Annotated in this window: 3 protein-coding genes and 2 pseudogenes (2 of these 5 running past the window's edge); all 5 read right to left on the reverse strand. The window is 71.7% G+C overall.

Annotation, left to right across the window (positions count from 1 at the left end; genetic code table 11):
* Positions 1–15,017, reverse strand: the 5' portion of a protein-coding gene (locus BLU81_RS50610; RefSeq protein WP_092544811.1) for a type I polyketide synthase. The gene continues 6,181 nt to the left of window position 1, outside the view; the window shows 15,017 of its 21,198 coding nt (coding positions 1–15,017); the start codon lies at positions 15,015–15,017; its stop codon lies beyond the left edge, outside the window.
* A 29-nt stretch (positions 15,018–15,046) separates the two neighbouring features.
* Complete coding sequence (locus BLU81_RS50615; protein ID WP_456236554.1) at positions 15,047–29,980, reverse strand: type I polyketide synthase; 14,934 nt, start codon at positions 29,978–29,980, stop codon at positions 15,047–15,049.
* A 340-nt stretch (positions 29,981–30,320) separates the two neighbouring features.
* Positions 30,321–37,832, reverse strand: a pseudogene (locus tag BLU81_RS49795) (type I polyketide synthase); the annotation flags it as partial.
* Positions 37,833–38,157: 325 nt separating this feature from the next.
* Positions 38,158–42,462, reverse strand: a pseudogene (locus BLU81_RS13520) (type I polyketide synthase); the annotation flags it as partial.
* 189 nt (positions 42,463–42,651) lie between these two features.
* On the reverse strand, positions 42,652–57,671 hold the 3' portion of the coding sequence (locus BLU81_RS50620; protein WP_231954492.1) for a type I polyketide synthase. The gene runs 27,055 nt beyond the window's last position; only the last 15,020 of its 42,075 coding nucleotides appear in the window; the start codon falls outside the window, past its right edge; the stop codon is at positions 42,652–42,654.

Here is a 57,671-nt window from a genome sequence, read left to right on the forward strand (position 1 = left end):
CCCATGCCGGCGTCCCACAGTCCCCAGGCCAGCGAGGTCGCAGGCACGCCTTCGGCGCGGAGACTGCCGGCGTACGCGTCGAGAAAGGCATTCGCGGCCGCGTAGTTGGCCTGTCCCGGGTTGCCGAACAGTCCCGCCGCCGACGAGAACAGTACGAACGCACTAAGTGGTTTGCCGGCCGTGGCGGCGGCGAGGTTGCGGGCGGCGTCCACCTTGGCCCCGAAGACCGTGTCGAGCCGGGCCGGGGTCAACGATTCCAGGGTGCCGTCGTCGAGCACTCCAGCGGCGTGCACGACCGCGGTCACCGGCTCGTCGCGCAGCAGTTCCACGACCCGGGCGCGGTCGGCGAGGTCGCACACCTCCGACCGTACGACCGCTCCCTCGATGTTGATCTCACGCCTGGACCGGGACAGCAGCAGCAGTTCCCGCACACCGTGCGCCCGGACCAGATGTTCGGCCACCAGCCGGCCGAGAGTGCCGGTGGCGCCGGTGACCACCACCGTGCCGGTGCCGAGATCCGGCGAGCCGGTGGCTTCCGCCCGGGTCAGGTGCGGCACGCGGACCAGCCCGTCGCGGACCAGCGCCTGCGGCACCGGATACCAGGCGCCGCCGGGCCCGTCGAGCAGGTGCAGCCGGTCCGGATGTTCCGACTGGGCGGAGCGGACCAGGCCCCACAGCGCGGCGCCGTCCGGGTCGGTGACCTGGTCACCGACCGCGCCGAAGGTCCGCACGACGAGTCGCGCGCCGGACCAGACCGGGTCTGCCAGCCATTTCTGGATCAATTTCAACAGCGCGGCGGTACGGGTACCCGCCGGTCCCGCAGCAGTCGCGTCGACCAGCAGCACCGGTCCCGGAACAGGTAGTTCGTCACCCAGCGTCATCGGCACCGGCTCGGGACCGGGTACGACGGTCTGCGGGGTCCAGTCGACCCGGAACAGCAGACGGGCCGCCGTGTCCGCGGTGTCCCGTGCCGAGACCGGGCGCAGTACCAGGCTGTCCACTTCGGCGACCGGCAGTCCGGCGGCGTCGGCGAGTGCGATGCCGACGGTACCGGCCGTGGTGCCCGGAGTGAGACGAACCCGCAGCGTGGTGCCGGCCGGGCGTTCCCAGCGGGCGCCGGAGAACGCGAACGGCAGGTGAGCCCCGCCCGCGGGCAGCATTCCGGCGGCGCCGATCGCGTGCAGGGCGGCGTCGAACAGGGCCGGATGAACCGCGTACCCCTCGGTTGCCGCTTCGGTGCTGACCTCGGCGAACACCGTGTCGCCGCGGCGCCAGGCACGGCGCAGGTTGCGGAAGTCCGGGCCGTACCCGAGACCGGCCGCGGCGAAGTCGCCGTACAGGCCGTCGAGGGTGAGTTCGTCGGCGCCGGCCGGTGGCCAGACCAGCAGATCCGTACCGGCGGCCGTGGTCTCCGCGGTCAGCGAGCCGGTGGCGTGCAGAGTCCACGTGCCCGGCTCGTCGTCACGCCGCGAATGGATCGTCAGCGGCCGGCGGAACGCGGCGTCCGGCGCCGCGACCTGCACCCGCAGCCGGACCGAGACTCCCGGCGGGAGTGCCAGCGGGGTACGCAGCACCAACTCGTCGACGGTCGGGGTACCCGCCCGAGCGCCGGCTGCCTGCGCCAGTTCGAGCAGGGCGGTGCCCGGGACGACCGTGCTGCCGTGCACATGATGGCCGCCCAGCCAGGACGGGTTCGCGGCCGACAGCGTGCCGGTGAACAGCAGCGCCCCGAACCCGGGGAGTTCCACGGCGGCGGTCAGCAGCGGATGTCCCGGAGCGTCCAGGCCGGCGGCGGTGACGTCACCGGACGGCGGTGTCGCCTCCAGCCAGTAGCGCTGCCGCTGGAACGGATAGGTGGGCAGGTCGGCCCGAGGCCCGGCGCCCAGGACCGCCGCCCAGTCGACGTCGGTGCCGTGAACAAACAGGTCAGCAACCGCAGTCAGCAGGGTGGTGGCCTCATCGCGGTCGCGGCGCATCGCGGCTACCGCGTGCGGCTCGTCGATCATCGGGGTGAGGATCGCGTCGGGGCCGATCTCGAGGATCCGGGCGGCGTTCAGCCTGGTAACGGCTTCGGCGAAGCGAACCGGCTCGCGGACCTGACGCACCCAATACGACGGATCCATCCAGTCACCCGTTGAATCAACAGATGACACGTACGACAGCCGCGGCTCACGGAACGTCAATGTCGATACAACCGCACCGAAGTCGGTCAACATCGGATCCATCAACCGCGAATGAAACGCATGACTCGTCCGCAGACGAGTCGCCTTCCACTGCGACGCCAGGATCTCAGCGATCTCGGATTCATCGCCGGAAACCACCACCGAACGCGGACCATTCACCGCGGCGATGTCGATGCCCGGGAACACCGAACGCACCTCAGCCTCGGACGCCAGCACCGATACCATCACCCCACCGGGCGGCAGAGCCTGCATCAGACGAGCACGAGCAGACACCAGCGTCGCCGCATCCTGCAAAGACAACACCCCGGCGGCATAGGCTGCGGCGATCTCACCGATCGAATGACCCGCCACCACATCCGGCTCGACACCCCAGGAACGCACCAGCGCCAGGAGAGCCACCTCCAGGGCGAAAATCGCCGGTTGCGCGTAACCGGTGTCGTCCACCTCGCCGGTCAGATCCAGTAGCGCGGTCACCTCGTCATAAGCGGCACGGTAGACCGGGAACGCCGAGTAGAGCCCTCGGCCCATGTCACGCCGCTGCGAGCCCTGACCGGTAAAGATCACGGCCAAGCGGCCGGGCTCGGCCGACGCGGTCAACGGATGGGTGCCTGAAGCCAGTGCGGCCAGCCCACTCGCCAAGCTGTCCCGGCCCTCCTGGCCATCAACGATCAGGACCGCTCGGTGCCGGAGGCGGGACCGGGCCGCCAGTGCCCGGCCTGCCGAAGCCAGGGAGACTCCATCGAGAACGGATCGCAGACGGTGGGCCGCTTCGCGCAGGGCACCGGGCTCGGCGGCGGAGAGCACGACTGGGACGACCGGCAGTTCAACCGCATTGGTCGGCTCGGGGGCCGGGGGTGCTTCGAGGATTACGTGGGCGTTGGTGCCGCTGATGCCGAACGACGACACCGCCGCGCGCCGGGGGCGGTTCACCAGGGGCCATTCGCGCGGCTCGGTCAAGAGTTCCACCGCGCCTGCGGACCAGTCGACCTCGGTGGTCGGGGCGTTCACGTGCAGGGTCGCCGGGAGACTGCCGTGGCGCATCGCCTGAACCATCTTGATGATTCCGGCTACACCGGCGGCGGCCTGGGTGTGACCGAGGTTCGACTTGATCGAACCCAGCCACAACGGGTCACCGAAACGATCCTGACCATAGGTGGCCAGCAGCGCCTGTGCCTCGATCGGGTCGCCGAGGGACGTGCCGGTGCCGTGTGCCTCGACCGCGTCGACATCGCCGGCGCGAAGGCCCGCAGACGACAGCGCCTGCTGGATGACCCGCTGCTGTGAGGGGCCGTTCGGGGCGGTCAAGCCGTTGGAGGCACCGTCCTGGTTGACCGCGCTCCCTCGTACCACAGCAAGGACCTTGTGACCTTGCCGTTGAGCGTCGGACAAACGCTCCACCAGCAGCATGCCGACACCCTCGGCCCAGCCCGTTCCGTCGGCGCCGTCGGCGAACGACTTGCAGCGGCCGTCGGCTGACAGACCGCGCTGGCGGGAGAAACCGACGAACGTGTTCGGGGTGGCCATCACGGTCACGCCACCGGCCAGCGCCGCGTCGCACTCGCCGGTGCGCAGTGCCTGCACTGCCAGGTGCAGCGCCACCAGCGACGACGAGCACGCCGTGTCGACCGTTACCGCCGGGCCTTCCAAGCCGAACGTGTAGGAGACGCGGCCGGACGCGACGCTGCCGGAGGTGCCGGTGCTGAGGAAACCCTCCACACCGGCGGGTACCTCGGCGGTCTGCGAGGCGTAGTCGTGGTACATCACCCCGGCGAACACGCCGATCCGGGAACCGCGCAGCCCGAGCGGGTCGATGCCGGCCCGTTCGAACGCCTCCCACGACGTCTCCAGGAGCAGCCGCTGCTGCGGGTCCATGGCGAGGGCCTCACGCGGCGAGATCCCGAACAGCGCCGGATCGAAATCCCCGGCACCGGACAGGAAACCACCTTCGCGGGTGTACGACGTACCGGGATGTTCCGGGTCCGGGTCGTAGATATCCGGCCAGCCGCGGTCCTCCGGGAAGAATCCGACACCGTCCCGGCCGGCGGCGACCAGGTCCCACAGGTCGTCCGGCGAGGCGACCCCGCCCGGATAGCGGCAGGCCATGCCCACGATGACGATCGGGTCGTCGTCGTGGGCCGTCCGCGTCGTCACGGTCACCGGCGCCACGGTGGCCGAACCCGGCAGCCGTCCAGCCAGGAACTCGGCCAGCAGCCCGGCGTTCGGGTAGTCGAAGACCAGCGTCGACGGCAGCCGCAGCCCGGTCGCCGTCCCGAGCCGGTTCCGCAGTTCGACGGCGGTCAGCGAGTCGAACCCGAGCGCCGTGAAGGAACGGCCCGGATCCAGGGTCTCTCCCATCGCATAGCCGAGCACCGCGGCCACCTGCGCGCCGACCAGCGCGACCAGGGTGCGGATGCGCTCGTGCTCCGGCAACGCGGCCAGTCGCCGGGCAAGCGGCCCACCCTGCCCGCCGGTGCTCCCGGCGTCCGGGCCGCCATCTTGCGCGGTTCGAGCCAGCGAGCCGCCGCTCTGCGACACTCCGGCATGCGGGCCATCGCCTGGCGACACTCCGGTGTGCGGGCCGGGCATCGTTGTTCGGGCACGTGCACCGGTCAATGTGGTTCGGGTTGACACCAGGTCGGTGAGCAGCGATGGTACGTGACCGGCCGCGCCCACGGCCGGGAGATCGAGGCCGAGTGCCGCCAGCAGCGGCCGCTCGCTGGCGAGGGCGGCGTCGAAAGCGGCGAGGCCCTGCTCGGCGGTGAGCGCGACGACTCCGCCACGGCGCATCCGGGCCCGGTCGGCGTCGTCACCCATCCCGGCGTCCCACAGCCCCCATGCCATCGAGGTCGCAGGCACGCCTTCGGCGCGGAGACTGATGGCGTACGCGTCCAGAAACGCGTTGGCAGCCGAGTAATTGGCCTGCCCGGCATTGCCGAACAGCCCCGCAGCCGACGAGTACAGGACGAACGCCCGCAGTCGCCGCCCAGCGGTCGCCGCGGCCAGATTGCGGGCGGCGTCCACTTTGGCACCGAAGACCGTCGCCAGACGTTCCGGCGTCAACGATTCGAGAATCCCGTCGTCGAGCACACCGGCCGCATGCACGACAGCGGTCACCGGCTCGCCCGCCACGGCCGCCATGACCTCGCCCGCGTCGGCGAGATCGCAGGCGACCGCCCGGACCCGCGCTCCGTCGATGTCGAGACCATCGCCCGACCGGGACAGCAGAAGCAGCTCCCGAACTCCGTGCGCCCGAACCAGATGCCCGGCGACGAGCCGCCCCAGCTGCCCGGTGGCCCCGGTGACCACCACGACGCCGTCGCTCAGGTCCACCACGTCAGGGCCCGCCAGGCCGTCGGCGGGGTTCGCCGGAACCGGCTGCGGCACGCGGACCAGTCGAGGCTCGTGCACGGCGCCGTCGCTCACCCAAGCTTGTGGAACCGGGTAGAACGCCGTTTCCGGGCCGTCCAGCAGGTGAATCCGGCCCGGGTGCTCGGACTGGGCCGATCGGACGAGTCCCCACAGCGCGGCACCGTCGGGATCCGTGGGCCGCTCACCGGCCGCGCCTTCGGTACGGACCACCAGGCGGCCGTCTTCGTGGGCCGGATCAGCGAGCCACGACTGCAGCAGCGTGAGCAGGGCGGTTGCCCGATCGCGGGCACTACCGGGTGCGCTGGCGTCGACCAGGACGACCGGGGCGGGCGGCGGCAGCGGGTCACCGAGGCGGAACACCACCGGCTTCCCGGGCTCCGGCTCGATCCCCAGCGGAATCCAGTCCAGGCCGTAGAGCAGCTGGTCCGAGACATCGCCGTCCGGCTGCGCCACCGACGCCGGTCGCAGAGTAAGAGCGCCGACCCGGGCGACAGGCAGTCCAGAGCCGTCAGCAAGGTCCAACCGAACAGCCCCTGGCCCGCTGCTGATACCAGTGGCCCCGATACCAGTACCCGCTCCCGACTCAGCAGCGGCGGCGGGCTCGGAGGTCCCGGCGGTCGCGAGGGCTGAAACGGTCAGTCGGACCCGCAAGGTGTCGGTAGCGGTACCGAACAGGCGCACGTCGGAGAAGGCGAACGGCAACCGCGCGGCACCGTCGGCGGGCAGCAGGTCGTGAGTACCGAGAGCATGCAGTGCGGCATCGAACAACGCCGGATGCAGCCCGAACCCGCCCGCGCCATCGTCCAGGGTGACCTCGGCGAAGACCTCCGCGGCGGTACGCCAGACGCGCCGCAGTCCCCGGAACGCCGGCCCGTAGACCAGCCCAGCCTCCGCAAACGACTCGTAGAGCCCACCGAGATCGACTTCCTCAGCACCGTCAGGCGGCCACACGATCAGGTCGACGCCATCCGCGCCATCCGGGCCGCCCGTCGCCGCAGACTCGACCGAAGCGCGCGTTGGCCAGGACAGGCCGCCTCCGGTTCCCGTAGTACCACCATTGGTTCGAGTCGAATCACCGGGTGTAAGTACGCCCGTCGCGTGGGCGGTCCACGGCAGTTCGTCGGTGGTGCGGGCGTGCACGGCCACCGGGTGGCCTCCGTCGGGACCGGGAGCCGCGACGGTGACCCGGATCTGGGCACCGCCGGTTGCGGGGATGGTCAGCGGGGTGCCCAGGACCAGTTCGTCCAGGATCGGCGCTCCGGCGTGGCGACCGGCGGTGAGGGCCATCTCGACCAGGGCGGTACCCGGAACCACCACTTGCCCGAATACCCGGTGGTCGGCCAGCCAGGAGTGGGTCGCCAGGGACAGTCGGCCGGTGAGCACGGTCTCCGGCGCGTCCGGGAGAGCGATCGCCGCACCGAGCAGGGGGTGACCGGTCTCGGTCAGGCCCAGACCGGCCGCGTCGGCGGTGTGCCGGACACGCTGCCGCGGCCAGTACCGGCGATGGTCGAACGCGTAGACCGGCAGATCAAGCCCGGTACCGCCACCGAGAATCCCGGCCCAGTCGACGTCGATCCCGGCGGTGAACAGTTCCCCGACCGCAGCGAGCAGCGTCGCGACCTCATCGTGGCCGCGACGCAGCGCAGCAACAGCGGTGATACCGGGAACGGCAGTCACGGCGGGAACAGCGCCGATGGCAGGAACGGCCTCCGCGCGACCGTGACGCAACGCGGCGGAGTCCACATCCTCGCCGTCCGACCCGACCCGGCCTTCGGGGCTGTGCTCCTCGTCGTGAACCGCATTCGAGATCAGGGTGGCCAGGACCGTGTCCGGGCCCAGTTCCAGAACCAGGTCGGCGTCAAACGCTTCCACCGCGTCCGCGAACCGGACCGGCTCACGAACCTGACGCACCCAATACGACGGATCCATCCAATCACCCGTTGAATCAACAGATGACACGTACGACAGCCGCGGCTCACGGAACGTCAATGTCGATACAACCGCACCGAAGTCAACCAGCATCGGATCCATCAACCGCGAATGAAACGCATGACTCGTCCGCAGACGAGTCGTCCTCCACGGCGACGCCACGACCTCCGCGATCTCGGACTCGCGACCAGAGACCACCACCGAACGCGGACCATTCACCGCGGCGATGTCGATGCCCGGGAACACCGACCGCACCTCAGCCTCCGACGCCAGCACCGACACCATCACCCCACCGGCCGGCAACGCCTGCATCAGACGAGCACGCGCCGACACCAACGTGGCCGCATCCCGCAACGACAACACCCCAGCCGCATAAGCCGCCGCGATCTCACCGATCGAATGACCAGCCACGACGCCGGGCTCGACACCCCACGAGCGGACCAGAGCCAGAAGCGCCACCTCCAGCGCGAAGATCGCCGGCTGCGCATACCCGGTGTCATCCACATCGCCGGATAGATCCAGCAACGCCGCTACCTCGTCATAGGCGGCGCGATAAGCCGGGAAGACGGCATAGAGCCCTCGGCCCATGTCCAGCCGCTGTGAACCCTGACCGGTAAAGATCACAGCCAACCGGCCAGATCGAACGTTCTGCACAGGGATCGGCTCGGACAGGGCGTTCAGATCGGCCAAAGCGTTCAGAAGAGCTTTTCGATCGGCGGCGAGCACTACCGCACGGTGTGACAGCGGCGTCCGATGCGCGAGTGTCCAGGCGACATCGGCAACCGTAGCGGCCGGATCGCCGACCAGATGATCACGAAGCCGGGCCACCTGGCCGGCCAGTCCACCGACGGTCGCGGCAGCAAGGACCACCGGAACCACGCTCGAGAAGACACTGTCCGAAGAGCGACCGGACGGAGCGTGCGGAATCAGGGAAGCCTGGTCCGGCACAGAGACGACCGGCGGTGCTGCTTCGAGGATGACGTGGGCGTTGGTGCCGCTGATGCCGAACGACGACACGGCTGCACGACGTGGGCGGTTCGCGGACGGCCATTCGCGAGACGACGTCAGCAGCTCCACTGAACCAGCCGACCAGTCGACCTGCGAGGACGGGCTGTCCACGTGCAGCGTTGCCGGGAGCACCCCGTACCGCATCGCCTGAACCATCTTGATGATCCCGGCTACACCAGCCGCAGCCTGCGTATGACCCAGATTGGACTTCACCGAACCCAACCACAACGGGTCACCGGAACGATCCTTACCGTAAGTGGCCAGCAGCGCCTGCGCCTCGATCGGGTCACCCAGCGGAGTCCCGGTGCCGTGCGCCTCCACCGCGTCGACATCGCCGCCGCGAAGGCCCGCAGACGACAGCGCCTGCTGGATCACCCGCTGCTGTGAGGGGCCGTTCGGGGCGGTCAACCCGTTGGAGGCACCGTCCTGGTTGACCGCGCTCCCTCGTACCACAGCAAGGACCTTGTGCCCTTGCCGTTGAGCGTCGGACAAACGCTCCACCAGCAGCATGCCGACACCCTCGCCCCAGCCCGTGCCGTCAGCGGCCTCCGCGAACGACTTGCAGCGGCCGTCAGCCGACAAGCCGCGCTGGCGGGAGAAACCGACGAACGTGGACGGCGTCGCCATCACCGTCACACCACCGGCCAGCGCCATCGAACACTCACCGTTACGCAACGCCTGCACCGCCAGGTGCAGGGCGACCAGTGACGACGAGCAGGCGGTGTCGACGGTGACGGCCGGCCCTTCCAGGCCGAACGTGTAGGAGACCCGGCCGGAAGCGATGCTGCCGCCCGTACCCATGAAGCCTTCGACCTGCGCCTCGGCCTGCTCCAGGACGGTGACGTAGTCGTTATACATGACGCCCGCGAAGACGCCGACACGGGAACCTCGCAGGTGGCGGGGGTCGATGCCGGCGCGTTCGACGGCTTCCCAGGAGGTTTCCAGGAGAAGGCGGTGCTGCGGGTCCATCGCCAGGGCCTCACGCGGGGAGATCCCGAACAGTGCCGGATCGAAATCGGCGGCTTCGTACAGGAAACCACCCTCCCGGGTGTAGGAGGTTCCCGGGTGGTCCGGGTCGGGGTGGTAGAGGTCGGGCCAGTCACGGTCGGCAGGGAACGGGCCGATGCCGTCACGGCCCGCGACGACCAGGTTCCACAGGTCGTCCGGGGAGGTGACGCCGCCCGGATAGCGGCAGGCCATGCCCACGATGGCGATGGGTTCGTCAGTGCGGACCACGGTGGCCGGGGTGGTGGGTCCGACCGGGGCCGGGGCGCCGGCGAATCCGGCGCTCAGGTGGACGGCCAGTGCGGTGGCGTTCGGGTAGTCGAAGACGAGTGTGGACGATAAGCGCAGACCGGTGGCCGCGGACAGACGGTTACGCAGTTCGACTGCGGACAGTGAGTCGAAGCCCAGATCGGTGAAGGCGCGGGCGGGATCGACCTGATCGGCACGGCGGTAACCGAGCACGTCCGCGACCTGTGCCCGGATCAGGCCGAGCACGACGGTGACCCGCTGGTCGGCAGGCAGCGCGGCGAGTTGCCGGCCGAGCCCGGTGCCGGAGATGGACCGCGCGGCAGCGGACGGCTCGGGCGATGTGGCCAGCTCGGGCGACGTGGTCGGTGTCACCAGGCGGCGGAGCAGCGGGTGCGCGCCGGGCGCGGCACGCACGGCCGGGAGGTCGAGAGCGAGCGGCACGACCTGCGCGAGCCCGGTCCCGAGCGCGGCGTCGAACGCGGCGAGCCCTTGCCCAGCGGTGAGCGCGAGCACACCGCCACGGCGCATCCGCTGCAGGTCGGCGCCCTCCCCCATCCCGGCATCCCAGAGACCCCAGGCCAGCGAGGTGACAGGCACGCCTTCGGCGCGGAGATTGCTGGCGTACGCGTCCAGAAACGCGTTGGCAGCCGAGTAATTGGCCTGCCCGGCGTTACCGAACAGTCCGGCAGCCGACGAGTACAGGACGAACGCGCGCAGTCGTCTACCGGCGGTGGCCGCGACCAGATTTCGCGCGGCGTCCACCTTGGCCCGGAACACGGTGTCGAGCCGCTCCGGAGTCAGCGACTCCAGGGTGCCGTCGTCGAGCACTCCGGCGGCGTGCACGACCGCGGTCACCGGTTCGTCGCGCAGCACCGCCACGACAGCGTCCGCGTCGGCGAGGTCACAGGCGACCGCCCGTACCTCCGCGCCTTCGATCACCGGCCCGCCACCCGACCGGGACAGCAGCAGAAGCCGCCGGACACCGTGCGCCCGAACCAGGTGCTCGGCAACGAGCCGCCCGAGCTGCCCGGTGGCCCCGGTGACGACCACGACCCCGTCACCGAAGTCCGCGGCACTCGCGCTCCGCACCCGCTCCAGCCGGGGAAGGTGAACCACCCCGCCCCGGACGACAGCCTCCGGCACGTCATAGAAGACGCCGCCGGCTCCGAGGGCGCTCCCGCTCCCCGGGACGACGGCTTCGACGGCCTCGACTGCGGGAACCGCCGGGACGACGCTGTCACCGACGTCGAGCAGGTGGAAACGGCCGGGATGTTCGGCCTGCGCGGCGCGGACCAGACCCCACAGTGCCGCACCATCGGGGTCGAAGACATCAGGGCCAACCGCGCCGCTGGTACGAATGACCAGCGCAACGTCATCGCGCCCCGGATCAGCAAGCCACGCCTGCAACTGGGTGAGCAGGGCAGCGGCCCGGTCACGCGCCGGCCCGGGCACGGTCGCGTCGACCATGACTACCCGCGCAGGCCCCGCCAAGGAGTCACCGGCCCCGACGGCGATCGGGATCGACTCCGCCAGCGGTTCGCCGGGCACGAGGACGGCTTGGACAGGGTCCGCCAGCAGATCGCCGGGCACGGCGACGACCTGGGCGGGGTCCGGCAGTGGATCGCCGAGGGTGATAACGGTCGGGATGTTCGGGGACGCGGGGACGGGTTGCGGCACCCAGGCGACGGTGAACAGCAGGCGGTCGGCCGGGCTGTTCGTGGTGTGGCCGGAAGTGACCGGGCGCAGTCGCAGGGAGTCGACCTCGGCGACCGGCAGGCCGGCTCCGTCGGCGAGCAACAGGCGCACGGCACCGTCGCCGTCGGCCCGGGACAGGCGGACCCGCAGCTCACCGGAGGCCGAGCCGGTGATCCGGGCGCCGGAGAACGCAAACGGCAACCGGACCTCGCCGTCGTCGAACAGACCACCGGCCCCGATCGCGTGCAGGGCCGCGTCGGACAGTGCCGGATGGACACCGAAACCGTCGGTCACACCGTCGGCGGCGACCTCGGCGAAGACCGTCCCCGCACGGCGCCAGGCACGCCGCAGCCCCTGGAACGATGGTCCGTAGGCGAGACCGGCTTCGGCATAGTCGGCGTACAAGCCGTCGAGGGAGATCTCCTCCGCCCCGGCCGGCGGCCAGGTGACCAGTTCGAGATCCGGTTCGCCGGTGGCAATGCCCGAGACGGGAGCGTTCCCGGTGGTGGCTGGGACGAGGGTGCCCTCGGCGTGGGCGGTCCAGTCGTCGGGGTCACCGTCCTCGGGCTGGGCGTGCACGGTCACCAGGCGGCGGCCCTCGGAGTCGGCCGGGCCTACCCGCACCTGGATGTGGACTCCGCCGGACGCCGGGAGAACCAGCGGCTCGTGCAGGACAAGTTCCTCAGCGGTTCCCGCTCCGACCCGTTGGCCGGCGGCCAGGACCAGGTCGAGCAGAGCCGTACCGGGAACCAGGATCTCACCGAAGACCCGGTGATCGGCCAGCCAGCCGGGGTCACCGGCAGCCAGACGGCCGGTGAGGAGAGCCCCGTCCCCACCGGCGAACAGCACCGCGGCGCCGAGCAGTGGATGCCCAGAGGGATGCAGCCCCGCAGTGGTCACGTCACCGGCGCCGGTTGCGGTGCCCAGCCAGAAGTGCTGGTGATCGAAGGCGTAGGTGGGCAGGTCGGCAGGACGGCCCCCGGTACCGTCGAGCAGGCTTCGCCAGTCAACGTGCCGCCCCCGAACGAACAGCTCAGCAACAGCACTCAGCAGGACGACACTCTCATCCCGCTCCCGGCTGCGAGGGCGGTGTAAGGCGGCAAACGCGGCCGGGCCGTCGATCAACGGAGTCAGAACCGCGTCCGGGCCCAGTTCCAGAACCAGGTCGGCGTTCAACGCTTCCACCGCGTCCGCGAACCGGACCGGCTCGCGGACCTGACGCACCCAATACGACGGATCCATCCAATCACCCGTTGAATCAACAGATGACACGTACGACAGCCGCGGCTCACGGAACGTCAATGTCGAAACAACCGCACCGAAGTCAACCAGCATCGGATCCATCAACCGCGAATGAAACGCATGACTCGTCCGCAGACGAGTCGTCCTCCACGGCGACGCCACGACCTCCGCGACATCGGACTCGCGACCGGAGACCACCACCGAACGCGGACCATTCACCGCGGCGATGTCGATATCCGGGAACACCGACCGCACCTCAGCCTCCGACGCCAGCACCGACACCATCGCCCCGCCGACCGGCAACGCCTGCATCAGGCGAGCACGCGCGGACACCAACCTCGCCGCATCCTGCAGCGACAGCACCCCAGCCGCGTAAGCCGCCGCGATCTCACCGATCGAATGACCCACCACCACATCCGGCACGACACCCCACGAACGCAGCAGCGATAGCAGCGCCACCTCCAAAGCGAAGATCGCCGGCTGCGCACAACCCGTGTCGTCGATGTCGCCGGACAGATCCAACAACGCGGTGACCTCGTCATAGGCGGCCCGATACACCGGAAACACCTCGTAGAGGTCCCGGCCCATCTCCGCACGCTGTGAACCCTGACCGGTGAAAGCGAAGGCGAGACGGCCCTCGGCGGCGATGCCCTGGATCATGCTGTCGCCGAGTAGTACCGCGCGCTGGTCCAGCATTGCCCGGCCACTGAGTGTGAAGGCGGCGTCGGTGGTGGCGGCTCCTGTCACCCGTACCGCAGCAATGTGGGCTTTGAGGGAGGTCGCTGACCTTGCGGTGACCACCAACGGTGACTCGGGCAGGACCACCGTCGGGTTGGCGAGCTCCGCCGGGGAGTCCTCCGGCGCCTCCTCCAGGATGACGTGGGCGTTGGTGCCGCTGATGCCGAACGAGGACACCGCCGCCCGTCGGGGGCGGTCACCGCGTGGCCAGTCGCGGGCCTCGGTCAGCAGCTCGACCGCGCCGGCCGACCAGTCGACCTGGGGTGTCGGGGCGTCCACGTGCAGGGTGGCGGGGAGAAGTTCGTTACGCAGGGCCTGGACCATCTTGATGATGCCGGCGACGCCCGCGGCGGCCTGGGTGTGGCCGATGTTCGACTTGACCGAACCGAGCCACAGTGGGTCGGTGGCGCGTTCCCGGCCGTACGTGGCCAGCAGCGCCTGTGCCTCGATCGGGTCACCCAGCCGGGTGCCGGTGCCGTGCGCCTCCACCACGTCCACGTCGGCGGCGGTCAGGCCGGCCAACGCCAGGGCCGCCCGGATCACCCGCTGCTGGGAAGGTCCGTTCGGGGCGGTCAGGCCGCTGGAGGCGCCGTCCTGGTTGATCGCCGAACCGCGGACCACGGCGAGCACCGGGTGGCCGAGACGCCGCGCGTCGGACAGCCGCTCCACCAGCAGCATGCCGACGCCCTCGCCCCAGCCGGTGCCGTCGGCGGCCGCCGCGAACGACTTGCACCGGCCGTCGCCCGCGAGACCGCCCTGGCGGCTGAACTCGACGAACGTGCCGGGCGTGGCCATCACCGTCACACCACCGGCCAGGGCCAGGTCGCATTCGCCGTTGCGCAGCGCCTGCCCGGCCAGGTGCAGGGCCACCAGCGACGACGAGCAGGCCGTGTCGACGGTGACGGCGGGGCCTTCGAGGCCGAACGTGTACGAGATCCGGCCCGACGCGACACTGCCCGCGTTGCCGTTGCCGAGATAGCCGGCGACACCCTCGGGGACGTCGAGCGGGCGGGAGCCGTAGTCGTGGTACATGACGCCGGTGAACACGCCGGTCCGTTTCAGCGGTACCGCGGTCGGGTCGAACCCGGCCCGCTCGAAAACCTCCCACGTGCTCTCCAGCAGCAGCCGCTGCTGGGGGTCCATGGCCAGGGCCTCGCGAGGGCTGATGCCGAACAGATCCGGGTCGAACCCGGCCGCGTCCCGCAGGAAACCACCCTGGAGGCTGGCCTGCCGGTCGAGTTCGCCGGTCTCGTGGTCGTAGAGGCCGTCGATGTCCCAGCCACGGTCGTCGGGCGGCGCGCCGACCGCGTCCGAACCGGAGGCGACCAGCCGCCACAGGTCCTCGGGGCCGGCTACGCCGCCCGGGTAGCGGCAGCTCATGGCCACGATGGCGAGTGGCTCGGCGGCCCGGTACTCCAGTTCCTCGACGCGGCGGCGGGCGGTGCGGAGGTCCGCGGTGGCCCGTTTCAGGTAGGCGAGGTACTTCTCGTCCGCGGCAGTCGCCGAGCCGGGGGCCGCCAGGCCGGCTGAGGCGGCACGGGCTGCGGTAGGTGAGCCGGCTCCGGCGGGAGTGCCGGGGGTTGAGCTGGCGGAGGACATGGCGGAACCGCCTTCGGATCTGGGCCGGGTCACGGAGTGCCGAGCTCGTCGAGGAGGTCGAACAACTCGTCGGCGGTCGCCGAGTCGAGGTCGTCTTCGGGGGTCGTCTCCGGGGTCGCCCAGGTGGCCAGGGCTCGCAGCCGCTGAGCCACTGCCGCCCGGTGATCGTCGTCGAGGGCGGCCGCCCGGAGACTCGTCTCCAGGGCGGTGATCTCGGCGAGGAACACGTCGGCGGGGTCGGCCGGAGCCGGAGGTGCCAGCAGTTCGCCGAGGTGGCGGGTCAGCGCGGTCGGCGACGGGTGATCGAACAGCAGGGTGGCGGGCAGGCGCAGACCGGTCTCGGCGTGCAGGCGATTGCGCAACTCCACCGCGGTCAGCGAGTCGAAGCCCAGTTCGAGGAAACCGCGGACCGGGTCGACGTCCCGCGCGGACGGGTAGCCGAGGATCGCGGCGGTACGCGTGCGGACCAGGTCCAGCAGGGTCCGCTCGCGGTCGGTCCCGCTCAGCGGCGCCAACTGGGCGGCCAGGTCCGGTTCCGGTGCCGAGGCGGCCGCCCGGCGGGTGACCGTGACCAGGCTGCGCAGCAGAGCGGGGACTTCGTCGCCGCCCTCGGCCGCCGCGGTGCGGACCGCGGCGAGGTTCAGGGCGATCGGGGCCAGCAGCGGGCGGCCGGTAGCCACCGCGGCGTCGAAAGCGGCCAGGCCGTCGGCGGGACTGAGCGCCCCGAACCCGGTGACGGCCATCCTTCGACGGTCGGCCCCGGCGAGGGTCGCGCCCATGCCGGCATCCCACAAACCCCAGGCGAGCGAGGTCGCGGGCACGCCTTCGGCGCACAACTTGATGGCGTACGCGTCGAGAAAAGCGTTCGCCGCCGCGTAGTTCGCCTGTCCCGCGTTGCCGAACAGGCCCGAGGCCGATGAGAACAGGACGAACGCTTGCAGCGGCTTGCCGCGAGTGGCGGCGGCCAGGTTCACGGCCGCGTTCACCTTCGCACCGAACACAGCCTCCAGGCGGTCCGCGGTCAGGTCGGTCAGGACACCGTCGTCGAGCAGGCCCGCGGCGTGGATGACCGCGGTCACCGGCTCGTCGCGGAGGACTGCGGCCACCGCTTCGGGGTCGGAGAGGTCGCAGGCGAGGGCACGGACCCGCACCCTTTCGGTGCCGTGGCCGTCGATGTCGAGCGACTTGCCGGAGCGGGACAGCAGCAGCAGGTCACGGACTCCGTGGGTGGCCGCGAGATGACGGGCGACGAGACCGCCGAGGGTTCCGGTCGCGCCGGTCACCACCACGACGCCGTCGCCGAAGCTCGCGGTTCCGTCGGTGCCGGCCCGGGTCAGGCGCGGCACCGAGACCACGCCGTCGTGGACCACCGCCTCCGGGGCCGGGTAGTGGGCCGGTTCGCCGGCGTCGAGCAGGTGGAACCGGCCGGGGTGTTCCGACTGGGCCGCGCGGACCAGGCCCCACAGGGCGGCGCCGTCCGGATCGGTGATCGTGGGCCCGGCGGCTCCCGAAGTCCACACCACCAGGGACGACTCGGCGCGGGCGGGATCGGCGAGCCATTGCTGCAGCACCGTGAGCAGGGCAGCGGTGCGGTCCAAGGCGGTGCCGGAGGCGGTCGCGTCCACCACGAGCAGGTCCACGGCGGCCGGGAGTACTTCGCCGAGCATCGCGGACGGGGCCGGGAGCGGGTCGCCGAGTTTGACGATCGCTGTCGGGGCGGTGCCGGGGGTGAGGTCCTGGCGGATCCAGTCCACGGCATACACCGAGCGGGTCTTGGCGGAGGCGCCGAACTGTTCGGCGGTGACCGGGCGGAAGGCCAGTTCGTCGATGCTGAGTACCGGTGAACCGGTGGCGTCCACGGCTGACACGCGGACGGTGCTGTCGCCGGTTCGGATCAGCCGGACCCGCAACTCCCCCGCGCCGGTGGCGTGCAGGCGCGCGCCGGTGACCGCGAACGGCAGCCGAACCGTCGGCAGGTTCGTCTCGTCCCGCCCACCGGTGGCGCCGAACAGGTCGGTGGCTCCGATGGCGTGCAGGGCGGCGTCGAGCAGCGCCGGGTGCACACCGAAGTCCCCGGGATCCGTGCCGTCGAGGCGAACCTCCGCGATCACCTCGTCACCGTCGCGGCTGGCCGAGGTGAGTGCCTGGAACAGCGGGCCGTAGCTCAGTCCGGCCTCGGCGAGGCCTTCATAGAGTCCGTCGAGGTCGGCAGGTGTCCCGGGCCCGCCCGGTTCGATGGACGAGGACGTGCCGGTACCGGGTGAGAGGGTGCCGATTGCGTGGGTGGTCCACTTCTCGGTGCCGTCGGCGCGTGAGTAGACGGTCAGGGTTCGGCGGCCGTCTGCGGCGGGTGCCGCGACCGTGACCCGTAGGGCGATTCCCCCCTCGTCGGGCACGGTCAGGGGGGTCTGGAGCAGTAGTTCGTCCACTACCGGTGTGCCCGCTGCGGCGCCGGTGACCAGGGCGATGTCGAGAAGTGCGGCGCCCGGGACCACCACGGTCCCGTGGACCATGTGGTCGGCGAGCCAGGACGGGCTTCCGGCGGTCAGGTGGCCGGTGAACAGCCGGGCCTCGCTGTCCGGGAGTGCCACGGCCGCGCTCAGCAGCGGGTGTCCACCGTCGTGCAACCCGGTACCGGCCAGGTCGGTGCCGACGGCGCGTACCGAATCGTCGGCGAGGTCGATCCAGAGCCGCTGGTGCTGGAACGGATAGGTCGGCAGGTCCAGGACGGGCGCCGGGCCGGGGCCGAAAGTGGCGGCCCAGTCGACGTGCTGCCCGTCGGTGAAGAGCTGGGCGGCTGAGGTGAGCAGGGTGGTGACCTCGTCACGGTCGCGGCGGAGCGTGGCGACGGCGTCCGGGATCAGGGTGGCCAGAACGGTGTCCGGGCCTACTTCCAGGACCCGGGCGTTGCCCAGCCTCGTTGCCGCGTCGGCGAAGCGGACCGGCTCGCGGACCTGACGCACCCAATACGACGGATCCATCCAATCACCCGTTGAATCAACAGATGACACGTACGACAGCCGCGGCTCACGGAACGTCAATGTCGAAACAACCGCACCGAAGTCGGTCAGCATCGGATCCATCAACCGCGAATGAAACGCATGACTCGTCCGCAGACGGGTGGTCTTCCATTCCGACGCCACGACTCCCGCGACATCGGACTCGTGACCGGAAACCACCACCGACCGGGGGCCGTTCACCGCGGCGATGTCGATATCCGGGAACACCGACCGCACCTCGGCCTCCGACGCCAGCACCGACACCATCACCCCACCGGCCGGCAACGCCTGCATCAGACGAGCACGCGCCGACACCAACGTGGCCGCATCCCGCAACGACAAGACCCCAGCCGCGTAAGCCGCCGCGATCTCACCGATCGAATGACCCACCACCACATCCGGCACGACACCCCACGAACGCAGCAGCGATAGCAGCGCCACCTCCAAAGCGAAGATCGCCGGCTGCGCACAACCCGTGTCGTCGATGTCTCCGGACAGATCCAACAACGCGGTGACCTCGTCATAGGCGGCCCGATACACCGGGAAAGCCTCGTAGAGACCCCGGCCCATGCCGAGACGCTGCGCGCCCTGACCGGTGAAGACCATCGCGAGCCGGCGATCCGCCGCACGCCCGCTGGCCACTGGTTCGAACCCGGCACCGCTCAGCAGCACGGCCCGATGCGGAAGGACCGCACGCCGGGTCAGCGCGTGCCCGACCGCCACCACGTGCCCGACCGTGACCCCGGGCCAGGCCGGTGCCACCGGCCCGACCGGCGCCGGGGACCCGACCGTCACTGCGGACCCGACCTGTGCCGCAGGCTGGGCGGGAGGATCGCTGAGCTCCGCTCGTACCAGCGCGATCTGCTCGTGAAGTGCGGCGGGATCGTTTGCCGACACGACCAGCGGGACGACACGCCGGGCCGATGGGGCGGGCGCCGGCGCGGGCGCGGGCGCCTCTTCGAGGATGACGTGGGCGTTGGTGCCGCTGATGCCGAACGACGAGACGCCGGCCCGACGGGTTCGGGGGCCCGCCGGCCACGGTTGGGCGCAGGTGAGCAGTTCGACGTTGCCGGCCGACCAGTCGACCTTGGTACTGGGCGCGTCTACGTGCAGGGTGGGCGGCAGGACGCCGTGCCGCAGGGCCTGGACCATCTTGATGATCCCGGCGACACCGGCGGCGGCCTGGGTGTGACCGAGGTTCGACTTGATCGAACCCAGCCACAGCGGGCTGCCTGACCGATCCTGACCATAAGTGGCCAGCAGCGCCTGTGCTTCGATCGGGTCGCCGAGGGTGGTGCCGGTGCCGTGGGCCTCGACGGCGTCCACGTCCTGCGGGTTCAGCGCGCCGGCGGCGAGCGCCGCCCGGATGACACGCTGCTGTGACGGGCCGTTCGGGGCGGTCAGGCCGTTGGAGGCGCCGTCCTGGTTGACGGCGGTGCCGCGAACGATCGCGAGGATGCGGTGCCCGTGCCGTTCGGCGTCGGACTGCCGCTCGACCAGCAGCATGCCGACGCCCTCGCCCCAGCCGGTGCCGTCGGCCGCGTCCGCGAACGACTTGCAGCGGCCGTCGGCGGCCAGCCCGCGCTGCCGGGAGAAACCGGTGAACGTGTCCGGGGTCGCCATCACGGTGACGCCGCCGGCCAGGGCGAGATCGCATTCCCCGGACCGCAGCGCCTGCACCGCCAGATGCAGGGCGACCAGCGACGACGAGCAGGCAGTGTCGACGGTGACGGCCGGGCCCTCCAAGCCGAACGAGTAGGAGATGCGGCCGGACGCGACGCTGCCGGAGTTGCCGGTGCCGAGGAAACCTTCGACCTCCTCCGGTACGGCGGTGAGGCGGCCGAGGTAGTCGTGGTACATCAGGCCGACGAAGACCCCGGTCCGGGAACCGCGCAGACCGAGTGGGTCGACGCCGCCGTGTTCCAGGGCCTCCCACGAGGATTCGAGCAGCAGCCGCTGCTGCGGGTCCATGGCCATGCCCTCGCGGGGGCTGATCCCGAACAGTCCGGGGTCGAAGTCGGCGGCCCGGTAGAGGAAGCCGCCCTCCCGCGCGTACGAGGTGCCGGGGTGGTCGGGATCGGGGTGATAGATGTCGGCCCAGTCGCGGTCGGTGGGGAACGGGCCGATGCCGTCCCGGCCGGCGGCGACCAGGTCCCACAGTCCGTCCGGTGAGGTGATCCCGCCGGGGTATCGGCAGGCCATGCCCACGATCACGATCGGATCACCGGTGTTCGGGGCGGGCCCGGCCGGGACCGTCGGCGCGGCGGCCGGGGCCGGGCCGGACAGCCGGGTGACGAGGAGTTCGGCGACGGCGGTGGCGTTCGGATGGTCGAAGATCAGGGTGGCGGGCAGGCGCAGGCCCGTCTCGGCGGCGAGACGATTGCGCAGTTCGACCGCGGTCAGCGAGTCGAAGCCCAGTTCGCGGAAGGCGCGGGTGGCCGGGACGGCGTCCGGGTCCGGGTAACCGAGGACGGCCGCGGTGTGGGTGCGGACGGTGGCGAGGGCGGCCCGGAGCCGGTCGGCCTCCTCCAGTCCGGCCAGGTGCCAGGTGGGTGCGGCCGACGGGGCCGTGGTGACGGCGCGGCGCCGACCACCGGGCCGGATCAGGCCGTGCAGCAACGGCGGGACGTCTCCGGCGGCGCGCAGGGCGGCCAGGTCCAGGCGGATCGGGACGTTCAGCGGGTGGCCGGTGGTCAGCGCCGCGTCGAACAGCGCGAGACCGGCCTCGGCATCCAGCGCGCCATATCCGGCCCGGGTCATCCGGCGGCGATCGTTGTCGGACATCGCCGCGCCCAGGCCGGCATCCCACAGACCCCAGGCGAGGGCGGTGACAGGCACGCCTTCGGCGCGGAGCTTGCTGGCGTACGCGTCCAGAAAGGCGTTGGCGGCGGCGTAGTTGGCCTGTCCCGCGTTGCCGAACAGCCCCGAAGCCGACGAGAACAACACGACCGCGGTCAACTGCCGGTCCCGGGTCGCGGCGATCAGGTTACGGGCCGCGTCCACCTTCGGCCCGAGAACCGTGGCCAGCCGCTGCGGGGTCAGGTCGGTGAGCATCCCGTCGTCGATGAGTCCCGCGGCGTGCACGATCGCCGTCACCGGTTCGTCGCGCAGGGCCGCGGCCACCGCCTCCGGATCGGCCAGATCACAGGACCGGGCGCGGACGTTCGCGCCCTCGATCGTCAGGGATCCACCGCTGCGGGAGAGCAGCAGCAACTCCCGGACGCCGTGGGCTTTCACCAAGTGCCGGGCGATCAGGCCGCCGAGTGTGCCGGTCGCCCCGGTCACCACGACCACACCGTCACCCGCCAGGGTCAGGCCGCCGGCGCCGTTCTCAGCGCCGGGCTTGTCGGCGCCGGGCTTGTCGGCGCCGGGCTTGTCGGCGCCGGGCTTGTCGGCGCCGGGCTTGTCGGCGCCGGGCTTGTCGGCGCCGGGCTTGTCGGCGCCGGGCTTGTCGGCGCCGGGCTTGTCGGCGCCGGGCTTGTCGGCGCCGGCTTGGAACAGGGCACCGCCCTTCCCGGTTCTCGCCCGGATCAGGCGCGGTACCGACACCGCGCCGTCGCGGATGATCGCCTCGGGCAGCGGGAGGTACACGTCGGTGTCGGCGTCGAGCAGGTGCAGGCGCCCGGGGTGTTCGGCCTGAGCGACCCGGACCAGGCCCCACAGGGCGGCGCCGTCCGGGTCGGTGATCTCCGGTCCGGCCGCGCCGAAGGTGCGCACCGCCAGGCTGGAGTCCGCCCAGGACGGATCGGCCAGCCAGCTCTGCAGCAGCGTGAGCAGGGCCGACGCGCGTTCCCGGGCCGGGCCGGACGCGGTCGCGTCGACGAGCAGGACACGCCCGGCTACGGGCAGCGGGTCGCCGAGGGACATCACGACCGGCGTCTCCGGGGTGGGCGCCGTCTCCTGGGCCGTCCACTCGACGGTGAAGAGGGAGCGGCCGGCGGTGTCCTCGGGTGTCGCGGCCCGGAAGACCACGCCGTCCACGGTGGCCACCGGCTCACCAGCGGCATCGATCGCGTCGACCCGGACACTGTCGCCGTCGAGTCGCAGCCGGGCGCGCAGCAGGGTGGCGCCGTCCGCGTGCACGGTGACCCCGGTGAAGGCGAACGGCAGCCGGGTCTCCCCGCCCGCACCGGCACCGGCTAGGTCACCCGCACCACCGACGGTATCCGCATCGGCGAGAGCACCAGCACCGGCACCGGCGCTGAGGCCGTGCAGGATGGCGTCGAGCAGGGCGGGGTGGACGGCGAATCCGGCCGGGTCGCCGGTAAGGGCGGCCTCCACGTAGAGGTCGTCACCGGCACGCCACACTTCGCGCAGGCCACGGAAGATACGGCCGTAGTCGTAGCCGGCGACCGCGAGCCGATCGTACAAGCCGCTGGTGTCGATCTTGATGCCCTCGGCCGGGGGCCATGCGAACGTCTCGGCGGCGCTGGATGTCTCGGCCACGAAGCCGCTGGCGTGCAGCGTCCACGGGGTGCCGGGCCCGGCCGGATCACCGGGGCAGGAGTGGACGGCGACCGGGCGGCGGCCGCTGGAATCCAGCGCGCCCACGCTGACCTGAACGGTCGCGCCCAGAACCGGGTCGAGGGCGAGCGGCCGGCCCAGCACCAGTTCGTCGACCGCCGGTGCGCCGACCGTCGCGCCGGCGGTGAGAGCGAGGTCGAGCAGGGCGGTGCCGGGCACCAGGACGGCGCCGAGAACGGTGTGGTCGGCGAGCCACGGCTGGGCGCGCACGCTCAGCCGGCCGGTGAGAAGCGTGCCTTCCGTGCCGGTGGGCGGCGGCCCGTCCGTACCGGCGAGCGGAACGGACTCGGCCAGCAGCGGAATCGACACGGCCAGCAGTGGGTGGCCGGTCGGGGTCAGGCCGAGGCCGGCCGGGTCGGAGGCGGTGCCGGTGCCGGGTTCCGGCCAGTAGCGCTGCCGCTGGAAGGCGTAGGTGGGCAGGCCGGGCAGGGGGACGCCGGCGCCGTCGAACACGGCCGTCCAGTCCACCGCGGTGCCCCGGGTGAAGATCGTGGCGGCGGCGGTGAGCAGCGTGGTGACCTCGTCACGGTCCTTGCGCAGGGTGGGCACGGCGATCGCGTCCGGTGCGACGGTGCCGGTCAGCGCGGTCAGGACACCGTCCGGGCCGACTTCGAGGAACCGGGTTATCCCCTGGGCGGTCAGCGCGGTGACGGCGTCGGCGAACCGGACCGGGCGGCGGATCTGCTCGACCCAGTACTCGGGGTCGTCCCAGCGGGGTGGGCTGCCCGGGTCGACGGTGGACACCGCCGACAGCTGCGGCACGGACAGGTCGAGACCGGCGACGACGGTGCGGAACTCGGCGAGCATCGGTTCCATCAGCCGGGAGTGGAAGGCGTGGCTGGTGCGCAGCCGGGTGGTCTTCCAGCCGGGCATCGCCGGGATGCCGGCTCCGGACACCACCACCGACCGCGGGCCGTTGACCGCGGCGATGTCCAGGTCCGGGAACGCCGCCCGGACCTCGGCCTCGGACGCCTGCACCGACACCATCACCCCACCGGGCGGCAGCGCCTGCATGAGGCGGGCCCGGGTGGACACCATGGTGGCGGCGTCGGCGAGGGTGAGGACCCCGGCCGCGTACGCCGCCGCGATCTCACCGATCGAATGGCCGGCCACCGCGTCGGGGGTCACCCCCCAGTGCCGGAGCAGGGCCAGCAGCGCGATTTCCAGGGCGAACAGGGCGGGCTGGGCGTACTCGGTGCGGTCCAGGGCGTCCGGGTCGGCGAAGACCACGAGGCGCAACGGCTGTTCCAGGACCTCGTCGAAGTGAGCGCACACCTCGTCGAAGGCGGTGGCGAAGACCGGGAACGCGGCGTACAGCTGCTCGCCCATCGCCAGGCGCTGCGCGCCCTGACCGGTGAAGATCAGCGCGAGCCGGCCGTCGGTGGTCTCGGCGTGGGCGGCGGTGTCGCCCCGTTTGAGGGTGCGCAAGGCCTGCGCCCGGTTGGCGGCGAGGTGGACGGCGCGGTGCGCGAGCGCGGCCCGGCCGGCCGTCGTGCGGGCCACGTCGAACAGGCCGGCGTCCGGGTTGGCCTCGATCCAGTCCCGCAGCCGGACGGTCTGCTCGGCCAGCCCGTCCGCGGTCGCCGCCGACAGCACGAGCGGCGCCAGGGACAAGGCCGGGCGGCGCCGGGGCTGGTCGGCGGCGGGTTCGGCGGGTGGTTCCTCCAGGATGACGTGGGCGTTGGTGCCGCTGACCCCGAAAGCGGAGACACCCGCTCGGCGCGGTCGGTCGCCGGCCGGCCAGGGTGTCGCGGTCGTCAGCAGTTCGACGGCGCCCGCGGTCCAGTCGGCGCCGGGTGTCGGCGCGTCCACGTGCAGGGTGCGCGGCAGCAGCCCGTGCCGCATGGCGAGGACCATCTTGATGATCCCGGCGGAGCCCGCGGCGGATTGGGTGTGCCCGATGTTCGACTTGATCGAGCCCAACTTCAAAGGCCGATCCCGATCGCGGCCGTACGCCGTCAGAAGGGCCTGTGCCTCGATCGGGTCACCGAGCGTGGTGCCGGTGCCATGGGCCTCCACCGCGTCCACGTCGGCCGGAGTGAGACCGGCGTCGGCCAGCGCGGCCCGGATCACCCGCTGCTGGGCGGGGCCGTTGGGGGCGGTCAGGCCGTTGGAGGCGCCGTCCTGGTTGATCGCCGACCCGCGAACCACCGCGAGCACCGGCCGGCCGGCCGCGCGAGCCGTGGACATCCGCTCGGCGAGCAGCATGCCGACGCCCTCGGCCCAGCCGGTGCCGTCGGCGGCCGCCGCGAAGGCTTTGCAGCGGCCGTCGGCGGCGAGCCCGCGCTGCTTGGAGAACTCGGTGAAGGTGCCCGGTGTCGCCATCACGGTGACCCCGCCGACCAGGGCCGCCTCGCATTCGCCGCGGCGCAGCGACTGGGCGGCCAGGTGCAGGGCCACCAGCGACGACGAGCAGGCCGTGTCGACGGTGACGGCCGGGCCCTCCAGCCCGAACGTGTAGGCGATCCGGCCGGAGGCGACACTGCCGGCGCTGCCGATGCCGAGGTAGCCGCTGAGGTCCTCGGCGCTCTCCTCCAGCAGCGACACGTAGGCCTGGTGGGTGGCGCCGACGAAAACGCCGACCTGACGGCCGCGCAGCGAGAGCGGGTCGAGGCCGGCTCGTTCCAGGGCCTCCCACGCGGTCTCCAGCAGGAGCCGCTGCTGCGGGTCCATGGCCAGCGCCTCGCGGGGGCTGATGCCGAACAGGCCGGGGTCGAAGCGGTCGGCGCCGGTGAGGAACCCGCCGTGCACGGTGGACGAGGTGCCGGAGCGCAGGCCGTCCGGGTCGTGCAGGGCGGCGATGTCCCAGCCGCGGTCGGCCGGGAACGTGCCGATCGCGTCGACCTCGGCGGCGACCAGGTCCCACAGTTCGTCGGGGGTGCTGACACCACCGGGGAACCGGCAGGCCATCGCGGTGAGCACGATCGGGTCGTCGTCGGCCGCCACCGCAACCACCGGCGTCACCGGCACGGCGGCCTCGCCACCGGCGACCTCGGTCAGCAGGTATCGGGCGAGGTCGGCCGGCGTCGGATGGTCGAACGCCAGCGTCGGCGGCAGGCGCAGTCCCGTCTCGGTGACCAGTGCGTTGCGCAGTTCGACAGCGGTGAGCGAGTCGAAACCCAGTTCCCGGAACGGGCGTTTGACCGCGATCGCGTCGGCGGACGGATAGCCCAGGACCCGGGCCGCGTGTGCGCGGACCAGGTCGACCAGTTCGGATTCGCGGCGGGCCGGGGGCAGTCCGGCGAGCCGGGCACGCCAGCCGGTGTCGGCCACCGGCGCGGCGGGTGCGGCCAGGGCGGCGACCTCGGGCAGGTCCTCCAGCAGCGGACGGCGGCGGGCCGCGGCGAACGTCGCGGTGAACACCGGCCAGTCGACGTCGGCGACGGTCAGCAGCGGGCTGCCGCTTCCGGCCGCCTGCCGCAGTGCCTCCATCGCCGGTTCGGGAGCCAGGGCGGTCAGGCCGCGTCGGCTCAGGGCGGCGCTGGTCTGTTCGTCGGTGGCCATGCCGGCGTCGGCCCACGGCCCCCAGGCGATCGAGGTGCCGGCGAGTCCCCGGGCGCGCCGGCGCTGGGCCAGGGCGTCCAGTCCGGCGTTCGCGGCCGAGTAGGCGGCGCCCCAGCCACTGCCCCAGGTGGCGGCGATCGAGGAGAACAGCACGAAGGCGTCGAGCGGGGTGTCGCCGAGCAGTTCGTCCAGGTGCAGGGCGCCGCTGGTCTTACCGGCCAGCACCGTGTCCAGGGCGGCGTCGTCGAGGTCGGTCAGAGCGGCGCTGTGCGCGATACCGGCGGCGTGCACCACCGCGGTCAGCGGCGCCTCGGTGTCGGCGGTGGCCAGGGCGAGCAGATCGGCGGCCGCGGTACGGTCGGCCAGATCGGTGGCGAGGACCGTCACCCGGGAACCGGCCGCGCGCAGTTCGGCGGCGAAGTCGGTGGCCCCCGGCGCGTCCGGCCCGCGGCGGCTGGCGAGGATCAGGTGGGCGGCGCCGTTGCTCGCGGCCCAGCGGGCGACATGGCCACCGAGCGCGCCGGTCCCCCCGGTGATCAGCACGGTCCCGCGCGGCTGCCAGCCGGTGCCGGTGCCGGTGCCGGTGCCGGTGCCGGTGCCGGTCGAAGCTTGCGTGAGGCGACGGACCAGCAGGCCGCTGGGCCGGATCGCGATCTGGTCCTCGGCGTCGAGGCCGCCGGCGAGCACCGCGACGAGCCGGTCGGCGACGCGCGGATCACCGTTGATCAGGCTTGAGCAGAGCGGGGCCGGCAGGTCGAGCAGGCCGCCCCAGCGGTCCGGGTATTCCAGGCCCACCACCCGGCCGAGGCCCCAGACCTGGGCCTGGCCGACGTCGCCGCCCGGGTCGGCGGGTCCGGCGGCGACCGCGCCGTGGGTGATGATCCAGAGCGGACCGGCGGCGGCGTCCTCGACGGCCTGGGCGACCGCGAGGGCCGCGGACAGGGCGTCGGAACTCTGCGGGAGCAGGATCACTCCAGAGCTGCCGCGCAGCGGGGCGGCGAGTTCGTTCCGGCTCGCGACGGGAACGACGATCACGTCCGCACCGGCTCCGGTGAGCAAGGCCACGACGTCGGCGGCATCGGTGAGCGGGGGCGTCCTGGCGTCGGCCGGGGGTTCGGTGATCAGGACCCACGTGCCGGAGAGCGGGCGGAGGGCGGGGTCCGGGACGGGCTTCCAGGTTTCGGTGTAGCGCCAGGTGGTGAGCTGGTCCCGGTGCTGTTCGCGGCGGTGCCACTGGGCCAGGGCGGGGACCAGTGTGGTCAAGGTGGTCTGGTGGGATGCGGCGTCGATGTGCAGTTCGCGGGCCACCGCGCTGAGGTCGGCGGCGTCGATGGCGGTCCAGAGGCCGGTGGAGCCGAAAGCCGTGGAGGCCGGGTCTCCGGCGGCGGAGGTGGCAGGGGCCGGGCGCAGCCAGTACCGCTGGTGGTCGAAGGGGTAGGACGGGAGGTCGGTGGGGCGGGCGCCGGTGCCGTCGAACAGGGCCGGCCATTGGATGTCGTGGCCGTGCACGAACAGTTCGGCGATCGCGGTGAGCAGGGTGGTGGGCTCGTCACGGTCGCGGCGCAGGGCCGCCACGGCGACGGTCTCCGGGTCGGCGACCATCGCGGTCAGCACGGTGTCCGGCCCGAGTTCGAGGACCAGGTCGGCTTCCAGGGCGTCCACGGCTTCGGCGAACCTCACCGGCTCGCGGACCTGGCGTACCCAGTACTCCGGGTCGGTCCACTCCCCCCACGCGTCGACCGTCGACACGTAGGCCAGGCGCGGCTGCTGGAAGGTGATGCCGGCGACGGCGGCCCGGAAGTCCGCCAGCATCGGGTCCATCAGCCGCGAATGGAACGCGTGGCTGGTCCGTAGCCGGGTGGTCTTCCACTGCGGCATCTCCGGAACATCCAGACCGGAGACGACCACCGCCCGGGGCCCGTTCACGGCGGCGATGTCGAGGTCCGGGAACGCCGCCCGCACCTCGGCCTCGGACGCCTGCACCGCGACCATCGCTCCGCCAGCGGGCAACGCCTGCATCAGACGGGCACGAGCGGACACCAGCATCGCCGCGTCCTCCAGCGAGAACACCCCGGCCGCATAGGCCGCCGCGATCTCACCGATCGAATGACCCGCCACCACGTCCGGCACGACACCCCACGACCGGACCAACGCCAGCAGCGCCACCTCCAAGGCGAAGATCGCCGGCTGCGCAAAACCCGTGTCATCCACATCGCCGGACAGGTCCAGCAAGGCGGTGACCTCGTCATAGGCCGCCCGATAGACCGGGAACGCCTCGGACAGACCCCGGCCCATGTCGAGGCGCTGCGAACCCTGGCCGGTGAAGACGACGGCGAGGCGGCCCTGATCGGACACCGTGCCCCGCACGACCGTGTCGCCGAGCAGCACTGCCCGGTGCTCGTTCCTCGGGCGGCCGGCGAGGGTGAGGCCCACGTCGAGCAGGTCGGCGTCGACAGTACGGATCCGGTGCAGGAGGGTGTCGAGGGAGCCGGCGGAGCGCGCGGTGACCACCAGCGGCACGACCGCGGGAGCTGGTGCGACGGCCGCCACCGGGGGCACGGCGGGGGCCTGCTCCAGGATCAGGTGGGCGTTGGTGCCGCTGATACCGAACGAGGACACCGCCGCCCTGCGGGGCCGGTCCACGGCGGGCCACTCACGGGCCGTGGTCAGCAGTTCCACCGCCCCGGAGGCCCAGTCGACCTGGGGTGTCGGCTCGTCCACGTGCAGGGTCGCGGGCAGGTGGCCGTACCGCAGCGCCTGAATGGTCTTGATGACACCGGCGACACCGGCCGCGGCCTGGGCGTGCCCCATGTTGGATTTGAGCGAGCCGAGCAGCAGCGGGGCGCCGGCCCGGTCCTGGCCGTAGGTCGCCAGCAGAGCCTGCGCTTCGATCGGGTCGCCGAGGCGGGTGCCGGTGCCGTGTGCCTCGACCGCGTCCACGTCCGCGGGCGAAAGGCCACCGGCGGCGAGCGCCTGCAGGATGACCCGCTGCTGGGAGTTGCCGTTGGGGGCGGTGAGGCCGTTGGAGGCGCCGTCGGAGTTGACGGCGCTGCCCCGGATCACCGCGAGGATCGGGTGACCGAGGCGCTGGGCGTCGGAGAGCCGTTCGACCAGGAGCAGGCCGACGCCTTCGGACCAGCCGGTGCCGTCGGCGGCGGCGGCGAACGACTTGCAGCGGCCGTCGCCGGCCAGGCCGCCCTGTTTGGTGAACTCGCCGAACGAGTCCGGGGTCGACATCACCGCCACGCCACCGGCCAGGGCGATCGTGCATTCCCGGTTGCGCAGGGCGCGGGCGGCGATGTGCAGGGCGACCAGCGACGAGGAACAGGCGGTGTCGATGGTGACCGCGGGCCCTTCCAGGCCGAACGTGTAGGCGAGGCGGCCGGACAGGACGGCGGGGGCGGTGCCGGTGAGCAGGTGGCCGACGACGCCGTCGGGCAGGTTCTCGACGTACGAGCCGTAGCCCATGTAGCTGCCGCCGACGAAGACACCGGCCGGGGTGCCGCGCAGGGTCGCCGGGTCGATGCCGGACCGTTCCAGCGTCTCCCAGGCCACTTCGAGCAGGACCCGCTGCTGGGGGTCCATGGCGAGGGCCTCGCGGGGGCTGATGCCGAAGAAGGCCGGGTCGAAGTCGCCGGCGTCGTGCAGGAAGCCGCCGGTGCCGGAACCCATGGCGTCCGAGCCGGGTTCGAACCAGGTGTCCCAGCCCCGGTCGGCGGGGAAACCGGTGATCGCGTCGCGTTCCTCGGTGACCAGCCGCCACAGATCTTCCGGGGAGTTGACGTCACCGGGGAAACGGCAGCCCATCGCCACGACGGCGATCGGTTCCTGGTCCGCGGATTCGATCTCGGCGAGGCGCTGACGAGTCTGGGTCAGGTCCGCCGTCACCCACTTGAGGTAGTCGCGGAGGGTTTCCTCAGTCGCCATTCGCTCCACCTCTGCGGATCACCGAGCGCACGCCTGGACGGCGGCTCGACGCTGAGGCTAGGAGCGCCGGGAGCACCCCCGGCACCCCTAGCGCTCCCCTAGCTGGTCAGCCCCGGCCGAGCTGCGCGTCGATGAATCTCAGCAGCTCGTCGTCGGAGTCCCCGGCCGGTTCCGGAGGCGCCGCGGCCGGGGTGACGCCGCCGTTGTCCAGGGCGGACAGCAGCGCCCGGAGCTTGATCCGCAGTTTGGTGCCGGTGATCGCGTCGGGTACGGCAGTGGTGATCCGCCGGTGCAGTTCGTCAGCGTCGTCGAGAACCGAGCGGGTACTACCGGGCACCAGCTGGATCCGCAGGTACGTCGCCAGCGCCGCCGGGGTGGGGTGGTCGAAGACGAGTGTCGCCGGGCAGCGCAGACCGGTCGACGCGTTGACCCGGTTGCGCAGTTCGACGGCGGTGACCGAGTCGAAGCCGATGTCACGGAAGGCCCGGTCCGGGGCGATCGGTTCGGTCCCCGGGAAGCCGAGCACCGCCGCCACGTGGCCCCGCAGCAGTTCGACCAGTTCCTCGTCGGCCTGGTCGGAATCGACGGCGGCGAGCCGGTCCCGCAGGGTGACGCCGGGATCGGCGAGCGCCTCGTTCAGCAGCGCCCCGGTGACCTGGGCACCGGTCACCGCGACGGCACCGGCCGCGGTGTCCCCGGCATCCGATGGTGACAGCCAGTAGCGGCGGTGCTGGAACGGGTAGGTCGGCGCGTCCGGCAGCCGCCGTCCACCGGTGAGCCAACGGCTCCAGTCGACCTCGGCACCGTGCACCCAGGCACCTGCCAGAGCGCGGATCTGGGCGGCCGGGCCGTCCTCACCGCGGCGCAGCGTCCCCCAGACTCCGGCGCCGGGGGCGGTCTGCTCCAGCGGAAGAGTCAGCACCGGATGCCCGGACACTTCGGCGAACAGCCGGAAGCCACTCGCGGCGAGCGCCGAGACGACCGGGGCGAGGTGTACCGGCCGGCGCAGGTTGGCCCACCAGTAATCGGCGCCGACCGGTTCGGTGACTAGGTCGGCGGTGACGGTGGAGTACCAGGGGATCTCGGGGACCGTGCCGTGCACGTCACCGAGGGCGGCGAGCATGCCGGCGCGGACCGGTTCGACCTGCGGCGAGTGCGACGCGTAGCCGACCTCGACCAGCCGCGCCCGCACACCTTCGCCTTCCAGCCAGGGCACGAACGCCTCGACGGCGTCGCTCTCCCCCGCCACGACGACCTGCGCCGGCGAGTTCACCGCGGCGATCACCAGGGCGGACCAGCGCGGATCGGCCAGATGGGCCTGCACTGCCTCGGCGGGCGCCCCGACCGACGCCATCCGCCCGGTCCCGTCCAGATCCACCAGAGCCCGCGATCGAGCCGCCACCACCCGGGCACCGTCCGCAACCGACAGGGCACCGGCCACCACCGCGGCGGCCACCTCACCCTGCGAATGACCGACGACCGCCGCCGGGCGTACGCCGAACGACTCCCACCACGCCGTCAGCGCCACTGCGACGGCCCACAACACCGGCTGCACGATCTCGACCCGCGCCAGCCAGTCCTCGGTACCGCGCAGAACCGCCTCCACCGAGTAGCCCACCAGCGGCGCCAGCGCGGCATCACACTCGCGCAACCGGTCGGTGAACGCCGCCGAGTCGAGCAGACCGGCCGCCATCCGCAGCCACTGACCGCCCTGGCCGGGGTAGACGAACACCACGTCGGTGCCCTGTGCGGTTCCGGACACCGGAGGCTGCCCGTCGGCGATCGCCGCGAGGCCGTCGAGGTCCCAGGCGACCGCGCGTTCCGGCAGCCCGGCCCGCCCGGCGAGGGTGACGGCCAGGTCGCGTGGGACGGCTCCGCCGCTGAGGAAGTCGTGCATCACCGCGGCCTGGGCCCGCAGACCGGCCGGGTCGGCGGCGGCGAGCAGCAGCGGCACGAGCCCGGGTCCGGTCACCGCGTCGACCGGCGGCTCGATGAACTGTTCGACGATCACGTGCGAGTTGGTGCCACTGACCCCGAACGCGGAGACCCCGGCCCGGCGCGGGCGGCCGGTCGACGGCCACGGCCGGGCCTCGGTCAGCAGTTCGACCCCGCCCCGTTCCCACTCCACGTGCGGGGACGGCTCGTCGACGTGCAGGGTCCGCGGCAGCACGCCGTGCCGGAGGGCGAACACCGTCTTGATCAGGCCGGCCATGCCCGCGGCGGCCTGGGTGTGGCCGATGTTCGACTTGACCGAGCCGAGCCAGAGCGGTTCCCCGGTACGGCCGGTGCCGTAGGTGGCCAGCAGTGCGTTCGCCTCGATCGGGTCGCCGAGGGTGGTGCCGGTGCCGTGCGCCTCGACCGCGTCGATGTCGGCCGGTTCGAGGCGGGCGTTGGCCAGGGCCTGCCGGATGACCGCCTGCTGCGCGGGGCCGCTCGGGGCGGTCAGCCCGTTCGAGGCGCCGTCCTGGTTGACCGCGCTCCCGCGTACCACCGCAAGAACGGGGTGGCCCTTGCGCTGCGCGTCGGAGAGCCGCTCGACCACGAGGACGCCGACGCCCTCGCCCCAGCCGGTGCCGTCGGCCGCGCCCGCGAACGACTTGCACCGGCCGTCTGCGGCGAGCCCGCCTTTGCGGCTGAACTCGACGAACGGCCCGGGCGTCGACATGATCGTGACGCCACCGACCAGGGCCAGGTCGCATTCGCCCTGGCGCAGCGCCTGCGCGGCCAGGTGCAGGGCGACCAGCGACGAGGAGCAGCCGGTGTCGACGGTCATCGCCGGGCCTTCCAGGCCGAACACGTAGGAGACCCGGCCGGAGATCACACTCGCCGCGTTGCCGGTGCCGAGGTGGCCCTCCAGTGCACTGGGGAAGACGCCCATCGACCACAGGTAGTCGGAGCCGTTGGTGCCGGCGAACATGCCGGTGCGGCTGCCGCGCAGGCCGAGCGGGTCGAGTCCGGCGCGTTCCAGCGCCTCCCAGGAGCATTCGAGCAGCAGCCGCTGCTGCGGGTCCATGGCGACGGCCTCGCGCGGGGTGATGCCGAACAGGCGGGCGTCGAAGCCGGCCACGTCGGTGACGAAACCGCCCTCGCTGGTGTAGGTGGTGCCCCGCACCGAACTGTCCGGGTTGACCAGGTCGCCGAGGTACCAGCCGCGGTCGGTGGGGAACGGCGACATCGCGTCGACACCGTCGCTGACCAGCCGCCAGAGGTCCTCCGGCGATCGCACGTCACCGGGGAAACGGCAGCTCATCGCGGTGATGGCGATCGGTTCGTCAAGCATCGCCACGGTCGCCGCGCCGGTGACCGGTCCGGCGGGTGCGGGTGTTCCGGCGACGCGGGCTAGCAGGTGCGCGGCCAGGGCGGCGGCGTTCGGGTGGTCGAAGACGACGGTGGCCGGCAGGGCGAGCCCGGTCTCGGCGCGCAGCCGGTTACGCAGGTCGACGGCGGTCAGCGAGTCGAAACCGAGGTCCCGGAACGGGCGGCGGGGCGCGATCTCGGCACCGCCGGTGTGCCCGAGCACGGCTGCCGCGCTGGACCGGACGAACTCCAGGACGACCCGCTGCTGCTCGGCTGCCGGGAGGCCGGCGAGGCGGGTGGCCAGGCCGGTCCCTGCGGCGGCGGGTTCGTCCACCCCGTCGATCGCCTGCCGTACGGCCGGAATGTCGCCGATCAGCGGACGCGGCCGGATCGCGGTGAACAGTTCGGTGAACCGTGGCCAGTCGACGTCGATGACACAGATCGTGGTGTCGTCCTCGGCCACCGCCCGGCTGAGCGCCTCGATCGCCAGGGCCGGCGGCATCGCGATCACCCCACGGCGGCGCAGGTCCGCACCGACTTCGGCGGACGCCATGCCGGCCTCGGCCCAGGTGCCCCAGGCGATCGCGGTCATCCGGGCGCCCCTGGCGCGGCGCTGTTCGGCGAGGGCGTCGAGGGCGGCGTTGGCGGCGGCGTAGGCGGCGTGCGAATAGCTTCCCCACACTCCGGACAGCGAGGAGAACACGACGAACGCGTCCACGTCGCCGACCAGTTCGTCCAGGTGCAGTGCCCCGGCTACCTTGCCGGCGAGCAGTTGTTCCAGTAGTTCCGGGCCGGTCTCGCCGAACGGCACGTTGGCACCGGTCCCGGCCGCGTGGATCACCGCGTCGACCGGGCCGTACTCGGCCAGCAACGCCGCGACGGCATGCCGGTCGGTCAGGTCATACGCGGCGATCTCCACGACCGTGCCGTCGGTGGCGAGTTCGTCGCGCAACTCGGTGGCGCCGGGAGCGGCGGGGCCGCGACGGCTGGTCAGCACGAGCCGGTCCGCGCCGTTCCCGGCGGCCCAGCGGGCGACCCGGGAGCCGAGCGCGCCGGTGCCGCCGGTGATCAGAACGGTGCCGCGCGGACGCCAGGCCGGGTCGCGGCGGCGCGCCGGTGCGGGAGTGACCCGGCGGACCAGCAGGCCACCGTCGCGGATCGCCAGCTGGTCCTCCGGGAACACCGCCCCGGACAGCACGGTCGTGATGATCTCGCGGGCCCGGTCGTCCACGGTCTCGGGCAGGTCGAGCAGGCCGCCCCAGCGGCCCGGCAGCTCCACGGCGGCGATCCGGGCCAGCCCCCACACCTCGGCCTGGGCCAGACTGCGCGGCGCCCCATCGGCACCGACGGCGCCGCTGGTCAGGACGTGCACGGGCGCTTCGATCCCGGCGTCGCCGAGCGCCTGGAACAGGGTCAGCGTGCCGGCCAGCGCACGGGACACCAGCGGACGGTCCGGCACCGGGCGTTCGTCGAAGGCGAGGAGCGAGACCACCCCGTCGTACGGGCCCGCGGGCAATGCTCCGGCGAGAACGGTCCGGTCGGCGGCCGCGTCCACGGTCACCACGTCACCGGGCAACCCGGTCAACTCCGGAACCTCGGTACCGGCCGGCAGAACCAGTAGCCAGCGGCCACCCGGCCGGGCCGCCGGCGGAACCGGCCGGCCGGTCCAGCCGACCGCGTAACGCCAGCCGTCGATGGTGCTCTCCCGGCCCCGGCGTTCCCGCCACGACGCCAGCCGGTCGTGCACCGCCTCGACGACCTCGGTGGCCAGGCCCAGTTCGCCGGCGAGGGATTCCGGGCCGGCTTCGACAGCGGACCAGAACTCCGGGTCGCCGCCCTGGTCACGGCGCTGTTCCTCGGCGGTCAGCCAGTGCCGGCGGCGCTGGAACGGATAGGTGGGCAGGCCCGGCCGCCACTGGACACCGGCGAACCACGGTGTCCAGTCCACCCGTACGCCCCGGGTCCAGGCTTCGCCGAGCGCCCGGATCCGGGCGGTGGTGTCGTCCTCGCCGCGGCGCAGGGTTCCCCAGACACCGGCGTCCGGGGCGCACTGTTCCAGCGCGACGGTCAGCACCGGGTGGCCGGAGACCTCGGCGAACAGCTGGTGACCGTCGGCGGCCAGCCGCTGGATCACCGGGGCGAACCGGACCTGTTCCCGCAGGTTGGTCCACCAGTAGTCGGCCGGGAGCGCGGTGGTGACCTGTTCGCCGGTGACCGTGGAGAACCACGGGATCCGCGGGATCACGCCGTGGACACCGGACACGGCGGCCAGGATCGCGTCGCGGGCCTGTTCGACCTGCGGCGAATGTGAGGCGTAGCGGACCTCGACCAGACGGGCCCGGACACCCCGGCTCTCGGCCTGGGGGACCAGAGCTTCCAGGCGGGCGCGAGGGCCGGCCACGACGACCTGCTGCGGACTGTTGACCGCGGCGATGACCAGGTCCTCCGGAAGCCAGCTCCGCACGTCGGCGGCCGGCGCGTTAACCGACAGCATGCCGCCGTCGCCGGTCAGGCCGGGCAGCACCCGGGACCGGGCGGCGACCACGCGGGCACCGTCCCGCACCGACAGGGCGCCGGACACCACCGCGGCGACCACCTCGCCCTGGGAGTGGCCGACCACGGCGGCCGGTACCACCCCGTACGACTCCCACCAGGCGGTCAGGGCGACACCGACCGCCCACAGCACCGGCTGGACGATCTCCACCCGGGTCAGCCAGTCGTCGCCGGAACGCAGCGTCTCCTCGACCGAGAAACCGACGTGCGGGCGCAGGGCCGCGTCACATTCGCGCAGCCGGCCGGCGAACGCCGGGCTGTCCAGCAGGCCGAGGGTCATCCGCAGCCATTGGCCACCCTGTCCCGGATAGACGAACACGACGTCGGACGTCTCGAAGGCACTGCCCCCGGCTCGTCCGGCCGCGATCTCGGCGAGGCTGGCGGCGTCCCAGGCGACCGCCCGGTCACCGAGGGCGGATCGCCGGAGCAGGGTGGCACCCGTCGGTGCCGGGGACGCGCCCGCCGCCAGGTGGCCGTGCACCGCGACAGCCTGGGCGCGCAGGGCGGCGACCCCGGAGCCGGAGATCAACAGCGGTACCGGGCCGGGCCCGGCGGTCCCGGTCGCCTCGGTCTCCGGCACGGCGGGCCCGGGGCTCTCGTTCTCCGGCGCGGCGGGCTCGACCGGCGGGTCGGCGGGCTCGGGGTCCGGGTCGCCCTGTTCCAGGATCACGTGGGCGTTCGTGCCGCTCATCCCGAACGACGACACCGCCGAACGGCGCGGGCGCCCGGCCGACGGCCAGGGCCGCGCTGCGGTCAGCAACTCCACCGCACCGGCGGACCAGTCGACCTTCGGGGTCGGCTCGTCGACGTGCAGCGTGACCGGGAGCAGGCCGTGGCGCATCGCCTCGACCATCTTGATGATGCCGCCGACACCGGCGGCGGCCTGGGTGTGGCCGATGTTCGACTTGAGCGACCCGAGCCAGAGCGGCTCCCCGGACCGGTCCCGGCCGTACGTCGCCAGCAGCGCCTGCGCCTCGATCGGATCACCGAGGACGGTGCCGGTGCCGTGCGCCTCGACCGCGTCCACATCGGCCGGGGTCAGGCCGGCGTTCGCCAGGGCCGCCCGGATCACCCGGCGCTGGGCGGGACCGTTCGGGGCGGTCAAGCCGTTGGACGCACCGTCGGAGTTGACCGCGGTACCGCGGATCAGCCCGAGGACCGGGCGCCCGGCGGCACGGGCCGAGGAGAGCCGTTCGACCAGCAGCACCCCGGCGCCCTCGCCCCAGCCGGTGCCGTCGGCGCCGGCCGCGAACGACTTGCAGCGACCGTCGGCGGCCAGGCCACGCTGGCGGGAGAACTCCAGGAAGGTGCCCGGCGTGGACATCACCAGGACTCCGGCGACGAGCGCCTGATCACATTCGCCGTCGCGCAGCGCCCGGGCGGCCAGGTGCAGGGCGATCAGCGACGACGAACAGGCGGTGTCGACGGTGACCGCCGGGCCTTCGAGCCCGAACGTGTAGGCGATCCGGCCGGACAGCACACTCGCGGCGTTCCCGGTGCCGAGATGGCCCTCCAGCTCGCCGGGGTGGTCGCCGAGCAGGCCGAGATAGTCCTGGTCGTTACTACCGGTGAACACTCCGGTCCGGTCGCCGCGCCGGCCCAGCGGGTCCAGGCCGGCCCGCTCGTACGCCTCCCACGCGCACTCCAGCAGCAGCCGCTGCTGCGGATCCATCGCCCGCGCCTCCCGGGGGCTGATGCCGAACAGGGACGCGTCGAAGTCACCGGCGTCATGCAGGAAACCACCGGCCCGGGCGTACGACGTACCAGCGGCCCCCGGATCGTCGCTGAACAGTCCGGTCAGGTCCCAGCCCCGGTCGGCAGGGAACTCCCCGACCGCGTCCCGGCCGTCGGCGACCAGCCGCCACAGGGCCTCGGGGCTGCGTACCCCGCCCGGATAGCGGCAGGCCATGGCGACGATCGCGATCGGTTCGGCGGCCCGTTCGGTGGCCTCCCGCTGTTCGCGGCGCAGCCGGTCGGTCTCCTTCAGCGAGGTGCGCAGGGCCTCGACGAGCTTGTCGTCCGGCTGGGTCATGGTGGGTCTCCGCTCGTGGGCAGTGTGGTCACCGGCGAGGTGCGATCCGCGCCTCGGGTCGCCACGCGAGGAATCAGAGGTCGAGGGCGAGTTTGACCAGGTCGTCGACGTCCATGGCGTCGAGGTTCCCGGCGTCCTGCACCGGACCGGTGACCGGCGGGGCCCCGGCCTCCGGCGCGGCCGTGGGAGCGAGCCGCAGCAGCCCGGACAGCAGGCCGGACTCCCGCAGACGGGCAACCGGGATGGCGGCCAGGGCGGCACGGATCTCGGTGTCGGTCAGGTCGTTCGGCGGGGCGAGGTGCTCCCGCAGGTGGGCGGCGAGCGACTCGGTGTTGGGGTAGTCGAAGACGAGAGCGGGTTCCAGCGGCAGCCCGGTCGCCGCGATCAGCCGGTCACGCAGTTGCACGGCGGTCAGCGAGTCGAAACCGAGTTCGGTGAACGCCCGGGCCGGTGCCACCGCGTTGCCGGACGAGTGCCCGAGCACCGCCGCGACCTCGTCCCGGACCAGCCGCAGCAGGATCCGTTCCTGTTCGGCCGAGTCGGCGGAGGCCAGCCGCCCGGCCAGCTCGGAACCGCCGTCCCGGGCGCCGTTCTCGTCTCGTTCCCTCGGGCGCTCGGCCTCCAGGGCTGGGAACAGGTCCGCCACCAGAGGCCGGGAGCGGGTCGCCGAGAACGCCGGGACGAACCGTTCCCAGTCCACGTCGGCCACGGTGACCAGGGCGTCTCCGGCTCCGACGGCGGCGGCGAGCGCGTCCAGGGCACGGGCGGGCGCCATCGGGGTGAGTCCTCGCTGGCGCAGCGCTGCGGCGATCCGGTCGTCGGCGGCCATCCCGGTGTCCGCCCACGGTCCCCAGGCGACCGCGGTGGCCGGGCGGCTCGCGGCCCGGCGGCGGGCGACGAGCGCGTCGAGGGAGGCGTTGGCCGCCGCGTACGCCGCCTGCCCGGCCCCGCCCCAGACTCCCGCGATCGAGGAGAACACCACCAGGTGCGCGTCCGGCAGCAGCGCGTCCAGGTGCACCGAGCCGTCCACCTTGCCCACGGCGACCGTACGCAGGTGGTCGGCGTCCTCGGTGTCGAGTGGCACGTCCTCGCTGATCCCGGCGGCGTGCACCACGGCGTCCACCGGTCCCACGGTGTCGAGCAGCGCGGCGACGGCGGCCCGGTCGGCGAGATCGCAGGCGTGGATCTCGGCTCGGGGCAGTTCGGCGAGCAGGTCGCCGGCTCCGGGCGCGGTCAGGCCACGGCGAGAGACCAGGATCAGGCGGCCTACTCCACGCCCCGCCGCCCAGCGGGCCACCTCGGCGCCGAGTCCACCGGTACCACCGGTGATGAGCAGGGTGTTCCCGGGCCGCCAGGGGCGGGCGCCGTCGGGCAGCGGTGCCGGGACGAGCCGGCGCACGAACACCCCGTGGTCACGCAACGCGATCTGGTCCTCGGCGGCGAGGTGCCCACCCAGCACCGACACGAGTCGGCCCAGGGTGGTGTCGTCCGGGCTGTCCGGCACGTCGATCAGGCCACCCCACCGGCCGGGCTGTTCCAGGGCGGCGACCCGGGCCAGCCCCCAGGCCCCGGCCGGGTCGAGCAGAGCCGCCGGGTCGGTGGAGCCGGTCGCGACACCACGCCGGGTGACGAACCAGTGCGGCCCGGCGAGTCCCCGTCGCAGCACGTCGAGCGCCTCCGCCGCCGTCGCGACGACCGCGACGACTCCGGCCGGTTCCGATGCCGTCCCGGCGCTCTCCGGCTCGCGGTCCCCAGCGTGTGGTGAGTTCGGGTTCGATTCGAACCCGAACTCACCACGCTGGACGGCTCGCGCGCCGTTACCGGTCCCGTGCGCCGCGGTCGGGGTGACGGTGGCTCCGGCGGTTGTCAGGGCCTCGGCCAGGGAGGCGTCGTCGCCCAGGAGCAGCCAGGTTCCGGTGAGGATCGCAGGGGCCGGATCGGGGACCTGGTGCCAGGCGATGCGGTAGCGCCAGGAGTCGGTGACGGGTGTGGTCGTGGGCATGGCGTCCAACCAGAAGCGACGACGGTGGAAGGCGTAGGTGGGCAGCTCGGCCCGGCCGGCACCGGGGAGTACCGCGTCCCAGTCGATCGGGGCGCCCTGGGTGGCGGCGGCGGCCAGCACGGTCAGGGCGGTGGTGACCTCGTCGTGGTCGCGGCGCAGCATCGGCACCGCGTTTCCCACCAGGCCGGACAGCACCGCGTCGGGGCCCAGTTCGACGAACCGGGAGACGCCGTCCAGCTCTGCTACCGCGTCGGCGAACCGGACGGTGGACGTGACGTGCCGCGCCCAGTAGCCGGGGTCGGTCCATTCCCCGGCGCCGACCGAGCGGCCGGTCACCGTGGAGACGATCGGGATCTTCGGCTCATGGAACGTCAACGAACCCAGCAGACCGCGGAACTCCGCGACCATCGGCTCCATCAACCGGGAATGGAAGGCGTGACTGGTTCGCAGCCTCGTCGCCTTCCAGCCAGACATTTCCGGAATATCAGCACCGGACACCACTACTGAACGGGGACCGTTGACCGCCGCGATGTCCACATCCGGAAACGCCGCCCGGACCTCCGCTTCGGATGCCTGCACCGCCACCATCGCACCGCCGGCCGGCAACGCCTGCATCAAGCGGCCACGAGCCGTGACCAGGATTGCCGCATCCTCCAGCGACAACACCCCGGAGACATGTGCGGCGGCGATCTCACCGATCGAATGACCGACCAGCACATCCGGCGTGACACCCCAGGAACGCAACAACGCGAACGAGGCCACCTCGACGGCGAAGATGGCGGGCTGGGCGTATTCGGTGCGGTGGATCAGCTCCGAATCGGCGAGGATCGTGGTCAGTGGCCGTTCCAGGTGCGGGTCGACTGCGGCGCTCACGGTGGCGAGGGCGGCGGCGAACACCGGGAACTCGGCGGCCAGCTGGGCGCCCATGGCCGGACGTTGGGAGCCCTGGCCGGTGAAGAGGAACGCGCGTCTGCCGCGCCCCGCGGTGCCCTGGACGACCGAACGAACGTTCTGTCCCTCGGCCCAGGCGGAGAGTGCGGCAGCCGCCGCACCGGGTCCGTCGGCGACGTCCGCGAGGAACACCGCCCGATGCGGTGACCCGGCCCGTCGCGCCGCCGAGCGGGCCACATCGGTCAGGACGCCACCGGGATGTGCGGCCAGATACTGACCGAGCCGGGCGGCCTGCCGGCGCAGGGCCTCCTGATCAGGAGCGGTCACCAGCAGCGGAACGATCCGGCGGCCGGGAGCGGTCGCCGCCGGGAGTTCTCCGAGGGGCGGGGGCTCTTCGATGATGACGTGGGCGTTGGTGCCGCTGATGCCGAACGAGGAGACACCCGCGCGCCGGGGGCGTTCGCTCTGCGGCCAGGGCTGGGCCGACGTGAGCAGTTCGACGGCGCCGGCCGACCAGTCGACCTTCGGGGTGGGCTCGTCGACGTGCAGGGTGCGGGGCAGGACGCCGTGCCGGATGGCCTGGACGACCTTGATGATGCCGGCTATTCCGGCGGCCGCCTGCGTGTGCCCCAGGTTGGACTTGACGCTGCCGAGTCGCAGCGGGCTTTCCCGATCTTGGCCGTACGCCGCCAGCAGCGCCTGTGCCTCGATCGGATCACCGAGCGTGGTGCCGGTGCCGTGCGCCTCGACCAGGTCGACGTCGCCGGGGCTGATCCCGGCGGCGGACAGCGCGGCCCGGATGACTCGTTGTTGCGCGGGCCCGTTCGGGGCGGTCAGCCCGCTGGAGGCACCGTCCTGGTTGACCGCGGTCCCCCGTACCACAGCAAGGATCTGATGCCCTTGACGTTGGGCGTCGGACAGCCGCTCGACCAGCAGCATGCCGGCACCCTCGGCCCAGCCGGTGCCATCCGCCGCCGCCGCGAACGACTTGCAACGACCGTCGGCGGCCAGCCCGCGCTGCCGGGAGAAGCCGATGAAAGTGTCCGGAGTCGCCATGATCGCGGCGCCGCCGGCCAGCGCCAGGTCACACTCCCCGGACTGCAGCGCGTACACGGCCAGGTGCAGGGCGACCAGCGACGACGAACAGGCGGTGTCGACGGTCAGGGCCGGGCCCTCCAGCCCCAGCGTGTACGCGATCCGGCCGGACGCGACACTGCCGGAGTTGCCGGTCCCGAGGTACGCCTCCACGTCCTCCGGCACGTCGAGCAGCCGGGCGGCGTAGTCGTGATACATCAGCCCTGCGTAGACGGCGGTCCGGCTGCCACGCAACCCGAGCGGATCCAGTCCGGCCCGCTCGATCGCCTCCCACGCGGTCTCCAGGAGCAGCCGCTGCTGCGGGTCCATCGCGAGCGCCTCCCGCGGCGAGATCCCGAAGACGTCCGGATCGAAATCGGCGGCGGAATAGAGGAAACCCCCTTGCCTGGTGTACGACGTACCAGGGTGATCCGGATCCGGGTGATAGACGTCGGGCCAGCCGCGGTCGGCCGGGAACAGTCCGGTGCCCTCACGTTCCTGCTCGACGAGTTCCCACAGTTCGTCCGGGGTGGTGACGCCGCCCGGGTAGCGGCAGGCCATGCCGATGATCACGACGGGTTCCCGGCTGCCGGACTCGGCCTCCGCCAGTCGTTTACGGGTCTGGTGCAGGTCCGCGGTCACCCGCTTGAGGTAGTCCCGCAGCTTCTGCTCACTCGACGACACCGGCGTCACACCTCATTCCCGGACGGACCGCGGACCGGCGGCACCGTCCGGGACGCTAGGAGCGTCCGGGACGGCCCTCAACCCCTAGCGATCCCCAGCCGGTCTTCCCGGCCCAGCCGGTCCTCCCGGCCCAGCCCGTTCGCGTCGTCACAGTCCCAGCTCGTTGTCGATGAAGGCGAACATCTCGTCGTCGCTCGCCTCGTCGAGCTGTTCGGCGACCGTGCCGGTGGCGGGCTGCCAGCCGGCCAGCAGCTGCCGCAACCGCACGGCGATCTGGTCGCGGACCTCCGGGTCGAGGCCGTCGGCGCTCAACGCCGCCTCGAAGCGGTCCAGTTCGGCCAGCGCCGGTCCCGGTTCGGACGTCGTCTCCGTCTTATCCCCCGCTAGTGCCGGGGTCAGCCGCTCGTGCAGGTGTGCCGCCAGGTCGGCCGGGGCCGGATAATCGAAGACCAGCGTCGCCGGCAGTCGCAGCCCCGTGGCGGCGGTGAGGCCGTTACGCAGTTCGACAGCGGTCAGCGAGTCGAAACCCAGGTCCAGGAAGCCCCGGGTGGGTTCGATCGCCTCCGCAGCGGTGTGGCCGAGCACCGCCGCGACCTGGCTGTACACCAGATCCAGCAGCAGACCCGGCCGGTCCGCCGGTGCCGTCGCGGCCAGCCGCCGAACCAGCGAATCCGCCTCGGCCACTGTTGCGGCGGTCCGCTGTCGCACCGGGCCGCTGTGCGGATTCCCCGGGCCGCGATGCGGGTTCCCCGAGTCGCGATGCGGGTTCACCAGGCCGCCTAGAAGGGGCGGGACCTCGCCGGAGGCCCGGAGGGCGGCCAGGTCCAGGCGGATCGGGACGATTTCCGGCTCCGGTACGGACAGTGCCGCGTCGAAGGCCGCCAGCCCCGCCTCGGCGCCGAACGGCAGCACCCCGGCCCGGGCCATCCGCTGCAGGTCGGCCTCGGACAGTTCACCGGCCATGCCGTTCTCCGCCCACGGACCCCAGGCCAGGGCGTGCGCGGGAAGACCGAGTCCGCGGCGGTGCCGGGCTAGGGCGTCGAGGTAGGCGTTCGCCGCCGCGTAGTTGGCCTGCCCCGGCGTGCCGAACAGCGCCGACGCCGACGAGAACAGCACGAATGCCGACAGGTCCCGGTCGCGGGTGAGTTCGTGCAGGTTCCAGGCGCCGTCCACCTTGGGCCGCAGCACCCGGTCGAGCTGTTCCGGGGTCATCGTCTCGGCGATGCCGTCGGCCAGCACTCCAGCGGTGTGCACCACCGCGGTCAGCGGGTGCTCCGCGGGGAGATCGGCGAGTACCGCGGCGAGGGCCGTCCGGTCGGTGACGTCGGCCGCGGCGAACGTGACCCGGGTGCCGGCCGCACGCAGTTCCGCGGCGAGATCCTGCCCACCACCGGAACGGCTGACGAGCAGAAGGTGGCCGACGCCGTGTTCGGCGGCGAGATGCCGGGCGACCTGACCGGCGAGCGCCCCCGAACCACCGGTGACCAGCACGGTCCCGCCACCGAACGCCCCACCGGTGCTGCTCTCGGACCGGCTTCCGGCATTCGCGGTGGTCCGGGCCAGGCGTGGTACGAGCAGTGTGCCCCGGCGAATCGCCGATTGTGGCTCGCCGGTCACCGCCGCGGCTGTCAGGCGTCGCCACGAGGCGGGGTCGTCGTCGAGGTCAGCGAGCACGAACCGGTCCGGGTTCTCCTGCTGAACCGAACGCAGCAGCCCCCAGACGGCCGCTCCGGCAAGGTCCACCGGCTCGGTGCCGGCCATCACCGCGCCCCGAGTCAACACGAGCAACGATGAGCCGGAGACCAGCGCCCGCTGCACCACCGCCAGGATCCGGCGCACCTCGGCACCGACATCGGCCGTCCCACCGGCGAGCACTACGACGACCGGGGTGTCGAAGGCATCGCTGGCGGGAATGCCCGGCAGGTCAGGCAGAGGGTCGCCGAGCACCGACCAACTGCCGGCCGCGACGCCCGAGGCGATGCCGGACGTGGCACCGGATCTGGTGACGACCGGGGCGGGCGCTGGCGTCCACTTCACGGTGAAGAGGTCGTTCACTCCGGGCCGGCTGCTGGGAACCGGCCGCAGCACCAGCGACTCCGCGGTGAGCGCCGCCTCCCCGCTAACGGTGTGGGCCTCCAGTCGCACCGAGTCCCCCGTGAGGTGAAGGCGTACCCGCAGCCGATCGGCGCCGGTGGCGTGCACGGTGACGCCGGACCAACTGAACGGCAACCTCGCCGTCACACCGCCACCGTTTCCACCACGATCCCCGTCAACATTGCGCGCACCGTCAACTGGCAGGCTCAGGGCGTGCAAGGCCGCGTCGATCAGGGCCGGGTGGGCTCCGAAACGTGATGCCGTGCGCTGCTGCTCGTCATCGAGGGCGACCTCGGCGTAAAGATCGTCACCGGACCGCCAGACCGCCCGTAGTGCCTGGAACGCGGGTCCGTAGTCGAGACCCACGTCGCGCAGGTTTCCGTAGCAGTCGTCGAGCGGCACAGCGATCGCCTCGACCGGCGGCCAAGCCCCGGTAGACGACGCGCCCTTCGTGCCGGTGTCCCTGACGGCATCCTCGTCGGCCGCGCCGCCATCGCCAGCGCCCACGACCACGCCGCCGATACCCGCGCTCACTACCGGGCCGGAGGCGATGGCGCTCATGACCGTGCCGGAGGCGTGGTGGCGCCAGTCGTCGTTCTGGCGGGAGTGGATTCGTACCTCGCGGCGGCCCTGTTCGTCGGCGTCGCCGACCTGGACCTGCACCTGCGCCGATCCGCGGTCCGGAACCACCAGCGGTTCGTGCAGTGTCAGCTCCTCGACCGTGTCGCAGCCGGTGTGATGGGCGGCCTGCACCGCCAGTTCGAGCAGTGCCGTGCCGGGCAGCAACGCGGCGCCGTTGACCACATGGTCGCCGAGCCACGGATGGGTGCGCACCGACAGGCGGCCCGTGAGCAGCACTCCCCCGCCGTCGACCAGCGGCACCAACGCGCCGAGCAGCGGGTGCCCGGCGTCGGCCAGTCCGGCGGCGCCCAGGTCACCGGCACCGCGAGTGGGGGTGATCCAGAACCTCTGGTGCTGGAAGGCGTAGGTCGGCAGGTCCGCCGGGGTTACGCCGGGATGCAGTGCTGTCCAGTCAACATTGACGCCGCGTACATACAGGCCTGCCAGTGCAGTCAACGCAGTCGTCAACTCGTCACGATCACGCCGCATCATCGGCACCGCGTCCTCGGCGAGGGCGGTGAGCACCGCGTCCGGGCCGATCTCGACGGTGGCGGTCACGTCCGTCAGTGCGGCGATCGCGTCGGCGAATCGCACCGGCTCGCGTACTTGCCGAACCCAGTATTCCGGATCCGTCCAATCACCGCCGATCTCAACCGTGGACACCACGGCCACCCGCGGCTGACGGAACGTCAGCCCCCGAACCACCGCACGGAACTCATCCAACATCGGATCCATCAGACGTGAATGGAAAGCATGACTCGTCCGCAACCGGCGCGTCCGCCACCCCCGCGACTCAACCAGCACCACATCCGACTCGACACCGGACACCACCACCGACAACGGCCCATTCACCGCCGCGACATCCACATCCGGCAACACCGCCCGAACCTCAACCTCAGAAGCCTGAACCGCCACCATCACCCCACCGCCCGGCAACGCCTGCATCAACCCGGCACGAGCAGTGACCAGCGTCGCCGCATCCTCCAAAGACAACACACCCGCAACATGAGCAGCAGCGATCTCACCGATCGAATGACCCACGACGACATCCGGAACCACACCCCACGACCGCAACAACGCCGCCAGAGCAACCTCCAGAGCAAACAACGCAGGCTGCGCATTGACCGTCTCATCAAGAGCCGACTCGTCAATATCCAGCCGGGCGGCCGCCGCGTCGTAGGCATCCGCATACACAGGGAACGTCTCGTACAGTTCACGGCCCATCCCGGGGCGTTGGGAGCCTTGGCCGGTGAACAGGAAGGCGGTCCGCCCGGTACGCGCGATCCCGCTCAGCACGACAGGCCCGTTCTGCGGCTCGGTCCCATTCCGCAGCGAGGACCCGTTCTGCTGCGCGGCCCCGACGGCGATCATGTCCAGACCTGCCGCCGCCGCACCGGGGTCGGCTGCCAGGACAACCGCACGGTGGGCCAGCGCCGACCGGCGCGCGGCAGCCGCGGCGACAGCCCGCAGCCGGTACGCGTCATCAGCCGGTTGAACGTTCCCGGCCCCGGCAATCCGACCGGTGTCGTCACCAGGACGCTGCAGACCAGCCGGGACACGCAAGCCGTCGCCGCCAACCGGACGCAGACGTCCGGCATCTACGTACGAGTCAATGCCATCGGCCGGAAGCAGGTGACCGGCGTCGGATTGCGGGTCGGCGACGGCACCCGGGCGCAGACGGCCGGCCTGGGCGTGCAGGGCTGTTGCGGTGTGTCCGCTGACCGGTACCGGGACCAGCGGCAACGGCACGACCAGCGGAGTCGCCCGGATCGGTGGGGCCGGTGGCGCCTCCTCGAGGATCACGTGGGCGTTGGTACCGGACACACCGAACGCCGACACACCCGCACGACGAGGCCGACCACCAGCCGACCACGGCCGAGACGACGTCAACAACTCAACATCACCAGCCGCCCAATCAACATGAGACGACGCCTGCCCAGCATGCAACGTTGCTGGCAGGATTGAGTGGCGCATCGCCAGGATCATCTTCGCGATACCCGCAACACCAGCCGCAGCCTGCGTATGACCGATGTTCGACTTGACCGAACCCAACCACAACGGACCGTCAACACGATCCTGTCCATACGTCGCCAACAACGCCTGCGCCTCAATCGGATCACCCAACGTGGTACCGGTGCCATGCGCCTCGACCACATCCACGTCAGCGGGCGTGAGACCAGCGTTCGCCAGAGCGGCCCGGATCACCCGCTGCTGGGCAGGACCGTTCGGAGCCGTCAACCCATTGGAAGCACCGTCCTGGTTGACCGCTGTCCCACGTACCACAGCAAGGATCTTTCGCCCTGCCGCCCTTGCCGACGACAGACGCTCCACCAGCAGCATGCCGGCGCCCTCGGACCAGCCCGTGCCGTCCGCGCTCTCGCTGAACGACTTGCAGCGGCCGTCGGCGGATAGTCCCCGCTGGCGGGAGAACTCGACGAACACGTCCGCGTTCGGCATCACCGTCACGCCGCCGACCAGCGCCATCGTGCACTCGCCGGACCGCAGCGCCTGGGCCGCCAGATGCAGCGCCACCAGGGACGACGAGCAGGCGGTATCAACCGTGACCGCCGGGCCCTCAAGACCGAACGTGTACGAGATCCGGCCGGACATCACCGACGACGCCGTACCGGTCAACATGTGGCCTTCCAGTCCGTCGGCCGCCTCGCCCGGCCCGCCGCCGTAACCCATGAACGACGCGCCGACGAACACGCCGGTCTGCTGTCCACGCATCCGCAGCGGATCGACGGCCGCGGATTCGAAAGCCTCCCACGACGTCTCCAGGAGCAGCCGCTGCTGCGGGTCCATCGCGGTCGCCTCGCGGGGCGAGATGCCGAACAGTCCAGCGTCGAACTCGGCGGCGCCGTCCAGGAAACCGCCGTTGCGGGTGTAAGAGGTACCGGGGTGCTCCGGGTCCGGGTGGTAGAGGGAGTCCAGGTCCCAGCCCCGGTCGGTGGGGAACTCCCCGATGCCGTCCCGGCCGGAGGCGACCAGGTCCCAGTAGTCCTGCGGGCTGCGGACACCGCCGGGCAGTCGCAGTCCCATGCCGACGATGACGAGCGGATCGTCGCTGGTCACCGCGGTCGGCACCGGCACGGTCGGCGGGGCGTCAACATTGACGACAAGATTGATTACGTACGACGAAAGCCGCTCGGCGTCCGGATGGTCGAACGCCAGTGTCGACGGCAGTGCCAAACCGGTCGACGATCGCAGCCGGTTGCGCAGCTCGACCGCGGTCAGCGAATCGAAGCCCAGCTCCTTGAACGCCCGGTCCGGTGCCACCGCCACGGCCGACGTGTGCCCCAGCACCGCCGCGACCTCGGTACGGACCAGTTCCAGCACGTACCGCCGCCGGTCCGCCGGAGTCAGCGACGCCAGCCGGGCGGCCAGGCCGGAGTCCGCTTCCGGTGCGACGGTCAGGGCCGCGGCCTCGGGCAGCCGGTCGAAGAACGGCCGGGCCCGGCTCGCGGTGAACAGCGGCAGGAAGTCGGCCCACCGCACGTCGGCGACCGTGACCGCTTCGTCGCCGGAACCGACAGCCCGGCCGAGAGCGGCGAGCGCCCGTGCCGGAGCCATCGGAGTCAGGCCACGACGGCGTAACTGAGCAGCCGTTTCGTCACTGGCCGCCATACCGGCCTCAGCCCAGGGACCCCACGAGACGGCGGTGCCGGGCAGTCCGGCGGCCCGGCGGCGGGCGATCAGCGCGTCGAGGGCGGCGTTGGCGGCACCGTAGGCGGCCTGCTGCGCGCTACCCCAGACACCGGAGATGGACGAGAACACAATGAATGCGTCAACATCGCCGATCAACTCGTCAAGATGGATCGCGCCGTCAACCTTGCCACGGACCACCCGGTCAAGATGTTCGGCATCAATGTCGACGAGAGCCACGTCCTCACTGACCCCCGCCGCGTGCACGACCGCGTCGACCGGCCCGACCGCCGCGAGCAGCGCCGCCACGGCTTCCCGGTCGGCCAGATCGCAGGAGTGCGCCTCGGCGCCGGGCAGAGCGGCCAGCAACTCGCCGGCTCCGGGCGCCGCGGCACCGCGACGGGAGACGAGAACCAGCCGGTCAGCGCCATTGTCCGCGGCCCAGCGAGCCACCGCGGCGCCCAGGCCACCGGTACCCCCGGCGATCAGCACGGTTCCACGCGGCTGCCACACCGCGGCACCGGCGGCGGCGCCGGACGGGTGACCTCGATCTGCGGCGGGCGCGTGATGCAGCCGGCGGACGAAGACCCCGTTGCCGCGTACGGCGATCTGGTCCTCGGCCCCGAACACACCGGCCAGCGCGGCCACGACTCGGGCGGCACCCCGCCGGCCGAGGTCCGCGGGCAGGTCCAGCAGGCCACCCCACAAATCCGGATGTTCCAGCGCAACAGCACGACCGAATCCCCAGAACAAGGCCTGCCGTACGTCCACAGGTCCGTCCGCTCGCCCAGCGCTGACCGCGTTCCGGGTGACCAACCAGAGCCGTGCACCGCTCAGCCCGGCACCGCTCAGCCCGGCACCGCTCAGCCCGGCACCGCTCAGCCCGGCACCGCTCGCGTCCGCGGCTGTCGCCGGGACGGACGCTGTGGCGTCGGTCAGAGCTTGGACGATGGCCAGGGCTTCCGGCAGTGAATCGGGGGCCGCGAGGATTCCCGTGGGCGCACTGTCGCGGAGGACGACGGCCAGCTCGGCCCGGGAACCTACGGGCACCGCGACCACCGTTACACCGAGTTGCTCCAGATGTGCGGTGAGCGGGGTGTCGCCGAGGACCAGCCAGGTTCCCGTGAGCGGGCTGCTCCCGGTAGACGGCTGGGCTCCCGTGAACGGGCTGCTCCCGGTAGGGGGCTGGGCCCCGGTGAGCTGGGTGCCACCGGCTAGCGGCTGGTTTCCGACAAGTGGGGAACCGGCCAACGGCCGGGTTCCGGTGAACGTGGAGTCGTCGACCGGCGGCCGGGTAGCGGTGAATGCGGTGATGGGGGCCTCGATGGGCTCCCAGGTGACGCGGTAGCGCAAGGCGTCCAGGGCGGACTGTTCGCGGCCCTGCGCCCGCCAGCCGGTGAGGGCGGGAAGCACTTCGGCGAGGCTGTTCTCGGCAACACCGAGCTGGGTGGCCAGGCCAGGCAGGTCGCCCTTGTCGACACGCTGCCAGAAGCCGTCCTCCACCGGGTCGGCCGCCGGGGGCCGGAACTCCAGCCAGTAACGCTCACGCTGGAACGCATAGGTGGGCAGGTCGGCGGGTTGCACCCCGGCGAACAGCGACGTCCAGTCCACATCCGCACCGCGAACATGCAGCGTGGCCAGGGCAGTCAGTGCGGTGGTGACCTCGTCGCGGTCCCGGCGCAGCAACGGAACAGCGGTGCCGGAGGCACCGCTCAAGGCTGTGGTACTGGTGGCACCGCCCGGAACCGCGGTCTCCACCAGTGCGGACAGCACACCGTCCGGGCCCAGTTCCACAAACGTCGTCACGTCATCAAGGGCAGCGATCGCGTCGGCGAACCGCACCGGCTCCCGCACCTGACGAACCCAATACTCCGGATCCGTCCAGTCACCAACACGATCAACAGTTGACACCACAGCCACCCGCGGCGAATGGAAGGTCAACCCATACACAACAGCACGGAACTCATCCAACATCGGATCCATCAACCGCGAATGGAACGCATGACTCGTCCGCAAACGCGTCGCCTTCCACGACTGGTTCTCGACAGGAGCAACATCCACCTCAGTGCCGGACACCACCACAGCACGCGGCCCGTTGACCGCCGCGATGTCCACATCCGGGAACACCGCCCGAACCTCAGTCTCAGAAGCCTGAACCGCCACCATAATCCCGCCAGGGGGCAACGCCTGCATCAAGCCGGCACGGGCCGTGACCAACCTCGCGGCGTCCTCCAGGGAGAACACACCCGCGACATGAGCAGCGGCGATCTCACCGATCGAATGACCCACGACGACATCCGGAACCACACCCCACGACCGCAACAACGCCGCGAGAGCCACCTCCAGAGCAAACAGCGCAGGCTGAGCATTGACCGTCTCATCAAGAGCCGACTCATCAATATCAAGATGAAGCACGACCTCGTCATACGCATCAGCGAAAACCGGGAAGGCTTCGTAAAGCCCACGCCCCATCCCGCGGCGCTGCGCACCCTGCCCGGTGAACAGGAAACCCAGACGACCGGTCGACGCCACACCGCGGATCGTCGCCGAACCTAGGACCACCGCACGATGCGGAAGCCCAGCCCGGTGCACCGACGCCGCACCCACCGCCAGCAGGTCAATCCCGAGGGGAAGACGCGATTCCTGCGCCTCCAGGGCCGACGCCGTCTGCCCCGACACCAGAACCGGCACCACCGGCAGGTCCAGAACCGGAGACGACTCCACCGCAACGGCCGGCGGCTCCTCCAGAATGACGTGCGCGTTGGTGCCGGACACGCCGAACGCCGACACACCCGCACGACGGGGGCGCTCACTGGCCGACCATAGCTGGGAGGACGTCAACAGCTCGACATCGCCAGCCGTCCAGTCAACATGTGTGGACGCCTGCTCCGCGTGCAACGTTGCTGGCAGGAGTGAGTGGCGCATCGCCAGGATCATCTTGGCGATACCCGCGACACCTGCCGCGGCCTGCGTGTGGCCGATGTTCGACTTGACTGAACCCAACCACAACGGACCGTCAATACGATCCTGTCCATATGTCGCGAGCAGCGCCTGGGCCTCGATCGGGTCGCCCAGTGTGGTGCCGGTGCCGTGTGCTTCGACCGCGTCCACGTCGGCGGGTGTGAGACCTGCGTTCGCCAGGGCGGCCCGGATCACCCGCTGCTGGGCAGGACCGTTCGGAGCCGTCAACCCGTTGGAAGCACCGTCCTGATTGACCGCTGTACCACGTACCACAGCAAGGATCTTTCGCCCTGCCGCCCTTGCCGACGACAAACGCTCCACCAGCAACATCCCAGCGCCCTCGGACCAACCCGTGCCGTCCGCGCCCGCACCGAACGAGCGGCAGCGGCCGTCGGCGGACAGACCACGCTGGCGGGAGAACTCGACGAAGATGTCCGGTGTGGGCATCACCGTCACGCCACCCACCAGTGCCATCTCGCATTCGCCGGAGCGCAGCGCCTGTGCTGCCAGGTGCAGGGCTACCAGCGAGGACGAGCACGCCGTGTCGACGGTGACCGCGGGGCCTTCGAGGCCGAAGGTGTACGAGATCCTGCCGGAGATGACCGACGACGCCGTGCCGGTCAGCAGGTGACCCTCCAGGCCTTCGGCGGGTTCCGCGGAACCGGTTCCGTAGCCCATGAACGCCGCTCCGACGAACACGCCGATCTGGCGTCCGGCCAGGCCACGCGGGTTGACGCCGCCGCGTTCGAACGCCTCCCACGACGTCTCCAGCAGCAGCCGCTGCTGCGGGTCCATCGCGGTGGCCTCGCGCGGGGAGATCCCGAACAGGCCAGCGTCGAAGTGGCCGGCGTGCTGGAGGAATCCGGCTTCCCGGGCGTAGAAGGTGCCCGGGTGATCCGGGTCCGGGTGGTACAGGCGGTCCAGATCCCAGCCGCGGTCGGTGGGGAAGGCCCCGATTCCGTCGCCGCCGGTGGACAGCAGATCCCAGTAGGCCTCCGGTGTCTCCACGCCGCCGGGCAGCCGCAAGCCCATGCCGACGATGACGATCGGATCGTCGGTCACCGGCCCGCGGATCTCGGCGGCCGGCACGCCACCGGCTCTGGCGACCGATGCATCGACGGCACCAGTGGTCAATGCGTCAGCGGTCAAGACGCTGGCCGAGGCGTTGGCAGTCAACACGTCGGCAGTCGAGGCGGCTGCAGTCGAGGCGCTGGCGGCGATCGAGTCCAGGATGAAAGTGGCCAGGCGTTCCGCGGTCGGGTGGTCGAACGCCAGCGTCGCCGGCAGCAGCAGGCCGGTGGCCTCCCGTAGCCGGTTTCGCAGTTCCACCGCGGTCAGCGAGTCAAAACCCAGGTCCTTGAAGACCCGGTCCGGCGCGACGGTCGCGGTGGTCGGGTGGCCCAGGACTGCGGCGATTTCGGTACGAACCAAATCCAGCACCTGCCGCCGCCGGCCCGCCGGGGTGAGCGTGGCCAGCCGTGCGGTCAGGCCGGAGTCCGGTTCCGGGACAGTTGTGGACGCCGCCTCGGGCAGCGACGCGAACAGCGGACGGGCCCGGCCGGCGGTGAACAGGGGCAGGAAGTCGGCCCACCGCACGTCGGCGACGGTCACCTGTTCCTCGCTGGCGCCGACCGCCGCGGCCAGCACAGACAGCGCGCGGTCCGGGTCGAGCGGGATGATGCCGAGGCGCCGGAGCTGACCGGCCGTCTCGATGTTGGCCGCCATGCCGACCCGGGCCCAGGGACCCCACGCGACCGCGGTACCGGGCTTTCCGGCGGCCCGGCGGCGAGTGATCAGCGCGTCCAGGGCGGCGTTCGCCGCACCGTACGCCGCCTGACGAGTGCTGCCCCAGATACCGGAGATGGACGAGAACACGATGAACGCGTCAACATCACCGATCAACTCGTCAAGATGGATCGCGCCGTCAACCTTGCCACGGACCACCCGGTCAACATGTGCGGCGTCGACATCGACCAGGTCCACCTCCTCGCTGACACCGGCCGCGTGCACGACCGCGTCGACCGGCCCGACGGCCGCGAGCAGGGACTGCACGGCCGCGCGGTCGCCCAGGTCACAGGCGTAGGACTCGGCGATGGGTAGATCCGGCAGATCCGTTCCCCGGCGGGACACCAGGATCAGCCGGTCGGCGCCGTTCTCCGCGGCCCAGCGAGCCACTGCGGCGCCCAGGCCACCGGTGCCACCGGCGATCAGGACCGTGCCACGCGGGCGCCACGTACCGGACCGGGGTGCCGGAGCGGGCAGGAGGCGACGGACGAAGACCTTGCTGCCGCGGACGGCGATCTGGTCCTCGGTGGGGAAAGCCCCTGCCAGGACGGCGGCGACCCGGGCGGCCGAACGCCGGTCCGGTTCGGTCGGCAGGTCGAGCAGGCCACCCCAGATCTGCGGGTGTTCCAACGCCACCGAGCGGCCGAATCCCCAGACCTGCGCCTGTGCCGGGTTGACGTGAGCGTCCGCCCGGCCGACCGACACCGCGCCGTGCGTGACCAGCCAGAGGGGCACGGTCCGGCCCGTGCCGAGGAGTCCCTGCACCACGGCGAGCGAACCGGCCAGCGAACCGGCGAAGCACAGCACTCCGGCGATCGGGCCGTCGATGGCGTTCAACAGGTCGGCGATTGAGGTGTGCACGGCGCTCGGCGGCTCGGCGAGCGCACCGTCTACGGGGCTTAGCAGCTCGGCGAGCGGGCCATCGATGGGGCCTAGCGGGTCGACGGTCGGATCGGCGGTCGGATCGGCTGCGGCGCCCAGCGGCTCGGTCGCGGGCATCGTCACGATGTTGGCGCCCAGGTGGGTCAGGGTCTCGGTCAAACCGGTGGAATCGGTGCCGAGCAGTACCCATGTGCCGGTCAGCGGGATCGGCGTGGGTGACGGGGCCGCCTGCCAGGTGATGCGATAGCGCCAGTTGTCGGTGCGGTTCCGTTCCCGGCCGCGGGCCCGCCATGAGCTGAGGGCGGGCAGGACGCTCTCCAGTGAGGAGCCGGGGTCGACACCCAGTTCCGCGGCGAACATGCCCAGGTCACCCCGGTCGACGGTGTCCCAGAGTCCCGCCTCGGCCGGGTCGGAGGCGACAGCTGCGGCGCATAGCCAGTAGCGCTCACGCTGGAACGCATACGTCGGCAGTGGCTCCGCCCGCACCCCGGCGAACAGTGGCGCCCAATCGACCTCGACACCGCGAACATGCAGCGTGGCCAGAGCGGTCAGTGCGGTGGTGACCTCGTCGCGATCCCGGCGCAGCAGCGGAACCGCAGTGCTGTGGGCACTGCTCAAGGCCGCGGCGCTGGCGGAGTCACCCGGAACTGCGGTCTCCACCAAGGCCGACAGCACACCGTCCGGGCCCAGCTCAACAAACGTCGTCACGTCATCAAGAGCAGCGATCGCGTCAGCGAACCGCACCGGCTCGCGCACCTGACGAACCCAATACTCCGGATCCGTCCAGTCACCAACACGATCAACAGTTGACACCACAGCCACCCGCGGCGAATGAAACGTCAACCCCCGCACCACTGCACGGAACTCATCCAACATCGGATCCATCAACCGCGAATGGAACGCATGACTCGTCCGCAAACGCGTCGCCTTCCAACCCGGCATATCCGGAATATCCGAACCAGACACCACCACCGACCGCGGACCATTCACCGCCGCGATATCCACATCCGGAAACGCCGCCCGCACCTCAGCCTCAGACGCCTGCACCGCCACCATCACCCCACCAGCGGGCAACGCCTGCATCAAACGCGCACGAGCAGAAACCAGAACAGCCGCGTCCTCCAGAGACAACACACCAGCGACGTGAGCAGCAGCAATCTCACCGATCGAATGACCCACCACAACATCCGGAACCACACCCCACGACCGCAACAACGCCGCCAGAGCCACCTCCAGAGCAAACAACGCAGGCTGCGCATTGACCGTCTCATCAAGAGCCGACTCATCAATATCAAGATGAAGCGCAACTTCGTCGTAGACGTCGGCGTAGACCGGGAACACCTCGTAAAGCCCACGCCCCATACCAGGACGCTGCGAACCCTGACCCGTGAACAAAAACCCCAGACGCCCACTCGACGCCACACCACGAACCGTCGCCGAACCCAGAACCACCGCACGATGCGACAGAACAGCACGCCGCACCGACGCCGCACCCACCGCAAGCAGATCCATGTCGCGAGGAAGACGCGACACCTGCGCCTCCAACGCCGCAGCCGTCTGCCCCGACACCAGAACCGGCACCACCGGCAGGTCCAGAACCGGAGACGACTCGACCGCAACGGCCGGCGGCTCCTCCAGAATGACGTGCGCGTTGGTGCCGGACACGCCGAACGCCGACACACCCGCACGACGAGGCCGACCACCAGCCGACCACGGCCGAGACGACGTCAACAACTCAACATCACCAGCCGCCCAATCAACATGAGACGACGCCTGCCCAGCATGCAACGTTGCTGGCAGGATTGAGTGGCGCATCGCCAGGATCATCTTCGCGATACCCGCAACACCAGCCGCAGCCTGCGTATGACCGATGTTCGACTTGACCGAACCCAACCACAACGGACCGTCAACACGATCCTGTCCATACGTCGCCAACAACGCCTGCGCCTCAATCGGATCACCCAACGTGGTACCGGTGCCATGCGCCTCGACCACATCCACGTCAGCGGGCGTGAGACCAGCGTTCGCCAGGGCGGTCCGGATCACCCGCTGCTGGGCAGGACCGTTCGGAGCCGTCAACCCATTGGAAGCACCGTCCTGGTTGACCGCTGTCCCACGTACCACAGCAAGGATCTGATGTCCGGCGGAACGGGCCGACGACAGCCGCTCCACCAGCAGCATCCCCGCGCCCTCGGACCAACCCGTGCCGTCGGCGTCGTCGCTGAACGACTTGCACCGGCCGTCCGGGGCGAGACCGCGCTGCCGGGAGAACTCCACGAAGACGTCGGCGGTGGGCATCACCGTCACGCCGCCGACCAGCGCCATCGAGCATTCCCCCGACCGCAGCGCCTGCCCGGCGAGGTGCAGCGCGACCAGCGACGATGAACACGCTGTGTCAACCGTGACGGCCGGGCCCTCGAGACCGTACGTGTAGGAGACGCGCCCCGAGATGACCGACGAGGCGGTGCCGGTCAGCAGGTGTCCCTCGGTGCCTTCGGCGGATTCGAGTGGTCCGCTGCCGTATCCCATGTAGGTCGCGCCGACGAACACGCCGACCGGCTCGCCGCGGAGTCCGAGCGGGTTCACCCCGGCCGATTCGAACGCCTCCCAGCTCGTCTCCAGCAACAGCCGCTGCTGCGGGTCCATGGCTAGCGCCTCACGCGGCGAGATCCCGAACAGTCCGGCGTCGAAGTCACCGGCGTCGTGCAGGAAGCCGCCCTCACGCGCGTAGAACGTGCCCGGATGATCCGGGTCGGGGTGGTAGAGCCGGTCCAGGTCCCAGCCCCGGTCGGCCGGGAACTCACCGATCGCGTCGCCGCCCGCCACGACCAGGTCCCACAGTCCCTGCGGGGTGTCGGCGCCGCCGGGCAGTCGCAGTCCCATGCCGACGATGACGAGCGGATCGTCGCTGGTCACCGCGGTCGGCACCGGCACGGTCGGCGGGGCGTCAACATTGACGACAAGATTGATTACGTACGACGAAAGCCGCTCGGCGTCCGGGTGATCGAACGCCAGCGTCGCGGGCATGTCGAGTCCCGTGACTGCCCGGATCCGGTTACGCAACTCGACCGCGGTCAGCGAATCGAAGCCCAGCTCCTTGAACGCCCGGTCCGGTGCCACCGCCACGGCCGACGTGTGCCCCAGCACCGCCGCGACCTCGGTACGGACCAGTTCCAGCA

This window comes from Actinoplanes derwentensis (assembly GCF_900104725.1).
GTDB lineage: Bacteria > Actinomycetota > Actinomycetes > Mycobacteriales > Micromonosporaceae > Actinoplanes > Actinoplanes derwentensis.